55 protein-coding genes (1 of these 55 only partly in view) are annotated in these 57,351 nt (G+C 70.7%); 34 read left to right on the top strand and 21 right to left on the bottom strand.

Annotated elements, in window-relative coordinates; translation table 11 throughout:
• From rpoZ to metK, 3 genes are all read left to right on the top strand, one after another.
• On the top strand, positions 1–28 hold the 3' portion of the coding sequence (rpoZ, locus tag CXP56_RS17900) for a DNA-directed RNA polymerase subunit omega (RefSeq protein WP_028846165.1). Its footprint begins 248 nt before the window's first position; the window shows 28 of its 276 coding nt (coding positions 249–276); the start codon falls outside the window, past its left edge; it ends in the stop codon at positions 26–28.
• 27 nt (positions 29–55) lie between these two features.
• Complete coding sequence (gene coaBC, locus CXP56_RS17895) at positions 56–1,279, top strand: bifunctional phosphopantothenoylcysteine decarboxylase/phosphopantothenate--cysteine ligase CoaBC (protein WP_028846164.1); 1,224 nt, start codon at positions 56–58, stop codon at positions 1,277–1,279.
• A 108-nt stretch (positions 1,280–1,387) separates the two neighbouring features.
• Positions 1,388–2,596: a methionine adenosyltransferase gene (gene metK / locus CXP56_RS17890; protein WP_028846163.1), complete on the top strand. Its 1,209-nt coding sequence runs from the start codon at positions 1,388–1,390 to the stop codon at positions 2,594–2,596.
• Positions 2,597–2,616: 20 nt separating this feature from the next.
• On the opposite strand, the gene CXP56_RS17885 is transcribed toward metK, so the two are convergent.
• On the bottom strand, positions 2,617–3,240 hold the full coding sequence (locus tag CXP56_RS17885) for a PadR family transcriptional regulator (RefSeq protein ID WP_028846162.1): 624 nt from the start codon (positions 3,238–3,240) through the stop codon (positions 2,617–2,619).
• A gap of 54 nt (positions 3,241–3,294) precedes the next feature.
• Here CXP56_RS17885 and CXP56_RS17880 point away from each other — a divergent pair, with 54 nt between their 5' ends.
• The 9 genes from CXP56_RS17880 to CXP56_RS17840 all read left to right on the top strand — a co-directional run bounded on the left by CXP56_RS17880 (position 3,295) and on the right by CXP56_RS17840 (position 12,824).
• Positions 3,295–4,488 (top strand): FAD-dependent oxidoreductase, encoded by a 1,194-nt coding sequence (locus CXP56_RS17880; protein ID WP_028846161.1) that lies wholly within the window; start codon positions 3,295–3,297, stop codon positions 4,486–4,488.
• 114 nt (positions 4,489–4,602) lie between these two features.
• A complete protein-coding gene (locus tag CXP56_RS17875; protein WP_286902041.1) occupies positions 4,603–6,588 on the top strand; it encodes a primosomal protein N' in 1,986 nt (661 codons plus the stop codon).
• A 73-nt stretch (positions 6,589–6,661) separates the two neighbouring features.
• The gene (gene fmt / locus CXP56_RS17870) at positions 6,662–7,594 is read left to right on the top strand and encodes a methionyl-tRNA formyltransferase (protein WP_028846159.1); all 933 of its coding nucleotides are present in this window, start codon (positions 6,662–6,664) and stop codon (positions 7,592–7,594) included.
• 143 nt (positions 7,595–7,737) lie between these two features.
• Positions 7,738–9,078 carry an RsmB/NOP family class I SAM-dependent RNA methyltransferase gene (locus CXP56_RS17865; protein ID WP_286902132.1) on the top strand — a complete coding sequence of 447 codons (1,341 nt, stop codon included), beginning with the start codon at positions 7,738–7,740 and terminating at the stop codon, positions 9,076–9,078.
• 108 nt (positions 9,079–9,186) lie between these two features.
• A complete protein-coding gene (gene rpe, locus CXP56_RS17860; protein ID WP_028846157.1) occupies positions 9,187–9,849 on the top strand; it encodes a ribulose-phosphate 3-epimerase in 663 nt (220 codons plus the stop codon).
• 29 nt (positions 9,850–9,878) lie between these two features.
• Positions 9,879–10,493, top strand: a complete 615-nt coding sequence (locus CXP56_RS17855) for a riboflavin synthase (RefSeq protein ID WP_028846156.1) — start codon at positions 9,879–9,881, stop codon at positions 10,491–10,493.
• A 35-nt stretch (positions 10,494–10,528) separates the two neighbouring features.
• Entirely contained in the window at positions 10,529–11,851 is a 1,323-nt protein-coding gene (locus CXP56_RS17850; protein ID WP_028846155.1) for a bifunctional 3,4-dihydroxy-2-butanone-4-phosphate synthase/GTP cyclohydrolase II, read from the top strand.
• Positions 11,848–12,354, top strand: coding sequence for a 6,7-dimethyl-8-ribityllumazine synthase (ribH, locus tag CXP56_RS17845; RefSeq protein WP_028846154.1), 507 nt, complete (start codon positions 11,848–11,850; stop codon positions 12,352–12,354). Before CXP56_RS17850 ends, ribH begins: the two co-directional genes overlap by 4 nt.
• On the top strand, positions 12,351–12,824 hold the full coding sequence (locus tag CXP56_RS17840; protein WP_051309462.1) for a PH domain-containing protein: 474 nt from the start codon (positions 12,351–12,353) through the stop codon (positions 12,822–12,824). Before ribH ends, CXP56_RS17840 begins: the two co-directional genes overlap by 4 nt.
• On the opposite strand, the gene CXP56_RS17835 is transcribed toward CXP56_RS17840, so the two are convergent.
• Genes CXP56_RS17835 through CXP56_RS17825 form a run of 3 tightly spaced genes read right to left on the bottom strand, consistent with a single transcriptional unit; the run spans position 12,825 to position 14,294 of the window.
• Positions 12,825–13,634, bottom strand: coding sequence for an exodeoxyribonuclease III (locus tag CXP56_RS17835; RefSeq protein ID WP_028846152.1), 810 nt, complete (start codon positions 13,632–13,634; stop codon positions 12,825–12,827).
• A 58-nt stretch (positions 13,635–13,692) separates the two neighbouring features.
• Positions 13,693–13,908, bottom strand: a complete 216-nt coding sequence (locus CXP56_RS17830; protein WP_028846151.1) for a hypothetical protein — start codon at positions 13,906–13,908, stop codon at positions 13,693–13,695.
• A complete protein-coding gene (locus CXP56_RS17825) occupies positions 13,905–14,294 on the bottom strand; it encodes a hypothetical protein (RefSeq protein ID WP_245566512.1) in 390 nt (129 codons plus the stop codon). Before CXP56_RS17825 ends, CXP56_RS17830 begins: the two co-directional genes overlap by 4 nt.
• A gap of 138 nt (positions 14,295–14,432) precedes the next feature.
• On the opposite strand from CXP56_RS17825, the gene CXP56_RS17820 reads away from it, so the two are divergent.
• The gene (locus CXP56_RS17820) at positions 14,433–15,674 is read left to right on the top strand and encodes a helix-turn-helix domain-containing protein (RefSeq protein WP_084608767.1); all 1,242 of its coding nucleotides are present in this window, start codon (positions 14,433–14,435) and stop codon (positions 15,672–15,674) included.
• Positions 15,671–16,234, top strand: a complete 564-nt coding sequence (locus CXP56_RS17815) for a GNAT family N-acetyltransferase (protein WP_038044224.1) — start codon at positions 15,671–15,673, stop codon at positions 16,232–16,234. The genes CXP56_RS17820 and CXP56_RS17815 overlap by 4 nt, the downstream gene beginning before the upstream one ends.
• 36 nt (positions 16,235–16,270) lie before the next feature.
• Here CXP56_RS17815 and CXP56_RS17810 read toward each other — a convergent pair whose 3' ends face one another.
• Entirely contained in the window at positions 16,271–17,035 is a 765-nt protein-coding gene (locus tag CXP56_RS17810; RefSeq protein WP_028846149.1) for a maleylpyruvate isomerase family mycothiol-dependent enzyme, read from the bottom strand.
• A 476-nt stretch (positions 17,036–17,511) separates the two neighbouring features.
• Here CXP56_RS17810 and uvrC point away from each other — a divergent pair, with 476 nt between their 5' ends.
• From uvrC to whiA, 4 genes are read left to right on the top strand one after another with little or no spacing between them, the layout of a single operon-like run.
• Positions 17,512–19,458: an excinuclease ABC subunit UvrC gene (gene uvrC, locus CXP56_RS17805; protein WP_028846148.1), complete on the top strand. Its 1,947-nt coding sequence runs from the start codon at positions 17,512–17,514 to the stop codon at positions 19,456–19,458.
• A gap of 41 nt (positions 19,459–19,499) precedes the next feature.
• The gene (rapZ, locus tag CXP56_RS17800) at positions 19,500–20,360 is read left to right on the top strand and encodes an RNase adapter RapZ (RefSeq protein WP_156899066.1); all 861 of its coding nucleotides are present in this window, start codon (positions 19,500–19,502) and stop codon (positions 20,358–20,360) included.
• Positions 20,361–20,379: 19 nt separating this feature from the next.
• Positions 20,380–21,330 (top strand): gluconeogenesis factor YvcK family protein, encoded by a 951-nt coding sequence (locus CXP56_RS17795; RefSeq protein ID WP_028846146.1) that lies wholly within the window; start codon positions 20,380–20,382, stop codon positions 21,328–21,330.
• A 58-nt stretch (positions 21,331–21,388) separates the two neighbouring features.
• Positions 21,389–22,375: a DNA-binding protein WhiA gene (gene whiA, locus CXP56_RS17790; RefSeq protein ID WP_028846145.1), complete on the top strand. Its 987-nt coding sequence runs from the start codon at positions 21,389–21,391 to the stop codon at positions 22,373–22,375.
• A gap of 121 nt (positions 22,376–22,496) precedes the next feature.
• On the opposite strand, the gene CXP56_RS17785 is transcribed toward whiA, so the two are convergent.
• Positions 22,497–23,138: a LysE family translocator gene (locus tag CXP56_RS17785; RefSeq protein WP_028846144.1), complete on the bottom strand. Its 642-nt coding sequence runs from the start codon at positions 23,136–23,138 to the stop codon at positions 22,497–22,499.
• 198 nt (positions 23,139–23,336) lie between these two features.
• On the opposite strand from CXP56_RS17785, the gene CXP56_RS17780 reads away from it, so the two are divergent.
• The 7 genes from CXP56_RS17780 to CXP56_RS17750 all read left to right on the top strand — a co-directional run bounded on the left by CXP56_RS17780 (position 23,337) and on the right by CXP56_RS17750 (position 29,003).
• The gene (locus CXP56_RS17780; RefSeq protein WP_286902036.1) at positions 23,337–24,515 is read left to right on the top strand and encodes a winged helix DNA-binding domain-containing protein; all 1,179 of its coding nucleotides are present in this window, start codon (positions 23,337–23,339) and stop codon (positions 24,513–24,515) included.
• A 51-nt stretch (positions 24,516–24,566) separates the two neighbouring features.
• A complete protein-coding gene (gap, locus tag CXP56_RS17775) occupies positions 24,567–25,571 on the top strand; it encodes a type I glyceraldehyde-3-phosphate dehydrogenase (protein ID WP_028846142.1) in 1,005 nt (334 codons plus the stop codon).
• Positions 25,572–25,589: 18 nt separating this feature from the next.
• Positions 25,590–26,792, top strand: coding sequence for a phosphoglycerate kinase (locus CXP56_RS17770; protein WP_028846141.1), 1,203 nt, complete (start codon positions 25,590–25,592; stop codon positions 26,790–26,792).
• Positions 26,789–27,574, top strand: coding sequence for a triose-phosphate isomerase (tpiA, locus tag CXP56_RS17765; protein ID WP_028846140.1), 786 nt, complete (start codon positions 26,789–26,791; stop codon positions 27,572–27,574). Before CXP56_RS17770 ends, tpiA begins: the two co-directional genes overlap by 4 nt.
• Before the next feature lie 68 nt (positions 27,575–27,642).
• Positions 27,643–27,873 carry a preprotein translocase subunit SecG gene (gene secG / locus CXP56_RS17760; protein WP_028846139.1) on the top strand — a complete coding sequence of 77 codons (231 nt, stop codon included), beginning with the start codon at positions 27,643–27,645 and terminating at the stop codon, positions 27,871–27,873.
• 72 nt (positions 27,874–27,945) lie between these two features.
• Positions 27,946–28,293, top strand: a complete 348-nt coding sequence (locus CXP56_RS17755; protein ID WP_028846138.1) for an RNA polymerase-binding protein RbpA — start codon at positions 27,946–27,948, stop codon at positions 28,291–28,293.
• Positions 28,290–29,003 (top strand): hypothetical protein, encoded by a 714-nt coding sequence (locus tag CXP56_RS17750; protein WP_286902031.1) that lies wholly within the window; start codon positions 28,290–28,292, stop codon positions 29,001–29,003. Before CXP56_RS17755 ends, CXP56_RS17750 begins: the two co-directional genes overlap by 4 nt.
• Before the next feature lie 3 nt (positions 29,004–29,006).
• Here the strand turns inward: CXP56_RS17750 and CXP56_RS17745 are convergent, their stop codons facing one another.
• The 7 genes from CXP56_RS17745 to tkt form a co-directional block, all read right to left on the bottom strand.
• The gene (locus CXP56_RS17745; protein ID WP_084608763.1) at positions 29,007–30,206 is read right to left on the bottom strand and encodes a sensor histidine kinase; all 1,200 of its coding nucleotides are present in this window, start codon (positions 30,204–30,206) and stop codon (positions 29,007–29,009) included.
• A gap of 395 nt (positions 30,207–30,601) precedes the next feature.
• Positions 30,602–31,378: a 6-phosphogluconolactonase gene (gene pgl / locus CXP56_RS17740; RefSeq protein WP_038044223.1), complete on the bottom strand. Its 777-nt coding sequence runs from the start codon at positions 31,376–31,378 to the stop codon at positions 30,602–30,604.
• On the bottom strand, positions 31,375–32,316 hold the full coding sequence (opcA, locus tag CXP56_RS17735) for a glucose-6-phosphate dehydrogenase assembly protein OpcA (RefSeq protein ID WP_051309452.1): 942 nt from the start codon (positions 32,314–32,316) through the stop codon (positions 31,375–31,377). The genes pgl and opcA overlap by 4 nt, the downstream gene beginning before the upstream one ends.
• On the bottom strand, positions 32,313–33,851 hold the full coding sequence (gene zwf / locus CXP56_RS17730; RefSeq protein ID WP_028846135.1) for a glucose-6-phosphate dehydrogenase: 1,539 nt from the start codon (positions 33,849–33,851) through the stop codon (positions 32,313–32,315). The genes opcA and zwf overlap by 4 nt, the downstream gene beginning before the upstream one ends.
• On the bottom strand, positions 33,851–35,458 hold the full coding sequence (locus tag CXP56_RS17725) for a phosphoglucose isomerase-related protein (protein WP_038044222.1): 1,608 nt from the start codon (positions 35,456–35,458) through the stop codon (positions 33,851–33,853). Before CXP56_RS17725 ends, zwf begins: the two co-directional genes overlap by 1 nt.
• Positions 35,455–36,561 (bottom strand): transaldolase, encoded by a 1,107-nt coding sequence (gene tal / locus CXP56_RS17720; protein WP_028846133.1) that lies wholly within the window; start codon positions 36,559–36,561, stop codon positions 35,455–35,457. Before tal ends, CXP56_RS17725 begins: the two co-directional genes overlap by 4 nt.
• Before the next feature lie 17 nt (positions 36,562–36,578).
• Positions 36,579–38,684 carry a transketolase gene (gene tkt / locus CXP56_RS17715; protein ID WP_286902028.1) on the bottom strand — a complete coding sequence of 702 codons (2,106 nt, stop codon included), beginning with the start codon at positions 38,682–38,684 and terminating at the stop codon, positions 36,579–36,581.
• Positions 38,685–39,000: 316 nt separating this feature from the next.
• Here tkt and CXP56_RS17710 point away from each other — a divergent pair, with 316 nt between their 5' ends.
• From CXP56_RS17710 to CXP56_RS17700, 3 genes are all read left to right on the top strand, one after another.
• Positions 39,001–39,951: a heme o synthase gene (locus CXP56_RS17710; RefSeq protein ID WP_286902026.1), complete on the top strand. Its 951-nt coding sequence runs from the start codon at positions 39,001–39,003 to the stop codon at positions 39,949–39,951.
• A gap of 156 nt (positions 39,952–40,107) precedes the next feature.
• On the top strand, positions 40,108–42,393 hold the full coding sequence (locus tag CXP56_RS17705) for an ATP-binding domain-containing protein (protein ID WP_286902025.1): 2,286 nt from the start codon (positions 40,108–40,110) through the stop codon (positions 42,391–42,393).
• Positions 42,394–42,442: 49 nt separating this feature from the next.
• Positions 42,443–43,015, top strand: coding sequence for an FKBP-type peptidyl-prolyl cis-trans isomerase (locus CXP56_RS17700; RefSeq protein ID WP_051309449.1), 573 nt, complete (start codon positions 42,443–42,445; stop codon positions 43,013–43,015).
• Positions 43,016–43,052: 37 nt separating this feature from the next.
• On the opposite strand, the gene CXP56_RS17695 is transcribed toward CXP56_RS17700, so the two are convergent.
• On the bottom strand, positions 43,053–43,724 hold the full coding sequence (locus CXP56_RS17695) for a response regulator (protein WP_028846129.1): 672 nt from the start codon (positions 43,722–43,724) through the stop codon (positions 43,053–43,055).
• Positions 43,721–45,301 (bottom strand): sensor histidine kinase, encoded by a 1,581-nt coding sequence (locus CXP56_RS17690; RefSeq protein WP_028846128.1) that lies wholly within the window; start codon positions 45,299–45,301, stop codon positions 43,721–43,723. Before CXP56_RS17690 ends, CXP56_RS17695 begins: the two co-directional genes overlap by 4 nt.
• A 215-nt stretch (positions 45,302–45,516) precedes the next feature.
• Here CXP56_RS17690 and CXP56_RS17685 point away from each other — a divergent pair, with 215 nt between their 5' ends.
• The 3 genes from CXP56_RS17685 to CXP56_RS17675 are packed head-to-tail and all read left to right on the top strand — an operon-like array spanning position 45,517 to position 48,476.
• Positions 45,517–46,461 carry a Bug family tripartite tricarboxylate transporter substrate binding protein gene (locus tag CXP56_RS17685; RefSeq protein WP_245566516.1) on the top strand — a complete coding sequence of 315 codons (945 nt, stop codon included), beginning with the start codon at positions 45,517–45,519 and terminating at the stop codon, positions 46,459–46,461.
• Positions 46,458–46,970 (top strand): tripartite tricarboxylate transporter TctB family protein, encoded by a 513-nt coding sequence (locus CXP56_RS17680; RefSeq protein ID WP_028846126.1) that lies wholly within the window; start codon positions 46,458–46,460, stop codon positions 46,968–46,970. The genes CXP56_RS17685 and CXP56_RS17680 overlap by 4 nt, the downstream gene beginning before the upstream one ends.
• Entirely contained in the window at positions 46,971–48,476 is a 1,506-nt protein-coding gene (locus CXP56_RS17675) for a tripartite tricarboxylate transporter permease (protein ID WP_028846125.1), read from the top strand.
• 43 nt (positions 48,477–48,519) lie between these two features.
• Here the strand turns inward: CXP56_RS17675 and CXP56_RS17670 are convergent, their stop codons facing one another.
• Both CXP56_RS17670 and CXP56_RS17665 read right to left on the bottom strand, forming a co-directional pair.
• A complete protein-coding gene (locus tag CXP56_RS17670; protein WP_028846124.1) occupies positions 48,520–49,227 on the bottom strand; it encodes a hypothetical protein in 708 nt (235 codons plus the stop codon).
• Between the two features lie 162 nt (positions 49,228–49,389).
• Positions 49,390–50,352 carry a quinone oxidoreductase family protein gene (locus CXP56_RS17665; RefSeq protein ID WP_286902023.1) on the bottom strand — a complete coding sequence of 321 codons (963 nt, stop codon included), beginning with the start codon at positions 50,350–50,352 and terminating at the stop codon, positions 49,390–49,392.
• Between the two features lie 105 nt (positions 50,353–50,457).
• On the opposite strand from CXP56_RS17665, the gene CXP56_RS17660 reads away from it, so the two are divergent.
• The gene (locus CXP56_RS17660) at positions 50,458–51,336 is read left to right on the top strand and encodes an ATP-grasp domain-containing protein (protein ID WP_286902021.1); all 879 of its coding nucleotides are present in this window, start codon (positions 50,458–50,460) and stop codon (positions 51,334–51,336) included.
• 28 nt (positions 51,337–51,364) lie between these two features.
• Here the strand turns inward: CXP56_RS17660 and CXP56_RS17655 are convergent, their stop codons facing one another.
• From CXP56_RS17655 to mptB, 4 genes are all read right to left on the bottom strand, one after another.
• A complete protein-coding gene (locus tag CXP56_RS17655) occupies positions 51,365–52,348 on the bottom strand; it encodes a COX15/CtaA family protein (RefSeq protein WP_038044221.1) in 984 nt (327 codons plus the stop codon).
• A 77-nt stretch (positions 52,349–52,425) separates the two neighbouring features.
• A complete protein-coding gene (locus CXP56_RS17650; protein ID WP_286902020.1) occupies positions 52,426–53,223 on the bottom strand; it encodes an ABC transporter permease in 798 nt (265 codons plus the stop codon).
• Positions 53,220–54,146, bottom strand: coding sequence for an ABC transporter ATP-binding protein (locus CXP56_RS17645; protein WP_028846120.1), 927 nt, complete (start codon positions 54,144–54,146; stop codon positions 53,220–53,222). Before CXP56_RS17645 ends, CXP56_RS17650 begins: the two co-directional genes overlap by 4 nt.
• On the bottom strand, positions 54,139–55,761 hold the full coding sequence (gene mptB, locus CXP56_RS17640) for a polyprenol phosphomannose-dependent alpha 1,6 mannosyltransferase MptB (RefSeq protein WP_286902129.1): 1,623 nt from the start codon (positions 55,759–55,761) through the stop codon (positions 54,139–54,141). The genes CXP56_RS17645 and mptB overlap by 8 nt, the downstream gene beginning before the upstream one ends.
• A 200-nt stretch (positions 55,762–55,961) precedes the next feature.
• Between mptB and CXP56_RS17635 the strand changes: the two genes are divergently transcribed.
• Positions 55,962–56,711, top strand: a complete 750-nt coding sequence (locus CXP56_RS17635) for a helix-turn-helix transcriptional regulator (protein ID WP_502694580.1) — start codon at positions 55,962–55,964, stop codon at positions 56,709–56,711.
• On the top strand, positions 56,708–57,351 hold a 644-nt coding region (locus CXP56_RS17630), incomplete at its 3' end, for a Fe-S cluster assembly protein SufB (RefSeq protein WP_502694579.1). The genes CXP56_RS17635 and CXP56_RS17630, both read left to right, overlap by 4 nt.

Raw genomic sequence — 57,351 nt, 5'->3', positions numbered from 1 at the left:
TCTGCTCGAGCACACCGAGGGCGAGTAACGGCCCCGCCGCACGAAAGGTCCGGCGATGACCGACCGGAAGCCGAGCGTCGTGCTCGGCGTGGGCGGCGGGATTGCCGCCTACAAGGTGTGCGAGGTGCTGCGCGGGCTCACCGAGTCGGGCCACCGCGTGCGGGTCGTGCCGACCGCGGCCGCGTTGCGGTTCGTCGGCGCCGCCACGTGGGAGGCGCTGTCCGGTCAGCCGGTGCACACCGACGTGTTCTCCAACGTCCCCTCGGTCGAGCACGTGCGCATCGGCCAGGAGGCCGACCTGGTGCTGGTCGCGCCCGCGACGGCGGATCTGCTGGCCAAGGCCGCGCACGGCGTGGCGGACGACCTGCTCACCGGCACGCTGCTGACCGCGCGGTGTCCCACGATCTTCTTCCCCGCGATGCACACCGAGATGTGGGAGCATCCGGCGACCCAGGAGAACGTGGCGACGCTGCGGCGGCGCGGGGTGGTCGTCCCGGACCCGGACACCGGCAGGCTCACCGGTCCCGACACCGGCAAGGGCCGCCTGGCCCATCCGGCGGAGATCGTGGATCTGGCCAAGCTGCTGCTGGCCGACGCGGATGCGCTGCGCCGCGATCTCGAAGGGCTGTCCGTGGTCGTCTCGGCCGGGGGCACCAGGGAGCCGCTGGACCCGGTGCGCTACCTGGGCAATCGTTCGTCCGGCAAACAGGGCTACGCGCTGGCGCGGGTGGCGGCCGCGCGCGGCGCGAAGGTCACGCTGGTGGCCGGTCACACCGTGACGTTGCCCACGCCTGCCGGGGTCGATCTGGTCTCGGTGTCGACGGCGCTGGAGATGCGCGAGGCGATGCTGGAAGCGGCGAAAGAGGCCGACGTGGTGGTGATGGCCGCCGCGGTGGCCGACTTCCGTCCCGCCAGGTTCACCCAGCACAAGATCAAGAAGACCGGCGACCGGCCGGCGCCGATCGAGCTGGAGACCAATCCGGACGTGCTGGCCGAGCTGGTCGCGCAGCGCAGACCGGAACAGGTCATCGTCGGCTTCGCGGCCGAGACCGGGGACGAGAGCGCCGACGTGCTGGAACACGCTCGCGCCAAACTGCGCCGCAAGGGAAGCGACCTGCTGGTGGTCAACGCCGTCGGCGACGGGCAGGCGTTCGAGGTCGAGCACAACGCCGGGTGGCTGCTGGCGGCGAACGGGACTGAAACACCTATCCCGTTCGGATCGAAATCGCAACTGGCGGCCGCAGTGTGGGACGCGGTAGCCGCCGTCGCCGGCGCTTGAGTGGATAGTGACCGGTGGGTACCGGGTATTCAGGCGTTCCGAAGTAGGCTTTGTGGCAAGCCGTGCGCGCCGATCGCAGCGGCCGCATCACAACGGAAGGTAAGTGTCGTGACCGGATCGCAGAACAGGCTGTTCACCTCGGAATCGGTGACGGAAGGGCATCCGGACAAGATCTGTGATGCCATCAGTGACGCGATCCTGGACGCGCTGCTGGAGAAGGACCCGCGGTCCCGCGTGGCGGTGGAGACGCTGATCACCACCGGCCAGGTGCACGTCGCGGGCGAGGTGACCACCGAGGCCTACGCCGACATCCCGACGATCGTGCGGGACACCATCCTCGACATCGGCTACGACTCGTCGGCGAAGGGCTTCGACGGCAATTCGTGCGGTGTGAACGTCGCGATCGGTTCGCAGTCGCCGGACATCGCCCAGGGTGTCGACGAGGCGTACGAGGCGCGCGTCGGCGCCGACGCCCGCGGCGACGAGCTGGACCGGCAGGGCGCCGGGGACCAAGGCTTGATGTTCGGCTACGCGTGCAGCGACACCCCGGAGCTCATGCCGCTGCCGATCGCGCTGGCCCACCGGCTGGCCCGGCGGCTGGCGACGGTGCGCAAGACCGGCGTGCTGCCGTACTTGCGTCCGGACGGCAAGACCCAGGTGACGATCGAGTACGCGGGGGACCAGGCCGTGCGCCTGGACACCGTGGTGGTGTCCACCCAGCACGCCGAGGGCATCGACCTGGACAAGATGCTCGGCGTCGACGTGCGCGAGCACGTGATCGGCCCGGAGATCGAGGACCTGCCGATCGACACCTCCGACTTCCGGCTGCTGGTCAACCCGACCGGCCGGTTCGTCATCGGCGGCCCGATGGGCGACGCAGGCCTGACCGGCCGCAAGATCATCGTGGACACCTACGGAGGCATGGCCCGCCACGGCGGCGGCGCATTCTCCGGCAAGGACCCGTCGAAGGTGGACCGTTCGGCCGCGTACGCCATGCGCTGGGTGGCCAAGAACGTGGTGGCCGCGGGCCTGGCCGGCCGGATCGAGGTGCAAGTGGCCTACGCGATCGGGAAGGCGGCACCGGTCGGGTTGTTCGTGGAGACGTTCGGCACCGAGACGGTCGACCCGGCCAAGATCCAGCAGGCCATCACCGAGGTGTTCGACCTGCGGCCGGGCGCCATCATCCGCGACCTCGACCTGTTGCGGCCGATCTACACCCCGACCGCCGCGTACGGCCACTTCGGCCGCACCGACCTCGATCTGCCGTGGGAGCGGACCGACCGGGTGGACGAGCTGAAGGCGGCCGCCGGGGCCTGACCGGCGTCCGCGGGCCGGGATCATCCCGCGCGGTGCTCCTGCCCTTCCATCCTGGCGGCGATCTCCCTGATCCACTCTTCGGACCAGGTCAGCTCGCCGGACCGGAGAGCGTCGACGACTCCCTCGACCCATCGCAGTTCCGCGCGCTTGATGGTCAGGGTGTATTCGTCGTCGAGCGTGAACAGGCGCGGCAGGTCACCCACCGCGGCGAGTTCGGCGCTCCGCTCGTCGATCTCCGCCTTGAGCTTTTCCGCCCTGGCCGTCAGCTGAGCGAGCACGTCGTCCGGGCTGAGCACCATCAGTGACGCCAGCGCCGCCGGGAACTCCGGGAACTCGCGCGCCACGTCCGACAGCATGGCCCGGGTCCACCGGCGCAGCGTGTCGCGACCGGCGTCGGTGAGTTCGTACACCGTGCGCTCCGGGCGGCGTTCGTCCTGCTCCGTCTCGCGAATCGTGATCAGTCCTGCCCGGTGCAGCCGGTCGATCGTTTGGTAGACGCTGTTGCGCGCCGCGACGTTGGCGATCCGGTCCTTGCCGCGTGCCTTGATCATCTCCCGCATCCGGTACGGGTGCATCGGCTCCTCCGCCAGCAGCGAGAGCAGCACCAGGGCGAGGGGAGAACGACGGTCGGTGTTGCTGGCCACGTCATCACCCTATATGGGAATGACATGAATAGTCATGCTATGTATAGTCATAACATGACTAAAGTCAAAGTCACGAACGTGATGATCGTCGGCGGCGGGGTGGCCGGGCCGGCGACGGCCATGGCGCTGCAACAGGCCGGGATCGACGCGACCGTCTACGAGGCTTACGACCGCACGGCGGACGGCGTCGGCGCGTTCTTGACGCTGGCCGTCAACGGCATGGACGTCCTGCGCACCCTCGGCATCTCGGACCAGGTCCGTCGGCGCGGCTTCGACACGCCGAAGATGGTGATGGAGATGGACGACAAGCGGCTCGCCGAGTTCCGGTTCGGCGACCCGCTCCCGGACGGCACCGTGAACCAGACGATCACCCGTGCCGACCTCTACACGGTCCTGCGCGACGAAGCGGTGCGTCGCGGCATCCGGATCGAGTACGGCAAGCGGCTGGTCGGCGCCGAGCCGTCCGGCGCCGGTGTGGTGGCAAGGTTCGAGGACGGCAGCACCGCCGAGGGGGATGCGCTCGTCGGGGCGGACGGGCTCCGGTCGGCCACCAGGCGCATTATCGACCCGGAGGCGCCCGAGCCGCGGTACGTGCCGCTGCTGAACGCCGGCGGCTACGCGCGTGGCGTGGACGTGCCCGGCGAGCCCGGTGTGATGCACATGTTCTTCGGGCGACGGTGCTTCTTCAGCTACGTCAAGCGCCCGGACGGCGAGATCTGGTGGTTCGCCAACCCGCCGCAGAAGCGCGAGCTGTCCCAGAAGGAGGTCGCCGCGATCACTCCGGAGCAGTGGCGGGCACGGCTGCACGAGCTGTTCGCCGACGACAAGTTCCCGGCGCTGCGTGTCATCGACGCCACCGACCACATCTTCTCCGGCTGGAACACCTATGACTTCCCGCGGGTGCCCACCTGGCACCGGGATGGGATGGTCATCGTCGGTGACGCGGCGCACGCCACGTCACCGGCATCCGGCCAGGGAGCCTCGATGGCCCTGGAGGACGCCCTCACGCTCGCCAAGTGCCTGCGCGACTTGCCGGTGGGCCAGGCCCTCGCCGCGTACGAGGGCCTGCGGCGCAAGCGGGTGGAGCGCATCGTCGCCATGGGCAAGCGCAACGGTGACGGGAAAGCGGCAGGCCCGATCGGCCGCCTGCTGCTGCCGCTGTTCATGAAGTTCGCCGCCAAGGCCGCAGCCAAGCAGGACTGGGTGTACGGCTACCGCATCGACTGGGAACAGCCGGTCGCCGCGTAGCCGGACCGGGTGCTGGTCGCAAGGGGGTCGGGCTGTGGCGGTGACCAGGGGGCACGGTCACAGCCCGTCGACCGGTGCCGTTCGTCGTCGCCTGCAGCGATTACCGTGATCGGCGTGACCGAGCGCCGTCCCGCCGACCAGCTTCCGATCGCCCGGGTGCTGGTCGACGTGCCTCTGCCGCACCTGGATCGGCCGTTCGACTACCGGGTGCGGCAGGAGCACGCAGGCGACGCCGCGCCGGGCTGCCGGGTGAAGGTGCGTTTCGCCGGGCAGCTGGTGCAGGGCTACGTGCTCGACCGGGTCGAGACCACCGACCATCCCGGCCGGCTGGCCTACCTCGAGCGCGTGGTCTCGCCGGAGCCGGTGCTGTCACCGGATCTGGCCTCGATGGCCCGCGCGGTGGCCGATCGCTACGCGGGCACGATGGCCGACGTGCTGCGCCTGGCGGTGCCGCCACGCCATGCCCGGGTGGAGGCCGAGCCGTCCGAGCCGGGACAGCGGCCGCCCGCGCGCGGCGTGCCCGCCGAATGGCGGCGCTACGAGCGCGGAGCCGCCCTGGTCAAGGCGCTGGCTTCCGGGGTGAAGGCGCGCGCGGTGTGGCAGGCGCTGCCGGGCGAGGACTGGCCGCGCCGCCTGGCCGAACTGGCCGCAACGGTGTCGGCGGCGGGACGGTCGGCTCTGCTCGTCGTCCCGGATCATCGGGACCTCGCCCGCCTGCACGCCGCGTGCCTGGATCTGATGCCCGAGGACGGCGTCGTGGCGCTGTCGGCCGACCTCGGTCCCGCCCGGCGGTATCGGCGATGGCTTCGCGCCCGCCGCGGGGCCGCGCACGTGGTCGTGGGGACCCGGGCCGCGATGTTCGCTCCACTGCATCAGCCCGGGCTGTTCGTGGTGTGGGACGACGGCGACGATCTGCACGCCGAACCTCGCGCCCCGTATCCCCATGTGCGTGACGTGCTGGTGCTCCGCGCGCACCAGACCGGGGCGAGCTTCGTGGCCGGCGGGTTCGCCCGGACCGCGGAAGCGCAGCTGCTGGTGGACAGTGGCTGGGCGCACGAGGTCGTCGCATCGCGTGAGGTGGTGCGTGCCCACGCACCACGGGTGTCCGGGACCGGCGACGACTTCGAGCTGGCCCGGGATCCGGCCGCGCGCACCGCACGGCTGCCCGCCGTGGCTTTCGAAGCCGCTCGCGCGGCGCTCGACGCAGGGGCACCGGTGCTGGTGCAGGTTCCCCGGCGCGGCTACGTCCCGGCTCTGGCATGCGGTCACTGCCGCACGCCGGCGCGCTGCCGCCGATGCGCGGGGCCGCTGAGCCTGCCCGCCGGGTCCTCGGACGAGGCCCGCCCGCCGTCGTGCCGCTGGTGCGGGGCGCCGGAGCCGGGATTCCGTTGTGCCGCGTGCGGATCGGCGCGGTTGCGAGCCCAGGTCGTCGGAGCAGGACGCACGGCCGAGGAGCTTGGGCGCGCCTTCCCGGGCACGACGGTCCGCACGTCAGGGGGAGACGAGGTGCTGGCGTCGGTACCGCCCGGGCCTCAGCTCGTGGTGGCGACCCCAGGCGCCGAACCCGTCGTCGAAGGGGGCTACGGTGCGGCGCTGCTGCTCGACGGCTGGGCGCTGCTCGGCCGCCCCGATCTCCGCGCGGCGGAGGAGACCTTGCGCAGGTGGATGGCCGCCGCGGCCATGGTCCGTCCCGCCGAGCAGGGCGGACGAGTGATCGTGGGCGCCGACAGCGCCTTGCGCACCGTGCAGGCGTTGATCCGCTGGGACCCGGCAGGGCACGCGCAACGAGAACTGGCCGAGCGCGCCGAGCTCGGCTTCCCGCCTGCGCGGCGGATGGCGTCGGTGCAGGGGACGCCACACGCGGTGGCGCGTGTCGTGGACGAGGTGCAGCTGCCGCCCTCGGCCGAGGTCCTCGGCCCGGTCCCCGTCCAGGTGCCACGCGCAGCCGGGAACGAAGAGCACGAGCGCGTGCTGATCCGGGTGCCACGCAGCGACGGCAAGGCGCTCGCGGCCGCGCTCGCCCGCCTCCAGGCGCAACGCACCGCCCGCAAGGAACCGGACGCCGTGCGGATCCAGCTCGACCCCCTGGAGGTGATCTGAGCATGCACCATCCCGCCGAGCCGCCGTGCGATGCACGTCACCTCGCCGTGCGCCCCGTAGACTTCGGCGCACTATGCGTGTGGTGTTCGCCGGTACTCCCGAGGTTGCGGTTCCCTCACTCAAGCTGCTGATCGAATCGCCGCGGCACGAGGTGGTCGCGGTGCTCGCGCGCCCGGATGCGCCCGCCGGTCGTGGGCGCAAGGTGCAACGGTCACCGGTCGGCAGGCTCGCCGACGAGCACGGCATCGACGTGCTCACCCCGGCCAGCCCGAACGACGCCGGATTCCTCGACCGGCTGCGCGCGCTGGCGCCGGACATCTGTCCGGTCGTCGCCTACGGCGGGCTGCTCGGTTCCGAGGCGCTGGAGATCCCCAAGCACGGCTGGGTCAACCTGCACTTCTCGTTGCTGCCCGCATGGCGGGGTGCCGCCCCGGTGCAGGCGGCCATCCGGGCAGGCGACGAGATCACCGGCGCGTCGGTGTTCCGGATCGTGCGCGAGCTGGACGCCGGACCGGTGTACGGGGTGGTGACCGAAGCGGTGCGCCCGGACGACACCGCGGGTTCGTTGCTGGGCAGGTTGGCCGAGGCCGGGGCGGAGTTGCTGCTGCGGACGCTGGACGGCATCGAGGACGGCGTGCTGCGGGCCGAGCCTCAGCCTGCGGACGGGGTGAGCTACGCGCCCAAGGTGACGGTGGCGGACGCCAAGATCGACTTCTCCGCCCCCGCGGTGGCGATCGAACGGCTCATCCGGGCCATGACACCGGAACCGGGGGCGTGGGCCGAGTTCCGCGGGCAACGGCTGAAGATCGCCCCGGTGCGCCTGGTGGACCAGCCGGAGCAGCCGTTGCAGCCGGGGGAGGTGCGGGTGGAGCGCAAGCGCGTGCTGGTCGGCACGACCACGGCCGCGCTGTGCTTGAGTGAGGTGCAGGCGCAAGGCCGCAAGCGGATGGCGGCCACCGACTGGGCGCGTGGCGCGCGCATCGAGCCGGGAGAGCGGTTGACATGAACGCACAGCAAGGTGGATCGGAGCGGCCCAAGCGCCGGTCCGGCCACCCCGGCGGCAGGCATCAGGACCGGAAGCAGCGGCCGGGCAGGCCGGATCGCCGCAGGCCCGCGCCGCGCCGGGCGAACCCGCCCCGGCTGAGCGCCGTGGATCCGGCTCGCCAGGCGGCCTACGACGTGCTGCGCGCGATCCGCGAGCGGGACGCCTACGCGAACCTGGTGCTGCCGAAGATGCTGCGTGAGCGCCGGATCACCGGCCGCGATGCCGCGCTGGCGACCGAGCTCGCCTACGGTGCGGCCCGGACGCGCGGGCTGTTGGACGCGGTCATCGACGCGTGCGTGGACCGCGACATCGCCAAGGTCGACGGTGCGGTGCTGGACGTGCTGCGGCTGGGCACCTACCAGCTGCTGCGCACCCGGGTTCCGGAACACGCGGGCGTGACAGCGACGGTGGACCTGGCGCGGGAGGTCGTCGGCTCGTACGTCACGGGCTTCGTCAACGCCGTGCTGCGCAAGATCGCCGAGCACGACGAAGCGTCCTGGATCGACCGGCTCGCGCCGCCGGCCGACGAGGATCCGATCGGTCACCACGCGCTGCGCACGGCGCATCCGCGCTGGATCGCCCGGGCGTTCGCGGAAGCGCTCGGCGACAAGGGGGCCGAGCTGGCCGCCGCGCTGGAGGCCGACGACGAGCGACCCGAGGTGCATCTGGTGGCCAGGCCGGGGGAGATCAGCGCGGCCGAGCTGGCGGCGATCACCGGTGGGGACGTCGCCCCCTACTCGCCCTACGGCGTGCGGCTGGCCGCGGGCGCCGGAGACCCGGCCGAGCTGGAGCCGGTCAAGGAAGGGCTCGCGGCGGTGCAGGACGAAGGCAGCCAGCTCTGCGCGCTCGCCCTGGCTTCGGCCCCGGTGACGGGATCCGACGAGCGGTGGCTCGACCTGTGCGCCGGTCCCGGTGGCAAAGCGGCGCTGCTCGGCGCGCTGGCCGCCACCACGGGAGCGACCCTGGACGCGGTGGAGCGAGCCCCGCACCGGGCCAAGCTGGTGGAGCGGGCCACCGCAGGGCTGCCGGTGCGGGTGCACGTGGCCGACGGCAGGACGAGCGGCCTCGAGCCGGGCTTCGACCGGGTGCTGGTCGATGCGCCGTGCACCGGGCTCGGTGCGCTGCGCAGGCGGCCCGAGGCGCGGTGGCGGCGGCAACCGAGCGACGTTCCGGATCTGGTCACCCTGCAGACCGAGCTGCTGAGCGCGGCCGTGCAGCTGGCTCGGCCCGGCGGGATCGTCGGCTACGTGGTGTGCTCGCCGCACCTGGCCGAGACCGAGGGCGTGGCCGGCGAGGTGGCCCGCCGCACCGGTGCCGAAGTGCTCGACGCCAGGGAGTACTTCCCCGGGGTCGACCGGCTGGGCGACGGCCCGTACGTGCAGCTGTGGCCGCATCGGCACGGCACCGATGCGATGTTCTGCGCACTGCTGCGGAAGAAGCGGTGAGGGCTCGGGGTGCAGGCAAGTGACGAAGGAGACGACGTGACGGGTGCGACGCGGGAAACCGCTGGTAACTCGGCAGTAACTAGAATCCGGAACGTGAGCAGACGTCCGATGATCGCGCCCAGCATCCTGTCCGCCGACTTCGCGCGGCTCGGCGACGAGATCCGCGCCGTGTCCGGTGAGGGCGATGAGCGGGCGGACTGGGTGCACGTGGACGTGATGGACGGTCACTTCGTCCCGAACCTGACGCTCGGCCTGCCGGTGGTGCAGTCGCTGATCGCGGTGAGCGAGGTCCCCATCGACTGCCACCTGATGATCGAGGACCCGGACCGGTGGGCGCCGGCATACGCCGAGGCGGGTGCGCACAACGTCACGGTGCATGCCGAGGCGGCGACCGACCCGGTCATGATCGCCAAGAACCTGCGTGCGGCGGGCGCGAAGGCCGGTTTGTCCATCAAGCCGCAGACGGCGCTGGACGACTTCGTCGACGTGTTGAAGCACTACGACACGCTGTTGATCATGTCGGTGGAGCCGGGCTTCGGCGGCCAGGCGTTCATCCCGCACGTGCTGGAGAAGGTGCGTGCGGCGCGCAACCTGGTGGACACCGGCCACCTGCGCTTGCTGGTGGAGATCGACGGCGGCATCAACGCCGACACCATCGAGCAGGCCGCCGAGGCGGGTGTGGACTGCTTCGTGGCGGGCACCGCGGTCTACGGCGCCGACGATCCGGGCAAGGCCATCGCGGCGTTGCGGCGCAAGGCCGCCGAGGTCTGACGGGCCCAGGGCAGAGAAAGGAAGATGCCGTGTTCACCGGACTGGTCGAGGAGGTCGGCGAGATCGTCGGCATCGACGAGGTGCCGAACGCAGCACGACTGACGATCACCGGTCCGACGGTGACCACTGACGCCGGACACGGCGATTCGATCGCGGTCAACGGCGTGTGCCTGACGGTGGTGGACGTCGCGGGGACGTCGTTCACCGTGGACGTGGTGCACGAGACGCTGGAGCGCACCAACCTGGCGAAGGCCCGGGTCGGCGACCGGGTGAACCTGGAGCGCGCGGCGGCGGTGGGGGACCGACTGGGCGGGCACATCGTGCAAGGACACGTCGACGGTGTCGGCACGTTCGTCGACCGCGACCCGTCCGGCGTGACCCGGTTCACCTTGCCCGCCGGGCTGCACCGGTATGTGGTGGAGAAGGGCTCCATCGCCGTCGACGGGGTGTCGCTGACCGTGGTCTCGGTGACCGATCCCGGCGAGGGCGGTGAGCCTGCCGAGTTCAGCGTGGCGTTGATCCCGACCACCTTGGAGATGACCATCCTTGGCGGTCTGGTGCCCGGTGATCCGGTGAACATCGAAGTCGACGTGCTGGCGAAGTACGTCGAGAGGCTGATCGGACGGGCGGGTGATGTGCAGTGACCGGCGCACAGGGTGCTGAGGTCCACGGGCAGGCCGTGGACGGCAAGCCGGCGGAGGAACGTTTCGCGGCGATCGAGCGGGCCATCGCGGACGTCGCCGCGGGCAAGCCCGTGATCGTCGTCGACGACGAGGACCGGGAGAACGAGGGCGATCTGATCTTCGCGGCCGAGAAGGCCACACCCGAACTGCTGGCCTTCATGGTCCGGTACACCTCCGGCTACATCTGCGTGGCGCTGACCGAGGCGGACGCCGACCGGCTCAACCTGCCGCCGATGTACTACCAGAACCAGGACAAGCGCGGCACCGCCTACACCGTGACCGTGGACGCGCGGGAGGGCGTGACCACCGGTATCTCCGCGGCCGACCGGGCGCACACCATCCGCCTGCTGGCCGACCCGGATGCCACCGCCGACGACTTCAACCGCCCCGGTCACGTGGTTCCGCTGCGCGCCAAGGAGGGGGGCGTGCTGCGCCGCCCCGGCCACACCGAGGCATCGGTCGACCTGGCCCGCCTTGCCGGCCTGCGCCCCGCGGGCGTGCTGTGCGAGGTCGTCTCGCAGAAGAACGAAGGCGACATGGCGCGCTACGACGAGCTGCGCGTGTTCGCCGAAGAGCATCACCTGACGTTGATCACCATCGCCGACTTGATCGCCTACCGGCGGCGGACGGAGAAGCAGGTGGCCAAGGCGGCGGAGGCTCGGATCCCGCTGCAGTGCGGCACGTTCCGTGCCATCGGCTACGAAAGCCTGCTGGACGGCAACGAGCACGTGGCGTTCGTCTACGGCGACATCGGTGACGGGGAGAACGTGCTGGTCCGAGTGCACTCGGAGTGTCTGACCGGGGACGTGTTCGGTTCCCTGCGCTGCGACTGCGGCCCGCAACTGAGGGCGTCGCTGAAGGCCGTCGCCGACGAGGGCCGCGGTGTCGTGCTGTACATCCGCGGACACGAGGGCAGAGGCATCGGGCTGCTGCACAAGTTGCAGGCCTATCAGCTGCAGGACCTCGGCGCGGACACCGTCGACGCCAATTTGCAGCTCGGGGTGCCCGCCGACGCGCGGGACTACGGCACCGGCGCGCAGATCCTGGCCGACCTGGGCATCAAGTCGATGCGGCTGCTGACCAACAACCCGGCCAAGCGGGTGGGCCTGGAAGGATACGGGCTGCGGGTGGTCGGCCGGGTGCCGCTCCCGGTCTCGGTGAACCCGGAGAACCTGCGGTATCTGAAGACCAAGCGGGACCGGATGGGCCACGACCTGGCCGAGCTGGACGAGCTCGACGGGGTCGACCCGCGGTGGCTGGATCTGGGGGTGGACGTGGACACCCCGAACGGTTCGCAGGACGGAGGCGTGCGGGCATGAGCGGCGAGGGGCGCCCCGAGGTGCGCCTGGACCCGGAGAGCTGCCGGAACCTGAAACTGGCCGTGGTCGCCACCCGCTGGCACAAGAAGATCACCGACAGCCTGGTGGAGCGGGCGCTGGCGGCTGCCGAGGATGCCGGGCTGACGGAGAAGCCGACCGTGGTGCGGATCGCCGGGGCGATCGAACTCCCGGTGATGGCGCAGGCGCTGGCGCGCAACCACGATGCGGTCGTTGCGCTCGGGGTGGTGATCCGTGGCGGCACGCCGCATTTCGAGTACGTGTGCGACGCGGTGACCGCCGGCCTGACCCGGGTGGCGTTGGACGAATCGACGCCGGTCGCCAACGGGGTGCTGACCTGCGACACCGAGGAGCAGGCGTTGGACCGAGCGGGGCTTCCCGGGTCCGCCGAGGACAAGGGCTACGAGGCGGCGGTCGCCGCGCTGGACACCGCACACCAGTTGCGCGCGGTGCGGCAGCCGTGGACGGAGCGAGGGTTCGCGTGAGTGCAGTGACCGGCGAGCGTCAGGCGGGCAAGCAGGTGGTGTTCCGGCCGCGTCGCGCGGCGTGGATCTCGGGTGCGTGCGCCGCCGTGATCGTCGCGGTGTTCACCGTGGTCGCGGTGCTGTTGCGGGAGTCGAACACCGGCGTGGTGTTCCGCACCTCCGACCAGGTCGCGATGGTCGTGCTCGGGCTGCTGATCGCCGGCGGCATCATGCTGTGGGCGTCGCCACGGGTGGTCGCCGACGCCGAAGGTGTCGAGGTGCGCAACGTGCTGGTCAAGCGGCGGTTCGCGTGGTCGGACGTGCTCGCGATCAGCTTCCCGGACGGTGCGTCGTTCGCGCGGCTGGAGCTGCCGTACGACGAGTACTACGCGATGCTGGCCATCCAGGCCGTGGACCGGGAGCACGCGGTGCATGCCGTGCGTACTTTGCGCAAGCTGCATCGTGCCGCCCGGTCGGCCAAGGGCGAGTAGTCAGCTCGGGAACGCGAGGTCGACCACGACCGGTGCATGGTCGGACGGCGGGCCCGCGGGGCTGTCCTTGCGCGCGTTGCGATCGACGTAGGCGTCCTGCACGGCTTCGGTGAATGCCGGGTTGCCCAAGATCAGGTCGATCCGCATGCCGTTGTCCTTGGCGAACGCCAGTTGGCGGTAGTCCCAGTAGGTGTAGGGGCGGTCGCCTTTCAAGGCGCGGGGCACGATGTCGGTCAGGCCCGACGATCGCAATGCGGCGAGTGCCTGCCGTTCCGGCTCGGTGACGTGGGTCGAATCGGCGAAATCCGCGATGTCGTAGACGTCGTCGTCGGTCGGCGCGACGTTGAAGTCGCCGAGAAGCGCCAGTGGCTGGTCGCCGTTCTCGGCGGTGACCGTGTGTTGCAGGGCGGCCAGCCACTCGAGCTTGTACCGGAAATGCGGATGGCCGGGCGCGCGCCCGTTAGGCGCGTACAGTGACCACACCCGGACGCCGTTGCAGGTGGCGCCGATCGCGCGGCGTTCCCGTGCCCCGAACAGCGCCCCTTCGTCGACGAATTCCGGTTCGTCGGCCAAGCCCCGGGTGACGTCGCCGAGGCCGGCCCGGGAGAGGATGGCCACGCCGTTCCACCGTCCCGCGCAGTAGGTGGCTGCCCCGTAGCCGAGTTCGCCGATCGCGTCGTAGGGGAAGGCGGCGTCGGAGCATTTGAGTTCTTGCAGGCAGAGCACGTCGGGTTCGGCGGCTCCGAGCCAGTCGAGCAGCCGGGGGAGCCGGGCGGTGATCGAGTTGACGTTCCAGGTGGCGATCCGCACGCGCCGAGCTTGGCACACCCGGCGGCCGTCATCGAGCCACACGCCGGCGATGGGCCGGTCAGCCGGACGGCGTGTCCCCGGTGCCGAGGCGTTCGGCCCGTGCGATCACCGTCTCGCCGATGCGCCGGATGAGCTCACCGAGTCGGCGCAGCAGGTCGGGCTCCAGTTCCGGGTCGGTGAGCTCACCGATGAGCAGGCCGAGGGTGCGCACGATGCCAGGCTCGGTCTCCGCGATGCGGGCGAACAAGATGGCGTCGCGTTCGATGTCGTTCATCGGCTGTACTTGTCCAGCTCGCTGTGCGCCCATCGTTGGCCGAAGTCCGCCAATACGCGTGGAGACCAGTTGCCGCTGATGGTGATGCCGTCGCGCAGGCGCATGTACTTGCCGATCCGTCCGTGGCCGACGTCGACCTGGGTCGTCCCCTCGGGCCAGCGGAACACGTACGCGGCGCACATGTAGCAGAGGACGCGTTGGCCATCCTCTGTCAGCACGAGGGGGCCGTCGCTTTCGTAGGGCGCGCGATAGATCGTCGCTTTCCGGCCGTCGGCGTGGGTGAAGGTCTCTGCCCGCACACCGGGTGGGAGATGGGTCAGTGGCACGTCGATCACCTGAACAGCAACACAGTCGGTCACGGATCTGTGTGGCGTGATCTGCAGCACACGTCTTCATGGAACGGCGCACTGGGTGATGTTCGAAAGGCGGTGCGGGCCGGAACGAACACGAACGAACACGAAGAGTGCGTGTTCGGCTACGCTGAAACCGCACGTCATGCGCTGGGGGAGGGCGCGAAGTGAACGATGTGGATCTCGGCAGGCAGCTGGCGAAGCGCCGGAAAGCGGCGGGGATTGACGCAAGAACGGCTGGCCGAGGCGACGGGTTGTTCACGTTCGCGGATCGCGGCGATCGAGAACGGGCGGGCGACACCGGATGAGCGCTTTTGGCGGCTTGCCGACGAGGCGACGGGTGCGCATGGTGCTCTGTACGGGGCGTACCTGGTGTGTGTGCCTCGATCGGGGTGCCAGGGGGAGGCGGACCGAGACGACATGGATCGCCGCACACTCCTTGGGTTGGCCGCGGCTGCGCCGTTGCTTGGCTCGCTGGAGCAGGTCCGGCGCACGTTCGATCACGCATTGCCGCTCGTCCCCAGCGAGTTGGACACAGACGAGTGGGAACGGGTTGCCGCGGACTATGCCGTGCGCGTGCTGGTGGAACCCCCGGAACGGCTGTTCGCCGGCTTGGCCGCGGATCTGAATGACTTGCGGGCTCGGATGGCCGAGTCGTCAGGCACGGTCCGTACCGACCTGACGCATGCGTTCGCGCAGCTGGCAGCGCTGTGTGCCATCGCTCTCGTGCAGGTGCATGAGACGGACGCGGCGAACCGCTGGCGGCGGACTGCGTCGCGGGCAGCGGCGGCGACCGGTGATCGGGAACTGGCTGGGCTGATCGCAGGACGGCAGGCCGTTTTCTCGCTGTACTCGTCGTCGCCGGCAACCGTCCTCGCTTTGGCTGACCGTGCGGTGGCTGTGTCGCCGCCCGACGGTGTGGGCCGGATCTCCGGGCTGGCAGCGCGAGCGCAAGTCCACGCTCGCACGGGGAACGACGGCGCGGCGCTGACGGCGCTCCGTGAGGTGACGGAGATGTTCCCGGATCTGCCCGCCAGCACGGCGCCGTATGGCGTGTGGTCGTGGCCAGAACAGCGTTTGCGGTTCGTTGCCTCGGAAGTTCATTCCCACGCGGGCCGTACCCGTGAGGCGTTTGCAGAGCAAGAGGCGGCTTTGCGGCTGTACCCGTCGTCATCGTGGGGTGGCCCGGCTCAGCTCCACGCCCATCGTGCGACCGCCTTGATCAAGGCCGGGGACTTGACCGCTGGCACCGAACATCTCGCCGGTACGCTGGCCGAACTGAAGCCATGGCAGCGGCGGGACGCACTGGTCCACCGCTCGGCGGCCGCTGCTCTGGCGTGCGTCCCACCCAAGCAGCGAGGGCTTCCGTCGGTGCGGCGGGTGCGAGCTCTGCTGGCCGAGGAGAGGCAAGCGTGAACCTCACCTTCAGGCACTACGACCACGAGACCGCCCCGGCCACGGTGGACGACGTGATCGTGCCGCTGTACCTGGCGACGCATCCCCAGGCCGCGACGGATCCGTTCTATTCCGTCGAGCGGTTCACCGAGCGCGTCGAGGGATACATGCGCTCGCCGGGATTCGGCATGTGCGCGGCCTTCGACGAGGACAAACCCGTCGGGCTGGCCTTCGGTTACGCGCTGCCGGAGAACGCGCGGTGGTGGCGCTCGCTCCAGCCTCATGATCCGGAGCTGACGATCGAGACCGGCACGCGCACGTTCGCCATCAACGAGATCATGACGCACCCGGATCACCAGCGCAGGCATGTCGCGCGCGACACCCATCGCGAGTTGCTGGCCACCCGCCGGGAGGAACGCGCCACGCTGCTCGTCGACGAGGCCAACACTCCGGCCGTGACCGCCTACCGGCGCTGGGGCTATCGCAAGGTCGGCACCATCAAGCCGTTCCCCGACTCGCCCACCTTCGCGGCGATGATCCTCCCGCTGCCGCCCGGGGGTCACGAGTCGTTCGACGGGTGATCACGGCGCCGGTTCGCTCGGCGGTGGCAGCCTGCGTCAATTCCACGTGACCTGCACGGATGCCGACCAGCTACGCAGCAGCTGTTCGTCGCCGGAGGTCTCCACGGAGGACAGGGGCGCCCGGTTCCACAACGCCAGGTACAACCGCTCCGCAGGGCCGCGCACGAACGCATCCGCCTCGCCCGGGTCGAGCACCGGTTCGCAGACGACGGGCTCGGTGCTGATGCTCAACCGCCACGCCAGCGGCCGGTCGGTGGTCTGCACGACCATGGTCTTCGGCTCGTCGCTGCGCAGCTTGTGGCGCCGCCGGGGCAGGAACCCGATCAGCAGCTCGTTGAGGCCGTCCAGTGCGACGTCCGGGTCGATCGGCGTGATCGATCCGCCCGCCTGCTCGGCGTCCACCCGGTGCACGATCGTCTCGTGCGTCTGTCGGCGCACCCAGAACGACAGCGGCGTCGAGGCGGGCAGGAAATGCCAGACGTCCAGGTCCTCCGGCGCTGCCTCCAGCGTGCGCACCAGCTCGGCGTGCCCTTCGCGGAACCAGGTGAGCAGCTTGTCGTCGGCGGGCCGGTACTCGGCGTCCTTGAGCGGGTCGCCGCCGATCACGCGCTGGTGCTTGTCCCCGGTCTTGCCGACGATGCTTGCCGCCCACCGGTGCACACTCCCGGTGTGGAACAGCAGATCCCGGACCGTCCACCCTGGGCAGCTCGGAACCGAGGCGGACAGCCCGGCTTCCTCGGCGGCCTCGGCCATGCGTTCGCCCGCCGCCCGGAGCGCGGGAAGAAGCTGAGAGGTCTGCACGTCTGCGAGCATGCCACGAATGCCGATGCGACGGCACGGACGAACCCCTGAGGATGCCAGGCCCGATCGGCTGACCGGCGGTCGTCGTCCGGCCTGGGTTGGGCCGCCGGACGCGGACCCGGCGCGGGCATCGTGGCCTGGGATCGGGCACGGCCCGCCCGGGACGGGGATTCCGTGACCCGGGCGCCGAGCGGTCTCTGCCGAGGCCGGTTTGCCCTCATGCCGCGGAGCGGAACGTGGCCGCACGCCGGACCCGGCGCGGCTTCATGCCACCGGGCGTCGCAACGGCTGCGTGCCCAGGCCTTGTCCGGCATTGGATCAGGGCGGCGCAGACCCGGGTCCGCTGCGGGAACCGGGTCTTCCGCTCGCCGGGGGCGGGGAATCGCGTTGTCGCCGGGCCGGACGGGGCACGCGCCGATCGCGTCAGGTCGGCCGGTCGTCCGATCGATGTCCGCCGACGGTCGTAGGCTGGAGGCGTGCCCCGAGTCGACTACCGCCCGTCCCCGGGCACGATCCCCGATGCCCCAGGTGTCTACAAGTTCCGGGACGCCAACAACCGGGTCATCTACGTCGGCAAGGCCAAGAGCCTGCGCAGCAGGTTGAGTTCCTACTTCGCCGACCCGGCCCAGCTGCACCCGCGTACCCGGCAGATGGTCACCAGCGCAGCGGGCGTCGAGTGGACCGTGGTCTCCACCGAGGTCGAGGCGCTGCAGCTGGAATACAACTGGATCAAGGAGTTCGACCCGCGGTTCAACGTCCGCTACCGAGACGACAAGTCGTACCCGGTGCTGGCGGTGACGTTGAACGAGGAGTACCCGCGGCCGCACGTCTATCGCGGCCCGCGGCGCAAAGGGGTGCGCTACTTCGGCCCGTACGCGCATGCCTGGGCCATCCGCGAGACGCTCGATCTGCTCCTGCGCGTGTTCCCGGCGCGGACATGCTCCAACGGCGTGTTTCGGCGGCATCAGCAGATCGGCCGCCCGTGCCTGCTCGGCTACATCGACAAATGCTCCGCGCCGTGCGTCGGCCGCGTCTCGGCCGAAGAGCACCGGCAGATCGTCGAGGACCTGTGCGAGTTCCTGGCCGGCCGCACCGACGCGATGCAGCGCCGCCTCGAGCGGGAGATGAACGAGGCGGCCGAGGCATTGGAGTTCGAGCGCGCCGCCCGGCTGCGGGACGATCTGAGCGCGCTGCGCCGGGCGAACGAGAAGCAGGCGGTGGTTTTCGGGGACGGCACGGACGCGGACGTCATCGCTTTCGCCCACGACGAGCTGGAAGCCGCGGTGCAGGTCTTCCACGTACGGGGCGGCCGGGTGCGCGGCCAACGCGGCTGGGTGGTCGACATCGACGAGATCCCCGGCGACACCGAGCAGGTGCAAGCCCGGTTGACCAGCCAGTTCCTGGCGCAGTTCTACGGCGAGGAAGCCGACGTCGCCGAGCGCACCGCCGACGTCGGTTCGCCGGTGCCCAAGCAGGTGCTGGTCCCCGCGATCCCGGAGGACGTCGAGGCGCTGCAGGAGTGGCTGTCCTCCTTGCGCGGATCGAAGGTCACGATCCGCGTTCCGCAGCGCGGTGACAAGCGGGCGCTGGCCGAGACGGTGGAGCGCAACGCCAAGGAAGCCCTCACCCAGCACAAGCTGCGCCGCGCCGGAGACCTGACGGCCCGCTCGGCCGCCCTGAACGAGCTGCAGGAAGCCCTCGGGCTGGACACCGCGCCGCTGCGCATCGAGTGTGTCGACGTCAGCCACATCCAGGGCACCGACGTGGTGGCGTCGCTGGTGGTGTTCGAGGACGCTTTGCCGCGCAAGTCCGAGTACCGCCGCTTCGCCATCCGGGAGGCGGCCGACAAGGGTGACGTCGCCGCCATCGCGGAGGTGGTGCGGCGCCGGTTCGCCCGCTACAAGGCCGAAACCGAAGGCGACGACGCCGAGCGCCCCGGCATCGACCCGGAGACCGGCAAGCCGAAGAAGTTCTCCTACCCGCCGAACCTGCTGGTGGTCGACGGTGCGGGACCCCAGGCGACGGCGGCCGCCGAGGTGCTGTCCGACATGGGCATCACCGACGTGGCGGTGATCGGGCTGGCCAAGCGGCTGGAGGAAGTCTGGCAGCCCGCCGAGCCGTATCCGGTGATCCTGCCCAGGTCGTCCGAGGCGCTGTACCTGCTGCAGCGGGTGCGTGACGAGGCGCATCGCTTCGCCATCAGCTACCACCGGGACAAGCGGGCCCGGCGCGTGCGAGCATCGGTGTTGGATGCGGTGCCCGGCCTCGGCCAGGCGCGCAAGCAAGCCTTGATCAAGCACTTCGGGTCGGTCAAACGGTTGAAGCAGGCTTCGGCGGAGGAGATCGCCCAGGTGAAGGGCTTCGGCAAGACCACGGCGGAGAAGATCTACGCCGCACTGCACGACGAACAGGGGACGACATGAGTCAGCCGCAGGATGAGCGGTCCGCCCGCAGCGCGTCCGGCATGCAGGTCGCGGTGGTGACCGGCCTGTCCGGTGCGGGTCGGAGCACGGCAGCCAAGTGCCTGGAGGACCTCGGCTGGTTCGTGGTCGACAACCTCCCGCCGGAATTGATCGCCACGATGGTCGAGCTGGGCGCCCAGGCCCGCGGAGCGGTCACCAAGATCGCGGTGGTCATGGACGTCCGGTCGCGCGCGTTCACCGACGACCTCGCGTCGGTGATCAAGGAACTGGACGCGCAGGGCTACAAGCCGCGCGTGCTGTTCCTGGAAGCCACCGACGAGGTGCTCATCCGCCGGTTCGACCAGGTGCGGCGCGGTCACCCGCTGCAGGGGGACGGCCGGCTGGTCGACGGGATCGCCGCGGAACGTGCGTTGCTGGCCCCGCTGCGCAACGAGGCCGACCTGGTGATCGAGACGTCGACGCTGTCGGTGCACGACCTGCGTGCCAAGATCGAGGACGCGTTCGGCACCGACGCGTCCTTGCGTACCCGCATCACCGTGCTGTCCTTCGGCTACAAGTACGGGCTGCCGATGGACGCCGACCTGGTGATGGACGTGCGTTTCCTGCCCAACCCGTTCTGGATCCCGGAGCTGCGCGACTTCACCGGCAAGGATCCCGAGGTGCGCAACTACGTGCTGTCGCAGGAGGGCGCGGAGGATTTCCTCGATCGCTACCAGGAGCTGCTGCGGCTGATCGGTGCGGGCTACCGGCGGGAGGGCAAGCGCTACCTGACCCTGGCGGTGGGCTGCACCGGCGGCAAGCACCGCAGCGTGGCGATGGCCGAGGAGCTGGCCCGCAGGCTGTCCGCCGAGGACGACAACGCGATCGTGAAGGTGGTGCATCGCGACCTTGGGCGGGAATGACCGTGGTGCGCTCCGCGCGGTGGCGTTGGGTGGCGGCCACGGTCTGCACGCGACGCTGCGAGCCCTGCGCCTGCTGACCCCGCACGTGACGGCGGTGGTGACGGTCGCCGACGACGGCGGGTCGTCCGGGCGGCTGCGGAACGAGCTGGGCGTGCTCCCGCCGGGGGATCTCCGCCAGGCGCTGTCGGCGCTGGCGACCGCGGACGTGGGGCCCACCGGCGACAACCTGTGGTCACGGGTGTTCCAGCGCCGGTTCGGCGGTACCGGCGCGCTCGCCGGGCACGCGGTCGGCAACCTGCTGCTGGCCGGGTTGTTCGAGGAGGTCGGCGACCCGGTGGTGGCGCTGGACGAGGCGTGCAAGCTGCTCGGGCTGAGCGGCCGGGTGCTGCCGATGTCGCCGGAACCGCTGTATATCGAAGCCGACGTCACCGGCCTGGACGAGTCGGGTGACCCGGACGCGGTGAGTGTCATCCGCGGCCAGGTCGCGGTCGCCGCCACGCCGGGCCGGGTGCGGCAGATCCGGTTGCACAACGCGGACGGGAAGCCGCCGCGGGCCTGCCAGGCGGCGGTGCAGGCGGTGCTGGACGCGGACGTGGTGCTGCTCGGCCCCGGATCGTGGTTCACCAGCGTGCTGGTGCACCTGCTGGTCCCGGACCTGCACGAGGCGCTGATCCGCACCACAGCGCGTAAGGTGATCGTGCTCAACCTGGTTCCCCAGCCGGGCGAGACGGCGGGTTTCTCGCCGGAGCAGCACCTGCACGTACTGGGACAGCATGCGCCGGAACTGAAAGCCGAAGCGGTGATCGCCGACCGGAAGTCGGTGCCCGCGCCGAGCAGGCTCCGGGCGGCTGCGGAGCGGCTCGGTGCCCGCGCGGTGCTGGCCGACGTGGCCGACGGCAACGGCCGCAGGCATGATCCAAATGCGCTGGCGGCCGTGGTGCGTAACGCTCTGGGGATGGAGAGGGAGTAGGACTGATGAAGGACGAGGCGGCGGGGCCGCCAGGGCCGTGGGGCGGGGGTGATCAGCGGTGGCGATGACCGCAGCGGTGAAGGACGAACTGAGCAGGCTGCAGATCACCAAGATCGGGCCGCGCAAGTCCGAGGTGGCCGCGATGTTGCGGTTCGCGGGCGGCCTGCACATCGTCGGCGGCCGGGTGATCATCGAGGCGGAGCTGGACACCGGGTCGGTGGCGCGGCGGCTGCGCAAGGAGATTCACGAGCTGTACGGGCACCAGTCCGACGTGCACGTGATCACCTCCAGCGGCCTGCGGCGGGGGACCAAGTACGTGGTACGGGTGGTCAAGGACGGAGAGAGCCTGGCCAGGCAGACCGGGCTGATCGACCACCGCGGCCGTCCGGTGCGCGGCTTGCCCGCGTCGGTGGTGTCCGGCGGCATCGCCGACGCCGAAGCGGCGTGGCGGGGCGCCTTCCTCGCGCACGGCTCGCTCACCGAACCCGGCCGGTCGTCGTCGCTGGAGATCACCTGCCCGGGCCCGGAAGCGGCGCTGGCGCTGGTCGGGGCGGCGCGGCGCATGGGAATCCAGGCGAAGTCCCGCGAGGTGCGCGGGGCGGACCGGGTCGTGGTCCGGGACGGCGACGCGATCGGAGCGCTGCTGACCAGGCTGGGCGCGCACAGCAGCGTCCTGCAGTGGGAAGAGCACCGCATGCGGCGGGAAGTGCGGGCCACGGCGAACCGGCTGGCCAACTTCGACGACGCGAACATGCGCCGGTCCGCGCGGGCGGCGGTGGCCGCGGCCGCGCGCGTGCAGCGGGCGATCGAGATCCTGGGGGATTCCGCACCCGAGCACCTGATGGCCGCCGGGAAGCTGCGGCTGAAGCATCGCCAGGCCTCGCTGGAGGAGCTGGGCCAGCTGGCCGATCCACCGATGACCAAGGATGCCGTGGCGGGCCGCATCCGCCGCCTGCTGGCGATGGCCGACAAGCGCGCCGCCGAGCTCGGCATCCCGAACACCGAGTCGGCGGTGACCGAGGAAATGCTCGAGGAGCACTCGTAGGCGCCACCGTGTGGACAGGCGCCACCGGGTGGAGCGCGCACGTGCGCAGCGGGCTCCACCTGGCCCGGCATCTCAGCGCGCGGACACACGAGCGGGGCGGCGCCGCCCCGCTCGGCGCGGATCAGCTGCGCGAGGTCATCAGCAGCCCGGTGCCCAGGCCGATCATGACCGCGCCGCCGGAGCCGCTGACCGTGGCCAGCCGGCGCGGGGAGCGGGCCAGCCACTGCCGGGCGGTACCCGCGGCCAGCGCCCACGTGCTGTCCAGCACCAGGGCGATCGCGGGCACGGCCAACCCGAGCAGCAGCACCTGCTGCGTCACGTTGCCCGCGGTGTGGTCGACGAACTGGGGCATGACCGCAGCGAAGAACACGATGGACTTCGGGTTGCAGAACCCGAAGACGACACCGTCGCGCAAGGCCGCCAGGGCTCGCCGGGGAGTCAGCGCGGGCGGCTCCGCGGCCGCCGCGACGAGCGCGCGGCGGTTCCGGATCGCCTGCACCCCCAGGTACACCAGGTAGGCGGCGCCGGCCACCTTGAGCACGGTGAAGGCGACCACGGAGCGTTCCACCAGCGCCCCGAGCCCGAACGCCACACCCACGACCTGCAGGTACACGCCGGCGGCATTGCCTGCCACGGTCATCAGCGCCTGCCTGCGCCCGGTGGTCAGCGCACGGCTCACCACGAACATCACGCTGGGGCCCGGTGTGGCCACCAGGACGAAGGCCAGCGCGGAGAACGCCACGACTTGTTCCCAGCTCACCATGACCGCAGCGTATGCGGCAGACAGCGGGGTGCCCAGTGAATTTCGCCAGGCGCCGCGAACGTCCGCCCAGGTCGGAGCGGAACCGCACGCGCACCGAAGCTGCGTCCACTGGATGCACGACGAAATCCAGACCGGAGCGGAACCGCACGCGCGTCGAAGCTGCCCGGTTCTGTCGGCTGTCCTTGTTAGAAACGACGCATGCGGATCGACGAGGCGCAGCGCCGCGCGCGCCTTGCCCGGCGGCACATGCTGGCCGCCCAGGACAGGGCGGACGACATCACCCAGGTGGCCGATGGGTTGGTGGCGCTGCATGCCACCAACCCGTCCTCGGTGTTCCTGTCGGCTCTCGTCCGCATGCGCAAGCCGTCCACAGCTGCGGTCGAGCAAGCCCTGTACGACGACCGGTCGCTGGTGCGCGTGCTCGGCATGCGGCGGACCGTGTTCGTCGTCCCCAGGGAGCTGGCGCCGGTGGTGCAAGCGGCGTGCACCGACGACGTCGCCGCCCGGGAGCGCCGCAGGCTGGTGCAGCAGCTGACGCGGAACGGTCATCCGGAGCCCGTGCCCGACGCCGAAACATGGCTGGCGACGGTGATGGACGAGACCGAGCGGGCACTGCGGGCCCGCGGGTCGGCGACCACGCAACAGCTCGCCGGCGACGTTCCCTCGCTGCGGCAGAAGCTGCTGTTGTCACCGGGCAAGAAGTACGAGTCGTTGGTCAATGTCGCGGGAAGTGTGGTCGCGTTGTTGGCCGCCGAGGGGCGCATCGTGCGCGGCCGTCCCCGGGGCAGCTGGTTGTCCTCGCAATACGTCTGGGAGCCGATGGACAGCTGGCTGGGCGACCAGGAGAAGCCGGACCCGGACGCGGCCAGGGCCGAGCTGGCCCGGCGCTGGCTGGGTGCGTTCGGGCCCGCGCAGGTTGCGGACCTGAAGTGGTGGACCGGCTGGACCATGGCGCAGACCCGCAAGGCGCTTGCCGCCGTCGGCCCGGTCGAGGTCGAGCTGGACTGCGGTCCCGGCATCGCCCTGCCGGACGATCTGGCCCCGGTGCCGGAGCCCGAGCCGTGGGTCGCACTGCTGCCCGAGCTCGATCCCACCGCGATGGGCTGGGCGGAACGCTCCTTCTACGTGGGTGAGCACCGCAAGGCGGTGTTCGACGGCAGCGGCAACGTCTGCCCGACGGTGTGGGCGGACGGGCGCATCGTCGGCGTGTGGGGACAGCGGCCCGGTGGCGAGATCGTCTACCTGCTGCTGACCGACGTCGGAGCAGACGTCATGGCCCGGGTGGACGCCGAAGTTGCCCGGTTGGGCGAGTGCCTCGGTGACGTGCGGGCCGTGCCGAAGTTTCCCACCCCACTGGCACGTGAGCTGACCGGGTGACCCGCTATGGTGGAGGGGCAGAGCCGATTCGATTCAGAGGAGATATCACTCGTGACGGTGCGCGTAGGTGTGAACGGCTTCGGCAGGATCGGCCGCAACTTCTTCCGGGCCGTCCAGGCGTCCGCTTCCGACATCGAGATCGTGGCGGTCAACGACCTGGTTGACAACGCGACGTTGGCGCACTTGCTGAAGTACGACAGCGTGCTCGGCAAGCTCGATGCCGAGATCAGCTCCGACGACGACGGCATCGTCGTCGGCGGCAAGCAGGTGCGGGTGTTCGCCGAGCGCGACCCGGAGAACCTGCCGTGGGGCGACCTCGGGGTGGACGTGGTGGTGGAGTCCACCGGCCGTTTCACCAAGGCCGAGGACGCGGCCAAGCACGTCAAGGGAGGCGCCAAGAAGGTCATCATCTCCGCGCCCGCCAAGGGTGAGGACCTGACCGTGGTGATGGGCGTCAACCACGAGGCCTACGACGGGTCGCAGACCATCATCTCCAACGCGTCCTGCACCACGAACTGCCTGGCGCCGCTGGCCAAGACGCTGCACGACGCATTCGGTATCGAACGTGGCCTGATGACCACGATTCACGCCTACACGCAGGACCAGAACCTGCAGGACGGTCCGCACCGCGACCTGCGCAGGGCTCGTGCCGCGGCGCTGAACATCGTGCCGACCTCCACCGGCGCGGCCAAGGCGATCGGCCTGGTGCTGCCGGAGCTGAACGGCAAGCTGGACGGGTACGCGCTGCGTGTCCCGGTGCCCACCGGTTCGACCACGGACCTGACCGCGACGCTGTCCCGCGAGACCACCGTGGACGAGGTCAACGAGGCCTTCCGGGCCGCGGCCGAGGGCCCGCTGAAGGGCATCCTGACCTACAACGAGGACCCGATCGTGTCCGCCGACATCGTCACCGACCCGGCGTCGTGCATCTACGACGCGCCGCTGACCAAGGTGATCGGCAACCAGGTCAAGGTGGTCGGCTGGTACGACAACGAGTGGGGCTACTCGAACCGGCTCGTCGACCTGTGCAAGCTGGTCGGCGCCAAGCTCAGCTGACGGGATCGGGCGACTGTGCTGAAGACGCTGGACGACCTGCTGCAAGAGGGCGTGTCCGGCCGCACGGTGCTGGTCCGTGCCGACCTGAACGTGCCGCTGGACGGCGACAAGATCACCGACGACGGCCGGGTGCGGGCCGCCCTGCCTGGCATCGCCAAGCTGGCCGAGGCCGGTGCGCGCGTCGTGGTGACCGCGCACCTGGGCCGCCCCAAGGGCAAGCCGGACCCGGCGTTCTCGCTGGCTCCGGTGGCCGCCCGGTTGGGCGAGCTGCTCGGCAAGGACGTGCGGCTGGCCGCCGACGTGGTGGGCGAGAGCGCCAAGGCCACGGTGGCCGGGCTGGCCGACGGTCAGGTGGCGCTGCTGGAGAACGTACGGTTCGACCCGCGGGAGACCAGCAAGGACGACGCGGAGCGCGGCGAGTTCGCTCGTGAGCTCGCCGCGTTGGTCGGTGCCGGCGCCGCATTCGTCTCGGACGGCTTCGGCGTCGTGCACCGCAAGCAGGCCTCGGTGTACGACGTGGCGCGCGAATTGCCCGCGTACGCCGGCGGTCTGGTGCTGTCCGAGGTCGAGGTGCTGCGCAAGCTCACCGAGGGCGAGGTGGAGCGGCCGTACGTCGTCGTGCTCGGCGGCTCGAAGGTCTCCGACAAGCTCGCGGTGATCGAGGCGCTGCTGCCCAGGGTGGACAAGCTGCTGGTCGGCGGGGGCATGTGCTTCACGTTCCTGGCCGCCCAGGGCCACGCGGTCGGCGGCTCGCTGCTGGAAGAGGACATGATCGACACCTGCAAGCGGCTGCTCGCCGACGCGGGTGACAAGCTGGTCCTCCCGCAGGACGTGGTGGTCGCCGACAAGTTCGCCGCGGACGCCAACACGCAGACCGTGGCCGCCGACTCGATTCCGGAGTCCTGGCTCGGCCTGGACGTCGGGCCGCAGACGGTGGCGGCGTTCGGCCAGGTGCTGGCGGAGGCGCGCACGGTGTTCTGGAACGGCCCGATGGGTGTGTTCGAGATGGCGCCGTTCGCCGCGGGCACTCGCGGCGTGGCCGAGGCGATCGGGAAGTCCGAGGCGTTCTCGGTGGTCGGTGGTGGCGACTCCGCCGCTGCGGTGCGCCAGCTCGGCCTGGCCGAGGAGTCCTTCTCGCACATCTCCACCGGCGGCGGCGCGTCGCTGGAGTTCCTGGAGGGCAAGACGCTGCCCGGTATCGACGTTCTGGAGCGCTCGTGAGCCGCAAACCGCTGATCGCCGGCAACTGGAAGATGAACTGCACCCATCTCGAGGCGATCGCCCTGGTGCAGAAGATCGCTTTCACGTTGCCGGAGAAGTACTACGCCAAGGTGGACGTGGCCGTGCTGCCGCCGTTCACCAGCATCCGCAGCGTCCAGACGCTGGTCGACGGGGACAAGTTGCTGCTCACCTACGGTGCGCAGGACTTGTCCCCGCACGACAGCGGCGCCTACACCGGCGACGTGTCCGGCCCGATGCTGGCCAAGCTGGGCTGCTCGTTCGTCACGGTCGGCCACTCGGAGCGGCGTGAGTACCACGCGGAGTCCGACGAGCTGATCAACAAGAAGGTGCGGGCGGCGCTCAAGCACGGCATCAGCCCGATCCTGTGCGTGGGGGAGAAGCTCGAGGTGCGGGAGGAGGGCAAGCACATCGAGCACACCACCGCCCAGGTGGTGGCCGGGCTGAAGGGGCTCAAGGCCGAGCAGGTCGAGAACGTGGTGATCGCCTACGAACCGGTGTGGGCGATCGGCACCGGCCGGGTGGCCACCCCGTCGGACGCGCAGGAGGTGTGCGCGGCGATCCGCTCCACCATCGCCGCCAAGTACGGGCAGGAGCTGGCCGACGGACTCCGCGTGCTCTACGGCGGATCGGTGAAGGCCAGCAACATCGCCGACTTGATCAAGCAGCCGGACATCGACGGCGCGCTGGTGGGCGGGGCGAGCCTGGACGCGGACGAGTTCACCAAGCTGTGCGCGCTCGCCGCCGGAGGGCCGCTGCCGTAGCGGTGAACCGGCCCGGGTAGCCTTGACCAGCACGTGACGCGAAAGCCGACATCCGCAACGAGGACACGATGAAGCTCTTCCTGCAAATCCTGCTGGTGGTCTCCAGCATTCTGCTGATCATCGCCGTTCTGCTGCACAAGGGACGCGGTGGCGGCTTGTCCTCGCTGTTCGGTGGTGGCACCCAGTCGAGCCTTGCCGGGTCCAGCGTGGCGGAGAAGAACCTGGACCGCATCACGCTGTTCATCGGAGCGATCTGGATGATCTGCGTGGTGGGGCTCGGCCTGCTGCTCAAGGTGTGACCGTCGGCGTTCCACGCTCGCGGCATGTCAGCGCGATCAGTCAGCGCGAAGGTAGGGGTGTGAACACCTATGGTGAGTGGCGGTAGCGCTATTCGGGGAACCAGAATCGGTGGTGGCGGCCCAAGCACTGAGTCCGAGCGTGGCGAGCCGGTTCCGCGCGTGCCGGTCTCGTACTGGTGTCTGAACAAGCACGAATCGCGGCCGTACTTCGCCGTCGGCGCGGAAATTCCCGACGAGTGGGAGTGCCCGAGCTGCGGGCTGCCTGCCGGGCGTGACCCGGAGAACCCCCCGAAGCCGAAACGGCCCGAGCCGTACAAGACGCATTTCGCGTACGTGAAGGAACGCCGCACCGACGAAGAGGGCGCCGCTATCCTCGCCGAAGCCCTGGAGCGGTTGCGCAAGCGTCGCGAAGGGAAGTGACCACGCCGGATCCGGCCGTGGACCCGCTCGGCTACCCGGGCAGGCCCGCGGCCGGTTCCGGTTGTCTCGTGCACGGCCGGTTCGAACGGGTCGCCGATCGTCGGCAGCTGGCAGAGGACCTGGCCGCGCTGGACGCCGTGCCACTCGAAGCGCGCCATCCGGTGCTCGCCGTGGGGGCGAACGCGTCGCCGGAACGCCTCGCTGCGAAGCTGGGTTCGCTGGCCGTCGTGCCCATGACGGCCGCTGAGGTCGAGGGTCTGGCGGTCGGCGTGTCGGCCCACGTCAGTCCGCAACGCTATGTCCCTGCGGCGCCGATCAGTGCTCCCGGGGAACGGCACCGCCTTGTCGTGGTGTGGTTGGACAGCGATCAGCTGGCTGCCGTGGACCGGACCGAGCCCAACTACCGGCGTGTGCCCTTGCCGATGCCGGTCCAGGTTCCGCTGGTGGGCGGGACGGTCGACTGTGACGTGTACGCCGGCCGGTGGGGCTGCCTCGTCGACGAGAATGGTCGGCCGCGTCGGCTCGGCGATCAGCGCGCCTTGCTGCGTGATCTGCTCGGTCGCTCGCCCGAGCTTCGCGCGCTGTTCGGCAAGACACCGGAAGAATTCGTGCGAGCGGCGGGCGACCCGGCGAGGCGGGCCAGGGCGCGGGACATCATGGTGGCCGAGGGATGGGTCGCGCCTCAGCCGGAGTTCGCGGTCACGCCATGACCGTCACTGTTTCAGCGGGTAGTGCGCCCGCACCTCGAATCCACCGTCGGCTGTCGAGCGGGCGTGGAACGTACCGTTCAGCAGCATGGCGCGCTCGGCCAGCCCAGCCAGCCCATGGCCGCCGGACGGCAGTTTGGGCGTGCAGCGGGGCCGTTCGCGTGGCTTGTCGTTGCGCACCTCGACCCGCAGCTCCTGGTAGGCGTAGTGCACTCGGATCGTGGCGGTGGCCCCGGGAGCATGCTTGTGCACGTTGGTCAACGCCTCTTGCACCGTGCGGAAAGCAGCGGCGGAGACCTGCGGCGGGATGTCGGCCGGCAACTGCTCGACGGTGAGGCGTACCGGAACGTCGACGTCACGAACCAGTCTGCCGAGCGCATCCAATCCCGGTGCGGGCAGCTCTTCGTCACTGTCCGCCCGCAGCATGCCGAGCAGGGAACGCAACTCCTCGAGGGCGCGCGTGCTGAGCGAGCGGATCGACTCCGCTGCGCGCTTCATGGCGTCCGGGGAGCTCGCACATTCCATCGCGTTGGCCTGCATGGCGATCAACGTGACTTCGTGGGAGACGACGTCGTGCATCTCCCGCGCCAGCTTGGCCCGCTCGTCGGCGCGGACTGCGCGAGCGTAGGCGTGCCGCTCACGAAGCTGGTTCTCTTCCAGCTCGCGATACCGGCGGAGCAGGTCCTGCCGCATCGCAACCAGCAGCCCGATGGCGACCGGCATGGCGGCCACCACGCCGCCGTAGATCACGTCCAGCCCGTACTGCTGCCAAGGCAGGTCGGCCATCTCCGGCAGTGGCCAGGTGACGAAGCGGCACAGGAACACCAGGCCGGCGCCCAGCCAGGTCTTCCAGGACATGCCGACGCGGTAGGCCAGATAGCCGACGGCGATCATGGCGGCGAGCTGCGCCCAGCCGGCGAAGAACCCGGGTACCGTGCCGAGCACGGCCGCCAACGGGAACCGGCGGCGGAACAGCAACGCGGCGCAGGCCAGCCAGGACAGCACCGTCGACTCGGTTCCGACGGGTACACCGGGGACGGCAAGCCAGACGTCCAGTGCGGCGATCGCGATCACGGCCACGTCGATCAGCAGGGTCCGCGTGCTCGGTCGACGCAGCAGCGCGGGCACGTCCGGCCATGTGAGGACCCTGACCGGCCGCACATTCCCGAACCGCAACGGCGGTGTCGAGATGTTCTGGATGCTCATGTGTCCCCGACCTCCAGTTGATCTCACTGCACAACCACGGCAGGCCTCGCGTCGCGGACGAAGGCCGTCGTGAATGCACACGGTGCGCGGCACCGCTCTCACTTGTGGAGATGCCGGAGATCACTCGAAGGGGACGCGCGGTGGTCAACTTTCCCAAATTGTGTGCAGATGCAAAGGTATATTTCCGGCGATACCCGGCAAGGCCAATGAAGTTGCCGCGTACGGGTCCTGCGAACGCGTGTCATCCTGCCCGGGAAGGCGTTACCCCAAGTGGACGCTTGCCGGCCCGGAACCCGTCACCGGCCGGGTAGCGGGCACGGTCATTTCACCTGCCCAGGTGGACGACAGGGCCCGTCACGGGTGACCGGACAGGGGAAGAGCCGGCCGGACAGCCGTCAGGCCAGCAGCGGGAACTCTGCGCGCGGAATGCGACTTGCCGCCGCCGCGTCGATCAGCCACCGGGTGCGCACCTGACCGCTCACCCCGGCCACCGGGATCTGCACCTCACCCGCCCCCGACAGGGCCAGGGCCACCGCGTCGGCCTTCGACTCACCCGCGGTGATCACCCACACCTCGGCAGCCCGGCGAATGGCAGGCAGGGTCAGCGAAATCCGGGTCGGCGGCGGCTTGGGGCAGTTGCGTACCGCCACCACCGTGCTGTCCACCGCATACACGGCGGGCGATTCGGGGAAGATCGACGCGGTGTGGCCCTCCCCGCCCATGCCGAGCAGGAGCAGGTCGAACACCGGGACGCCACGATGGTGGCTGCGCCCGGCATGCTCGGCGAGCAAGTCCGCGTAGGCGGCCGCCGCAGCTTCCGGGTTGTCCCCGTACGGCCCGTCGGACGCCGGCATCGGATGAACGCGATCGGGATCGACCGGCACGTGGTCCAGCAGCGCCTGTCGGGCTTGCAGCTCGTTGCGCTCCGGGTCGCCTGCCGGGACGAAGCGCTCGTCCCCCCAGTAGATGTCCACGTTGGACCAGTCGACGGCATCGCACGCGGGGGAGCGGCGCAGCTGCTCCAAGGTGGCGATCCCGACGCCGCCGCCGGTCAACACCAACGACGCCGAGCCCTTCGCCGCTTGCACGTCGACCAGCTTCGTCACCAGCCGCGCGGCGGTGGCCGCAGCCAGCGACTCGGCGTTGCGATGCACCACGATGTGCCGGGTCACGCCACCCCTGCCTTCCTCCTGGCCTTCAACTGCCGCACACCGGCCAGCGCCCTGGCGTAGATCTCGTCCGGATCCAGCCGGTGCAGTTCCTCGGTCAACACGTCCGACACGCTGCGCCGCTGCAGAGCGATGCGACGGGTCGGCTGGCCGGGCTGCGACAGGGTGCCGATCCGCCCGTCCGGCCGGTACAGCTCGATCGGCCCGGAGGCGCGCTCCAACCGCACGCCCACGATGCCCTGCTGGCCTTCCTCGGCCTTCATCCGGCGCACCGGCACCTGCAGGTAGTCGAGCAGCCAGCCGGCCAGCAGCTCGGTCGACGGCGAGTCGGACTGCCCAGTCACGGTCGCGCTGGTCACCGGCTCGAACGGGGGCAGGTCGAGTGCGGCCACCAGCTGCGCCCGCCACAGCGTCAGCCGTGCCCATGCCAGGTCGGTGTCGCCGTCGGCGTAGTGCTCCGCCCGTGCCCGCAGGGCGCGCACGGGATTGCGTTCCGCTGCCGAATCGGTGATCCGGCGCTGCGCGAGCGCCCCGAGCGGGTCCGCCGACGGATTGCGCGGGCCCGCACCCGGCCACCACGTGACGATCGGAGCGTCCGGCAGCAGCAGCGGCATCACCGCCGTCTCGGCTTCCCTGGCCAGCGCCCCGTACAACCGCAGCACGATCACCTCACCGGCGCCGGCGTCGCCGCCGACCCGGATCTGCGCGTCGATCCGCGGTGCCGCGGACCGGGATCCGCGGGCCGCCACGATGATCCGCGCCGGGTGCATGCGCGAGGCGTCGTTGGCCGCCTCGATGGCGTCCTCCAGCTCGGTGGAGTCGTCCGTGACGATGACCAGGGTCAGCACCCGGCCCAGCGCCACCGCGCCACCACGCAGCCGCAGGTCGACCAGCTTGGCGTTGATCTGGGACGCCGTGGTGGACGGCAAGTCGACGATCACGGCCGCCTCCAGTGTCGTCCGGTCCTGGCCAGCAGCGCGTCGGCGCTCGGCGGGCCCCAGCTGCCCGGCGGGTACGGTTCCGGCCGGGTGCCGGAGCGTTCCCAGTGCTTGAGCACCGGGTCCAGGATCTGCCAGGACAGCTCGACTTCCTCGTTGCCGGGGAACAGCGACGGTTCACCCAGCAGCACGTCCAGGATCAGCCGCTCGTAGGCCTCCGGCGAGGACTCGGTGAACGCGTGCCCGTAGCCGAAGTCCATCGTCACGTCCCGGACTTCCATGGTCGAGCCGGGCACCTTGGACCCGAACCGCAGCGTGACCCCCTCGTCCGGCTGGATGCGGACGACCAGCGCGTTCTGGCCCAGCTCCTCGGTGGCGGTGTGGTCGAACGGCAGGTGCGGCGCGCGTTTGAACACCACCGCGATCTCCGTCACCCGGCGGCCCAGCCGCTTGCCGGTGCGCAGGTAGAACGGCACCCCGGCCCAGCGGCGGTTCTGCACGGCCAGCGTCACCGCCGCGTAGGTCTCGGTGGTCGAATCCTTGGCGAACCCTTCCTCCTCGAGCAGGCCGCGCACTTTCACGCCGCCCTGCCAGCCGCCGGTGTACTGGCCGCGCGCGGTGGTCTCGTCGAACGGCTCGACCGCCTTGGTGGCCCGCAGCACCTTGACCTTCTCGGCGCGCAGCTGAGACGGCTCGAACGACAGCGGCTCCTCCATCGCGGTGAACGCCAGCAGCTGCAGCAGGTGGTTCTGGATCACGTCCCGCGCGGCGCCGATGCCGTCGTAGTACCCGGCGCGGCCGGCCAGGCCGATGTCCTCGGCCATGGTGATCTGCACGTGGTCGACGTAGTTGGCGTTCCAGATCGGCTCGAACAGCTGGTTGGCGAACCGCAGCGCCAGGATGTTCTGCACCGTCTCCTTGCCCAGGTAGTGGTCGATGCGGAACACCGACTCCTCGTCGAACACCGAGTTGACCACCTGGTTCAGCTCGATCGCCGACTGCAGGTCGTGGCCGAACGGCTTCTCGATCACCACCCGCCGCCACACCCCGGGCGGCTGCCCGCCACCGGCCAGGCCGTGCTCGGCCAGCTGCCGGGTGACCGTGGGGAACGCGCCGGGCGGGATGGACAGGTAGAACGCGTGGTTGCCGCCGGTGCCGCGCTGCTCGTCCAGCTCGGCCACCGTCTTGGCCAGCTGCCGGAACGCTTCGTCGTCGTCGAACGAGCCCTGGACGAACCGGATGCCTTCGGCCAGCCGGGCCCACACGTGCTCGCGGAACGGCGTGCGGGCGTGCTCGCGCACCGAATCGTGCACCAGCTGACCGAAATCCTGGTCGGCCCAGTCCCGGCGGGCGAAGCCGACCAGCGAGAAACCCGGCGGCAGCAATCCGCGGTTGGCCAGGTCGTACACCGCGGGCATGAGCTTCTTGCGCGACAGGTCACCAGTCACCCCGAAGATCACCAGGCCGCACGGCCCCGCGATGCGCGGCAGCCGCTTGTCGCGCTCGTCACGCAGCGGATTGACCCAGTTGGCGGGCATCACAGTCCCTGGATCGCCCGGACCACGTCGGCCAGGCCTGCCGCCCGGTCGGCCAGGTGCAGCCGCAGCACCGGCCGCTGGAGGTCGCTCAGCACCTGGCCGTCACCGAGGGCCTGCGCCAGCTGCAGCTCGCCCAGCGTGTACGGCCGGCCGGGCACCTCCAGGTCGTCCGGCGAGTCGCCGGTGATCTGCAGGAAGGCGCCGTTCGGATGGCCGCCCTTGTGGTACTGGCCGGTGCTGTGCAGGAACCGCGGCCCCCAGCCGAAAGTCACCTGCCGCCCGGTGCGCTTGGCCAGCTCGGTGCGCAGCAGCGAAGCGGACGCATCGTCCTCGCGATTCAGGTACGCCTGCACGGCCAGGTAACCGCCCTCGGGAATCTGCTCGGCGAACTTCCGTATCGTCTCGGTGAGGTCGCCACCTGCGCTGACCCCCGGCCCGGGGAACACCTGCACCGCGCCTGCGGTCAGCGCAGGCTCCGGCTGCTCGGCACCGGGGGAGTCGAGCAGACCGCGGGCCGCCTTCTTGGCCGCCTCGACGTCCGGCTGGTCGAACGGGTTGATGCTCAGCAGGCTGCCCAGCAGTGCCGTGACGTACTCCCAGAACAGGAACTGCTCGCCCAGCTGCAGCCGCACCGACACCGCCGCACCGTCGACGGGCTCGCCGATGGCGACGGTGGTGGCGTCCGCACCCGCGTCGGCGAAACCGGGCGCGTCCACCGATTCGACGATCACCGGCAGCACACCGGTGCGGTCCTTGCCGGTGGACTCGGCGATCAGCTGCTCGATCCAGTCACCCAGGCCGGGAATGCCGGAGTCGTGATCGGCGATGACCAGCTTCTCCGCGCCGTTGTCGTGCGCCGCCGCCAGCGCGGCGGCCAGCCGGATCGCCGGGTTCTGCGGATCGTCCGCGGCCAGCTTCTCCCGGATCACCGCCGCCTGGTCCAGCAGGCGGGCGATGTCCGCACCGGCCAGCCCGGCGGGCACCAGGCCGAACGCCGACAACGCCGAATACCGGCCGCCGACGTTCGGGTCGGCCAGGAACAGCCTGCGGTAGCCCTCCTTGTCGGCCAGCTCGGCCAGCGGGGACCCGGGGTCGGTCACCACGATCATCCGGCGCCCCGGGTCGACGCCCGGGTTCTGCTCGGCGAACGCCTGGGCGAAGATCCGGCGCTGGCTGTCGGTCTCCACCGTGGTGCCGGACTTCGACGACACCACCAGCACGGTGCGGTTCAGGTCGCCGGCCAGCGCGTCGGCCACCTGGCCGGGGTCGGTGGTGTCCAGGATGGTCAGCGGGACCCCTTCGGTGCGGCTGATCACCTCCGGGGCCAGCGACGAGCCGCCCATGCCTGCCAGCACCACCCGCTCGATGCCTTCGCCTGCCAGCTCGGATCGCAACGTCGCCACGTCGCCGATCAGATCGCGCGACGTGGCGTGCAGCTTCGTCCATCCCAGCCGGATCGCGGCCTCGGCCTCGGCCGCCGGTCCCCACAGCGTGGGATCCTGCTCGCTGATCCGGGACGCGGCCCGCTGCTCGACGAGCCGCTGAACATGGCCTTCGGCAGCCGCCGCGAGCTCCGCGGCGATCGTCACGCTGTCGGTCACACTCACCCCTCGCTGGCGGCCACGAGCTGACCGTTGACCGTCTCCAGCAGCTCGGACCACGACTTGTCGAACTTGCTCACGCCTTCGTCCTCCAACACCCGGAAGACGTCGTCCAGGTCGACGCCGAGGTCGGCCAGCCGCTGGAAGACCTCGTCCGGATCGCTGTCGTCGGAGGCCTCCAGCTTGGCATGATCGGCCGCGGCGAGCAGCGTCTTCTCCGGCATCGTGCTGACCGTTCCCGGGTAGATCAACTCGTCGACGTAGAGCGTGTCGGAGTACTCCGGGTTCTTGGTGCCGGTCGACGCCCACAGCGGGCGCTGCGGGTTGGCCCCCGCGTCCTTCAGCGCCTGCCACCGCTGGCCGGCGAAGACCTCCTGGTAGGCCGCCCATGCCCGCCGGGCGTTGGCCACCGCCGCCTTGCCGAGCAGCGCCTTCGCCTCGTCGGTGCCGATCTCCTGCAGCCGCTTGTCGATCTCGGTGTCCACCCGGGACACGAAGAACGACGCGACCGAGTGGATCCGGCTCAGGTCGTGTCCGTTGGCCTTGGCCTGCTCCATCCCGGCGAAGAAGGCCTCCATCACCTGGCGGTACCGCTCGATGGAGAAGATCAGCGTGACGTTGACGCTGACCCCTTCGGACAGCACCCGGGTGATGGCAGGCAGCCCCTCCTCGGTGGCCGGGATCTTCACCAGCAGGTTGGGCCGGTCGATGGTCTTGGCCAGGTCCAGCGCCTCCACCACGGTCTTCTCGGCGTCCCGTGCCATACGCGGGTCCACCTCGATGGACACCCGGCCGTCGACACCGCCGGTGGACTGGAACGTCTCCAGGAACACGTCGCACGCGTCGCGCACGTCGGTGGTGGTGAGCTCACGCACCGCCTGCTCCAGGTCGGCGCCGCGCTTGGCCAGTTCGCGCACCTGCTCGTCGTAGGCCTGCCCGTTGGCGAGCGCGTTGGCGAAGATGGTCGGATTCGTGGTGACGCCGACGACGTGGTACTCGGCGATGAGCCGGGCCAGCTTGCCGGACCTGATGTGCTCGCGAGACAGGTCGTCCAGCCAGACCGAGACCCCGGCGGCGGACAACCCGGCGAGGCGGGTGGGTGAAGTCATGGTGTCGGTGACCCTTCTCATCCGTTGCGCTGCTTGACCTTCTCGAGCGACCTCTTGGCGGCGTTCACCACCGCCTCGACGGTGATGCCGAACTCGCGGAACAGCGTCTGCCAGTCGGCCGATGCGCCGAAGTGCTCGATGCCGACCACCTCGCCCGCGTCGCCGACGAACCGGTGCCACGGCTGCGCGACACCCGCCTCCACGGCCACCCTGGCCCGCACGTTCGGCGGGATGACCGAGTCGCGGTAGGACTGGTCCTGCGCGTCGAACCACTCCACGCAGGGCATCGACACCACACGGGCCGCGATGCCCTCGCCGGCCAGCTGCTCGGCCGCCTTGACCGCCAGCTGTACCTCCGATCCGGTCGCGATGAGCACGACGTGCTCGTCCTCCGGGTTGCCGTAATCACCGAGCACGTAACCTCCCTTGGCCACGCCTTCGGCCGAGGTGTTGGCAAGTACCGGAACGTTCTGCCGGGTCAGCGCTATTCCGGTGGGTGCGTCGGTGATCTCCAGCGCGCGCCGCCACACCGCCGCCGTCTCGTTGGCGTCGGCCGGGCGCGCCACGTTCAGGCCGGGAATGGCCCGCAGCGCGGCGAGGTGCTCGATCGGCTGGTGGGTCGGGCCGTCCTCGCCGAGTCCGATGGAGTCGTGCGTCCAGACGTAGATCACCGGCTGCTTCATCAGCGCGGCCAGCCGCACCGCCGGGCGCATGTAGTCGGAGAAGATCAGGAACGTGCCGCCGTACGGCCGGGTGCCGCCGTGCAGCGCGATGCCGTTGAGGATCGCGCCCATGGCGTGCTCGCGCACCCCGAAGTGCAGGTTGCGGCCGTACGGGGTGGCCTTGAACATCCCGGTGCTGGCCTTCTCCGGGCCGAACGAGTCGGCGTCCTTGATCAGCGTGTTGTTGCTCTCCGCCAGGTCGGCCGAACCGCCCCACAGCTCGGGCAGCACGCCGGCGATGGCGTTGATCACCGCGCCGGAGGCCTTGCGGGTGGCGATGCCCTTCTCGTCCGGCTCCCAGGAGGGCAGCTTCTCGGTCCAGCCGGCAGGCAGCTCGCGGGCGGCCAGCCGGTCGAACAGCCGCTTGCGCTCCGGGTTGGCCTCCGCCCACGCGTCGAACTTCCGCTGCCACTCCGCGTGCGCCTGCTTGCCGCGTTCCACCGCCTTGCGGGTGTGCGCCAGCACGTCGTCCTCGATCACGAAGTGCTGCTCGGGGTCGAAGCCGAGGATCCGCTTGACCGCGGCGACTTCCTCCTCGCCCAGCGCCGCGCCGTGCGCCTTGCCGGTGTTCTGCAGCTTCGGCGCGGGGTAGCCGATGACCGTGCGCAGCAGGATCAGCGACGGACGCCCGGTCTCGGCGCGCGCCTGCTTGATGGCCTCCTCGATGGCCACCACGTCCTCGCCGCCCTCGACGACCTGGACGTGCCAGCCGTACGCCTCGTAGCGAGCCGCGGTGTCCTCGGACATCGCGATCGACGTGTCGTCCTCGATGGAGATCTTGTTGTCGTCGTAGATCACCACCAGGTTGCCCAGCTCCTGGCGGCCGGCCAGCGACGACGCCTCGGACGTCACGCCCTCCTCGATGTCGCCGTCGGAGGCGATCACGTAGACGAAGTGGTCGAACGGGCTCTCGCCGGGCGCGGCGTCCGGGTCGAACAGGCCGCGTTCCCGCCGGGCGGCCATCGCCATGCCGACCGCGTTGGCCAGGCCCTGGCCGAGCGGCCCGGTGGTGGTCTCCACCCCGGCGGTGTGTCCGTACTCCGGGTGGCCGGGGGTGCGCGAGCCCCACTTGCGCAGCTGCTTGAGGTCCTCCATCTCCAGGCCGTAGCCGGCCAGGAAGAGCTGGATGTAGAGGGTGAGGCTGCTGTGCCCGGCCGACAGCACGAACCGGTCCCGGCCGGTCCACTCCGGATCGCTCGGGTCGTGCCGCATCACCCGCTGGAACAGCGTGTAGGCGGTCGGCGCCAGCGACATGGCCGTGCCGGGGTGGCCACTGCCACAGTGCTGCACCGCGTCGGCGGCCAGCACCCGGATGGTGTCCACCGCGCGGGTGTCCAGATCGGTCCAGTCGGCCGGGTAGTTCCGGCGAACCAAGGGGTTGATGTCTGCGCTGTCGGACACGAAGCCAGAACCTTTTCTCTCTTGCGGAAAGCGGAAGACGGCGGGCATGCACGTGACGGCGCCGAGCCGGCACCGCATGCCCGGGCCGTGTGCCATGGCGGCCGCCTCCAGCCTAGTCGAGGCAGGGCGGGGTGCACAGTGACGCGGCACGCGGGTGCGCTGCGCACCGAACGGGTGATACGCCGTCGCTGACCCGGACGGTCGGGAAAAAGGGGGTGGACTACGATCTGTGGTGGTCGCGGGCGTCCGCCGGGCAGATCGCCGGGCACACCCGTGCCGTTCCCAACCGACTTGTCACCGCAGCCCAGGGAGCGATATGACGCTGGCGGGCACCACGCAGCGCTCCCGCGCCGTTGCCACGCCCGGGGCCATCGGGCTCCGGCGCCGGATAGCTGGTTACCTCGCCCTGGCCAAGCCGCGTGTGGTCGAGCTGTTGCTCGTCACCACGATCCCGGCGATGTTCCTGGCCGGGCGGGAGTTCCCGGACCCGTTGCTGGTCCTGTTCACCCTGCTCGGCGGCACCATGGCCGCCGGCAGCGCCAACGCGCTCAACTGCGTGCTGGACGCCGACATCGACAAGGTGATGCACCGCACCAAGCGGCGCCCGCTGGTGCGGGACGCGGTGTCGCTGCGCGGCGCGGCGATCTTCGGCGTGGTGCTCGGGATCGCGTCGTTCGCGTTGCTGTACGCGACGGTGAATCTGCTGGCCGCGGTGCTGGCGGTGGCGACCATCCTGTTCTACATCTTCGTCTACACGCTGCTGCTCAAACGGCGCACGCCGCAGAACGTGGTGTGGGGCGGCGCCGCCGGGTGCATGCCGGTGGTGATCGGCTGGGCGGCGGTGACCGGCACCGTGGAATGGCCCGCGCTGGTGATGTTCGGCGTCATCTTCTTCTGGACTCCGCCGCACACCTGGGCCCTGGCGATGCGGTACCGCGAGGACTACGAGCGCGCGGGCGTGCCGATGCTGCCTGTGGTGGCGACCCCGCTGGCGGTGGCCAGGCAGATCCTCGTCTATTCGTGGGTGATGGTGATCTGGACGCTGTTGCTGCTGCCCGCGACCTCGTGGCTGTACGGGACGTTCGCGGTGGTGGCAGGCGCCTGGTTCCTGTACTACGCGCACCGGCTGTACCGTGGCGTTCGGGCCGGTGAGCCCACCAAGCCGATGGCGCTGTTCCACCGCTCCAACACGTACCTGATGGTGGTGTTCGTGGCCATCGCGGTGGACTCCGCCGTCGGGTTGCCGGTGCTCGGCATGCCGTTCTGACGGCCGGCGGCACCGGCGGGTGGCCGCGGTCGTCGTCCGTGCGGCCGCAGGTGAAAATCGGTACCTTGGATCATTGGCCACTCGGCCGCAACAACTCGTTCCTGGTTCCCCCGACGTCCGTTCGCTGCTGTCGCGTTTCGTGAGGATGGAGTTCCCTTGCCCGACTCCGCTGAGGTTCGCACGTCATCGACCGCCGGCATCGATGCCGAACTGGCCGCCGAGCAGGCCTACACCGACACCGTGTACGCCAAACTCGACGCCGAACGCGCCGACACCGCGGTCCGGCTGTCCCGGGTCCTGGCCGACCAGCCGGGCAGCGCGCCGCAGGCGCGCACCGAGCGGGAAGTCGCGGCCGCGATGTACCGGGAGCGGCTCGCGCAGCTCAACGGGGTCGAGGCCGGCCTGTACTTCGGCAGGCTGGACAACACCGACGGCTCGATCACGCGGATCGGCCGGATCGGGTTGTTCGACGAGGACGCCGACTACGAGCCGTTGCTGATCGACTGGCGCGCGCCCGCCGCCCGGCCGTTCTACCTGGCCACGGCCGCCTCACCGCAAGGAGTGCGCAGGCGCAGGCACGTACGGCTGAGGCTGCGCGAGGTCGTCGGCTACGACGACGAGGTGCTGGACCTCGACTCCGACGAGCAGGGCTCCGACCTCGGCCTGGCGGGCGAGGCGGCGTTGCTGGCCGCGCTGAACCGGCAGCGCGGCGACCAGATGCGCGACATCGTCGCCACCATCCAGGCCGAGCAGGACGAGATCATCCGTTCCCCGATGGGCGGTGTCCTGGTGGTGCAAGGTGGTCCGGGCACCGGGAAGACCGCCGTGGCGCTGCACCGCGCGGCGTATCTGCTGTACGAGCACCGTGAGCTGCTGTCCAGCCGGGGCGTGCTGATCGTCGGCCCCAACCGGACGTTCCTGCACTACATCGGCCAGGTGCTGCCGTCGCTGGGAGAGACCGGCGTGCTGATGGCCACCATGGGGGAGCTGTTCCCCGGCGTCCGCGCGCAGGCCCAGGAGTCCCCGGAAGCGGCGGAGATCAAGGGCCGCAGGGTGATGGTCGAGGTGCTGCGCCGTGCGGTGGCCGACCGGCAGCAGGTGCCGCCTGCCCCGTGGGAGCTGGAAACCGAGTCCGGTGCGGTGACGCTGCACCCGGAGATCGCCCGTGCCGCCCGCGCTCGTGCCCGGGAGGCGGATCGTCCGCACAACATCGCCCGCAAGGTGTTCGCCGACGCCGTCCTGGACGCACTGGCCCAGCAGGCCACCCGACGGCTGGCCGATGCCATCGAGGACGGGTTGGACGAGATCCCCTTCGTGGACGGCGAGGACCCCCACGCCGAGCTGATGGACCAGCAGGACGTGGCGGAAGCGCGAGCCGAGCTCCACGACGCTCCCGCGGTGCGCAAGGCGTTGGACGCGCTGTGGCCGGAGCTGACGCCGCAACGGCTGCTCGCCGACCTGTTGAGCGACCCGGCTCGGCTGGCCTCGGCCGCGGACGGGCTGTTGACCGAGGCCGAGCAGCGAGCCGTCCTGCGCGAGCGCGGTGGGGCGTGGACCCCCTCCGACGTGCCGCTGCTGGACGAACTGGCCGAGTTGCTCGGCGAGGACCGCACCGAGGAGGAAGCGCGCCGGGAGCGTGAGCGCCGGGAGCAGCTGGCCTACGCGCAGGGCGTGCTGCACATCCTCGAGCAGGACGACGAGATCGCCGACGAGGAACGGCTGCGCGTCCGCGACATCCTGGACGCGGAGATGCTGGCCGAGCGCGAGGCGCACCGTGCCATGCTGACCGCCGCCGAACGCGCCGCTGCGGACCGCACCTGGACGTTCGGGCACGTCATCGTCGACGAAGCCCAGGAGCTGACCCCGATGGACTGGCGCGTGCTGATGCGCCGGTGCCCCAGCCGCTCCATGACGGTGGTGGGCGACATCGCGCAGACCGGCGCCATGGGCGGCGCGAGGTCCTGGCAGGAAGTGCTCGAGCCGTTCGTCGGCGACCGGTGGCGGCTGGCCGAACTGACCGTCAACTACCGGACCCCGGCGGAGATCATGGCGGTCGCGGCCGAAGCGCTGCGTAAGGTCGACCCCGCGCTGCAGCCACCACGGTCGGTGCGGGAGACCGGGGTCCCGCCGTGGGAGGAGACCATCGCCGGTGACCGCCTGGTAGGCAGGCTGTCCGAGCTGGTCGACCGGGAGCTGGCCGCGGCCGACGGCGGGACGGTGGCGGTGCTCGGGCCGCCGCGGCTGGTGTCGTCCTTGCGGCCGAAGCTGCACCGGGAGCGGGTGTCGGTGCTGACCGTGCAGCGCGCCAAAGGCCTGGAGTTCGACGCGGTGATCGTGCTGGAGCCGGAGGAGATCGCCGCGGCGAGCCCGCGCGGCTACTCCGACCTGTACGTGGCGCTGACCAGGGCTACTCAGCGGCTCGGAGTGATCCGCACCGAATGACGGCGAGGCGGTGTCGGCTCACCGCCGGTGACTGGATAGTCTGCCAGCCATGAGGAACGCACGTGCCGCAGCGGTGGTGGCCGCCGCCGGAGCGATGGTGGCCCTGGCGGCTTGCTCGCCGTCGTTGGAGGAGCCCTCGCCGCTGCCCCCAGGTACCGAGCCCGACCTGACCATCGACGCGCCGAGCAGTGCCGCGCCGGCGGACGAGCAGGGCAGCGAGCCGTGCGCGATCGAGGACTTCACGGTGGCCGCCGAGCCGGACCGCAAGCCGGAGATCACCGTGCCCAGCGAGCCGTGCGCCGCACCGGAGTCCCCGCTGACCAAAGTCCTCGAGGAAGGGGAGGGGCCGGCCGCCGAGCAGGGCGACACCGTGTCCTACGACTACGTCGTCGTGGGTGTCACCAGCGGAACGGAGGCCACGAACTGGTCGGCCGACGGCCCCGAGCTGGCGCGGCTGGAGGTGGCCGGCGACGACGACACCGGCTGGAGTGAGCTGCTGGAAGGGATGCGGCCCGGCGCGCGCAAGCTGGTGGTGCTGAAGGCGGACCAGCTGGACTCGACGGAAACGGGCGGTTTCCGCGCCGACGAGGCCGTGGCCGTGGTGGTCGGCCGGTCCGAGTGATCCTGGACCGTCCCGGATCCCACAGCGGCCGTGCCGGCTAGCCGATCCAGCGGTAACGCCGTTCCGGCCGCCCGCTCCCGCCGTAGCGCAAACGTACCTCGGCGCGCCCGGTCGCGACGAAGTGCTCGAGGTACCGGCGGGCGCTGACCCGGGAGAGCGCCGTCAGCTCGGCGCACTCCGCCGCGGACAGGTCGGAGCCGGCTGCCCTGAGCGTGCGCTCCACGACCGTGGACGTCTCGGCGCTGAAACCCTTGGGCAGCGTCCCGGTGGCGGACGGCCGGGCACTGAACACCCGGTCGACGTCGGCCTGCGTGGCTTCGGACAGCTCCCCCAGCTTGGCGTGCAAGGCGGCGAAGTGCTGCAGCTGGTCGTACAGGGCCCCGTAGGTGAACGGCTTGATCAGGTAGTGCAGCACGCCGCCGCGCATGGCCTGCCGGACGGTGTCGACGTCCTTGGCCGCACTGATCACGATGACGTCGGTTTCCTGGTCCGGATCGGCGCGGATGGCGCGCAGGACGCTGACACCGTCGATGTCCGGCAGGTAGATGTCCAGCAGCACCAGGTCCGGTCGCAGGCTTTCCACCTGCCGGATGGCCTCCGCTCCGGTGTGCGCGGTGCCGACCACCCGGAACCCGGGCGTCTTCTGCACGTATCCGCTGTGCACCTTGGCGACCATGAAGTCGTCGTCCACGACCAGCACGTCGATCATGCCGGCACCCCCGGAGCGATCGGCAGCTGCGCGGTGAACACCGCGCCGTTGGCGTTGCTGACGTCGACCGTGCCGCCGCGCCGGCGGCAGGTCTGCCGGGTGATGGCCAGCCCGAGCCCGCGCTGACCACCTTGCTCGGCCACCTTGGTGGTGAACCCGTGCCGGAACACCTCCCGGGCGATGTCCGGCGCCACCCCGGGCCCGGTGTCACGCACCCGGACCACGACCCGGCCGTCGACCGTGCGGAGCTCCACCTCGATGCTCTGATCCGGCGCGGGGTGGCCACGGAAAACGTCCAGCGCGTTGTCGATCAGGTTGCCGAGCACCGTGACCAGGTCCGCCGCCAGTTGCTCGTCGACGTCGCCGAGTTCGGTCTCCGGCGTCAGGCGCAACGCCACGCCCTGTTCGGCGGCCTGGCTGGCCTTGGCGATGAGCAGCGCGGCCACCGCCGAGTTGCGTACCTTGCCAGTGACCTCGGCCTGCAGCTGCCCGCGGGCGTCGGAGAGGCGGGTGACGAAGCGCTTGACGTCGTCGTACTCGCCCAACTCGATCAGTCCGGCGATGGTGTGCAGTGTGTTGCTGAACTCGTGCGCCTGGGCACGCAGGGTCTCCGTCGTCGTGCGTGTCACGTCGAGCTGGTCGCGCAAGTGTTCCAGCTCGGTGTGGTCGCGCAACGTGACGACCGAACCGATCGGCACGCCGTCCCGCTTGATCGGCATACGGTTCATCACCAGCACGCGGCCGCGACGCAACACGATCTGATCGGCGCCTTCGGCCCGTCCGGTCAGCACGTCGACCAAACGCTCGTTGAGGTCCAGCTCCTCGACGTGACGGCCGACGGCGTCGGCGGGCAGCGACAGCAGGGTGGCCGCCTGGTCGTTGATCAGCGTCACCCGGTGCTGCTGATCCAGGCCGACCACGCCTTCCTTGATGCCGTGCAGCATCGCCTCGCGATGCTCCACCAGGCCGACGATCTCGCCGGGCTCGAGCCCGAGGGTCTGCTTCTTCACCCACCAGGCCAGCCACACCGACGCGGCCGCCCCGAGTGACGTGGCGATCCCCAGCACGATCAGCATGTCGGCGGGCGACTCGGTGAGCATCTGCCACACGCTCGGCCGGGCCTGCTCGGCGACGACGTAGCCGACGATCTGCTGGTGCTCGTTGAGCACCGGGACGCGCGCGGTGATGTCGTCGCCGATCTCGCCGACCCATGCGCGGCCGTCGAGCCGCGCCGATTCGGCCAGCGGGAGCGGGCGGCCGACCTCGTCCGGGTCGGGCGAGGTCAGCACGCGACCGTCCCGGTCGGCGATGAGCACCGCGGTGACCCCGGACAACGCCCGCGCGTTCTCCGCGAACGGTGCGACGTCGTGCGCCGCCGCCGGGACGCTGAGCGTCTGCCCGACCGACGGATTGGCCGCCACGCTCTCGGCGATGCTCAGCAGCTTGCGGCCCTCGGTGCGCCGGAACGTCTCGCTGGACTGCGCGACGCTCACCGCCGCCACCGCTGCCAGCAGGCCGAGCACGATCAGCAGCTGCAGCGCGAGCACTTTGCGGCCGAGCGAGCCCTTCTTGCCCACCGCCGTGCACCTCCTGGGTGGATCACCGGATGACACAGTCTGGCGCGCCTGCCTCCGCCCGGAGAAGACGGGCGGCCGTGAACACAACGACCACAATGACCGAAGCGGACGTAACGCAGACGCGACAACGGTCCGGCCCGCACCATTTTCGGCACCCTCCCACGAGACCGAGAGACAGGAGCGACATGAAGGTGCGCAGCGTTGCCGCCGCGATCATGGCCGGGGTCTTGCTCGCCGGGTGCGGGGCCGGTGCGGAGCCCGGGGACGAGGTCACCGGCCTGCGGATCATGGTGCCCAACTCGCCGGGCGGCGGGTACGACATCACCGCACGCACGGCGGCCAAGGTGATGGAGGAAGCCGACCTGGCCCGCAATGTGGAGGTGTTCAACCTGCCCGGCGCCGGCGGCACGGTCGGGCTCGGCAGGCTGGTCGGCGAGAAGGGCAACGGCAAGCTGATCATGTCGATGGGGCTCGGCGTGGTGGGCAGCGTGTTCACCAACAAGTCGCCCGCGACGCTGCAGGACACCACGCCGGTGGCCAGGCTGATCGAGGAGCCGGACATCATCGCGGTGTCGGCCAAGTCGAAGTACCGCGACATCAAGCAGCTGCTGGCGGACTGGAAGGCGAACCCGAGCGGGCTGGCGGTCGGCGGCGGCTCGTCCCCCGGCGGGCCGGACCACCTGGCCGCGATGCTCACCGCCAAGGCGGCCGGGATCGAGCCGAAGCGGGTCAACTTCGTCTCCTACGACGGCGGCGGCGACCTGCTCGCCGCGATCCTCGGCAACAAGCTCGCCTTCGGCGTCTCCGGGGTGAGCGAATGGCGCGACCAGATCGACGCCGGGCAGCTGCGCGTGCTCGCGGTGACCAGCGCGGAACGGGTGGAAGGCATCGACGCGCCGACGCTGAAGGAAGCGGGCCTGGACGTCGAGTTCACCAACTGGCGGGGGATCGTGGCCCCGCCGGAGCTCGGCGACGCCGACCGGGAGAAGCTGGTCAGCACGATCACGCGGATGCACGACTCCGAGCAGTGGCAGCAGGCGCTGGACAACAACGGCTGGACCGACGCGTTCCTGCCCGGTGAGGACTTCGGCACGTTCCTGAAGGACCAGAACGAGCAGGTCGAGGGCGTGCTGCGGGATCTGGGGCTGGGCCAGTCATGAGCCGCGCCCGGAACGTGAGCAGATGGCTCGGTGAGCATTCCGAACTGGGCGTCGCGGGATTCCTGGCACTGCTGGGTGTGCTGGTGATCGCCGACGCGGCCATGCTGCCACCCGCGGTCGGCCAGGTCGGGCCGATCGGCCCGGACGTGGTGCCGTACGCCATCGGCGGCCTGCTGGTGGTGACCGCCGTGATTCTGGCCGTCGACGTGCTGCGCGGCGGGCACGGGGAGGCGGAGTCCGGCGAGGACGTCGACCTGTCCGAGCCGCCGGAGTGGCGCACCGTGCTGCTGCTTGCCGCCGCGTTCGCCGCCAACATCGTGCTGATCGACTCCGCCGGATTCCTGGTGTCCGGGACGGTGCTGTTCTGGGGCTCGGCCTACGCGCTCGGCAGCCGCAAGCCGGTCCGGGACGGCCTGATCGCGGTGGGCCTGACCGTGGCGACGTACTTCCTGTTCGCCCATTGGTTGGGCGTGCCGTTGCCGCTCGGCCCGTTCGAGGGGGTGCTGTGAATGGACGTGCTCGGCAATCTTCTCGACGGCTTCGCCACCGCGCTGACCCCGGAGAACCTGCTGCTGGCAGGCCTGGGCGTACTGCTGGGCACGGCCATCGGCGTGCTGCCGGGCATCGGGCCCGCGATGGCCGTCGCCTTGCTGCTCCCGGTCACCTACACCGTCGAGCCGACCGGCGCGTTCATCATGTTCGCCGGCATCTACTACGGCGGCATGTTCGGCGGCTCGACCACGTCGATCCTGCTCAACACGCCGGGGGAGACCGCGGCCGTGGTGACCGCGATCGAAGGCCATCCGATGGCCAAACGCGGCCGCGGCGCCCAGGCACTCGCCACCGCGGCCATCGGCCACTTCGTCGGCGGCCTGGTCGGCACGATCCTGCTGGTGGCGCTGGCCCCGGTGGTCGCGGACCTGGCGGTGAACATCGGCGCGCCGGACTTCGTCGCGGTGATGCTGCTGGCCTTCATCGCGGTGACGTCGGTGCTGGGCAAGTCACGGGTGCGCGGCTTCGCCTCGCTGGCCATCGGGCTGGCCATCGGCCTCATCGGCCTCGACCCGGTCACCGGCCAGCAGCGGCTGACGTTCGGCTCGCTGCACCTGGTCGACGGCATCGACGTGGTGGTCGTCGCGGTCGGGTTGTTCGCGGTGGGGGAGGCGCTGTGGGTGGCCGCGAACCTGCGGCGCACCGCAGGCCGTCCGATTCCCGTCGGCAGGCCCTGGTTGAGCCGGGAGGACGTGCGGCGGTCCTGGAAGCCGTGGCTGCGCGGGCCGGTGATCGGGTTCCCGTTCGGGGCGGTCCCGGCAGGTGGCGCGGAGATCCCGACGTTCCTGTCGTACGTGACGGAGAAGCGGCTGTCGCGACGCGCCGACGAGTTCGGCAAGGGCGCCATCGAGGGCGTGGCGGGCCCGGAGTCGACGGCCAGCGCGTCGGCGGCGGGCACGCTGACCACCATGCTCACCCTCGGCCTGCCGACGACGGCGGTCGCCGCGGTGATGCTGGCCGCCTTCCAGCAGTACGGCATCCAGCCGGGGCCGTTGCTGTTCGAGCGGGAGTCCGAGCTGGTGTGGGCGTTGATCGCCAGCCTGTTCGTCGGGCTGACCCTGCTGTTGCTGCTGAACCTGCCGCTGGCCCCGCTGTGGGCGAAGTTGCTGCGCATTCCGCGGCCGTACCTGTACGCGGGGATCCTGTTCTTCGCCAGCGTCGGGGCCTACGCGGTCAGCTCGGACGTGGCCGATCTGATCATGCTGCTGGTGATCGGCCTGGTCGGGTTGATGATGCGCCGGTTCGGGCTGCCCGTGCTGCCCGCGATCATCGCGGTCATCCTCGGCCCCAACGTGGAGCTGGAACTGCGGCGGGCACTGCAGCTGTCCGGCGGTGACCTCAGCGGGCTGGTGAACACCACGTTCTCCGTGGTGGTGTACTGCGTCATCACGGTCATCCTGGCCTGGCCGCTGATCGCCCGGCTGGTGCGCAAGCAGTCGAGAGAAAAGACACCGGCCTCCTGAGGTCGCTCGCATCGGCCGGTACCCGCCTCGGCCGGGCTCGTGTTCAGCGAGGCCGGCCGAGGACCGCGTCCGCCATCCTGCGGGCGTAGTCGACCGCACTCGCCGCATCGACGTGTCGCGCGGAGGTCACTGGCACCCGGTTGCAGGCGGCCTGCGTCTTGCGGAGCAGGTCGTCCACCGCGTTGCGCAGCGACTCCGGGTCAGCACTCGTGGCAAGCGTGTCGATGCCGTGCCGGGACTGGTAGGCCCGGAATGCCGATGCCATGGCGTCAGCGGCAGACGGCTCGGCGGCATGCAGCCGTCTGATGGCGGCCGCAAGCTGGTTCTGCCACAGGATGACGTGGGTCTGCGGGGCGGTCTTCGGCACGACCACGGCGCGCAGGTCCTTTTCGTCCAGGGACGGCGGAAGAACCCGAAGGGGGTACTTCGCTCGCGAGAACAGCGCCGCCACGGTGAGTGCCACGGTGAGCACCAGCGCCGTGATGCCGACTGGCCCGCTCGGGAAATCCGGCAGCACGTCCGTGTACACGAAGATGAGGACCAGCGCGATCGCATGGGTCAGCCAGAACAGGATCGCGGGCCCAGCGCGGAGGGGGCCGATCAGCCTTCCCACGGTCCTTGCCGAGCTGACGAACCACACCGCGAAAAGACCCGCGTTGCTGTCTGCCGGCGCGTCCAACCAGTACGCGAGCGCCAGGCCGACCCACGCCATCAGGATCGCGAACAGTGCACCTTGATCTCGCCGCCACATGTCGCCCTACCTCGGGGCGACAGTAACCAGGCGTGGGCACCCTGCGTGACCGACCGGCGGCAGAAGGCAACAAGCTGCCAGCGGGCCACCCGGTCTGTCGCGGGCGGCCCGCCGGCAGGCCGGTACCGGGCTGCGCGACCATTCTGCGCGCAGCCGTCCCGGTCAGGGCTCCAGCAGCAGCTTGCCGGTGGTCCTGCGGGACGCCAGATCGATGTGCGCCTGCGCCGCCTCGGCGAGCGGATACCGCTTCCCGATGCGCACCCGCAGATGACCGGCGGCGATCGCGGCGAACAGGTCCGCCGCCCGCTGGTCCAGCTCCTCGCGGGTGGCGATGAAGTGCTTGAGCATCGGCCGGGTCAAATACACCGAGCCGGCGGCGTTGAGCCGCTGCGGGTCCACCGGATCGACCGGGCCGCTCGAGGCGCCGAACAAGGCGAGCGTGCCCCGCGTGCGCAGCGACTGCAGGCTGCCGTCGAACGTGGCCCTGCCGACCCCGTCGTAGACGACGGCCACGCCCTCGCCGCCGGTGGCTTCCCGCACCCGATCGACGAAGTCGTCGTACCCGAAGACCTCGGTGGCGCCCAGATCGAGCGCTTCCTGGCGCTTCTCCGGGGAGGTCGTCGCGTAGACGGTCGCGCCGAGGTGCCTGGCCCACTGGGTGAGCATGCCTCCGGTGCCACCGGCAGCGGCGTGGATCAGCACCGCATCGCCCGGCTGCACCGCGTACACCGAGTGCAGCAGGTAGTGCGCGGTCATGCCCTGCAACAGCGCGGCAGCCGCGTCGGCCAGTTCCACGTCGTCCGGCACTTTCACGGCGTGGGCGGTGGGCACCACGACTTGTTCGGCGTAGCTGCCGAGGGTCATCGTCCACGCCACCCGGTCACCCACCGCGAACTCCGTCACGTCTGGGCCGACCTCGGCCACCACGCCCGCGCCCTCCACGCCGTTGGTGAACGGCACGTCGACCGGGTAGCTACCGGTGCGGTAGTAGATGTCGATGAAGTTGACCCCGGCGACGGAGACGTCGACCAGCACTTCCCCTTCGCCCGGCCGACGGACCTCGACGTCGGTGTACGACATCACCTCGGGGCCGCCGGGCCGGACCACCTGAACGCCTTTGGGCATGCGTGCCTCTCCTCCGTTCACCCTCTGCTCGTCACCGTGCCTGAACAGTAGGCGGTGCGATCTTGTTCCCCAGCACCGGTTGGTGTCCTGCCTACACTCGGCGGTGTGACGGACTCTCCGACGGTGTTGCTGGCCGGGTGCGCCGCCTTGCCGCGCGGCGACGGCGACGAGGAAGTGCTGCTCGCCGCTCTGGCGGACGCAGGCTGCATCGCAGACTGGGTGGTGTGGGGCGAACCCCGCTCGCTCCAGGCCGACTTGGTCATCCTGCGTGCGACCTGGGATTACGACTCGCGACGCGACGAATTCCTGCAGTGGTGCGAGGCCGTGCCGCGACTGCGCAACGACGCCGCGGTCGCGCGGTGGAACACCGACAAGACGTATCTGCTGGACCTGCAGGAGCGCGGTGTGTCCATCGTGCCGACCGTGCTCGCCGAGCCGGGGCAGCCGGTGGAGTGGCCGGACACCGAGTTCGTGATCAAGCCGACGATCGGTGCGGGCTCCCGCGGTGCGCAGCGGTTCCCGGCAGGCACCAGGCGGCACGCCGAAGAGCATCTGGCCACGCTGCACGGCAAGGGCACCAGCGCCCTGGTGCAGCCGTACCAGTCAACCGTCGACCGGCACGGGGAGACGGCCGTGGTGTTCATCGCCGGCGAGCTGTCCCACACCTACGTGAAGGGTCCGCTGCTGGTCCCCGGGGCCTGGCTGGACGGTTCCGGATTGTTCGCGACCGAGACGCTGATGCCGGTCGAGGCCACCCCGGACGTGGTGCGTTTCGCCGACCGGACCGTGGACGTCGCCGCGGACCTGCTGGGCATGGACCGGGGTGAGCTGCTCTACGCCCGGGTGGACGTGGTCAGATCGGACGAGGGCGAGCCGTTGCTGCTCGAGTTGGAACTCACCGAGCCGTCACTGGGGTTCGCCTTCGGCGGCCGTCCCGCCGCCGACCGGATGGCCAAGGCGGCCAGGGACATCGCCCTGTCCTGAGCCCAGGACGCTGCTCCCGACGCCGAGTTCAGACGGCCACCGGCTGGTCCGACTCCGGCGGTGCGGGCTCGGTGTCGGGAACCTGCGGTGCCGGTCCGCGGTCACGCGCGGCGCACCACAGCCGGGCGGTGCAGATCACCACCAGCGCGGCGCCGAGCACGTGCAACGAGACCAGCTCCTCCGGCACGCCGAGCTGGTACTGCAGCGATCCGAGGAAGCCCTGCGCCACGGATGCCACCCACACCAGCGCATAGGCGACGACGAACGGTCGCGGCGCGAGGGAACGGAGCAACGAGAGGCCGAGCACCGTCAGCACCGCGAGGAAGGCCACCAGCAGCCCGCCGTGCACCTTGGCCAGCACGTCGATCGACATGTCCAGCCGCGGCGTGTCCGGGTCACCGCCGTGCGGGCCCGCGCCGGTCACCATCGTGCCGACCACCAGCAGCGCGGTCAGCGCCACCGTCAGCGCCTGCAGCAGGCGGCGGCTGACCGAGCCGATCAGCCATCGTGGTTGCCGCTCGCCCTCGGTGAAGCCGCGGAGTAGCAGCACGGCGATCCAGACGAGCACGGCCGTGGCCAGGAAGTGCAGCGCCACCGTCCACCACAGCAGCCCGGCCAGCACGGTGATACCGCCGAGCACACCCTGGAAGCCGGTGCCGGCCAGCGCCGCCACGGCCAGGCCGAGCACCCGACGGCGGCCGTGCGCCAGGTGGATACGCCACGCGACGACCACCGCGGCCAGCGCCGTCAGCGTGACCACCACGGTCAGCAGTCGGTTGCCGAACTCGATCCACTGGTTGAGCGTCTCGTACTCGGGGTGCTCGGTGGGGAACATCGTCCCCTCGTGGCAGCCCGGCCAGGTGCTGCAGGCGAGGCCGGATCCCGTCACGCGCACCACCGAGCCGGTGACCCCGATCGTGGTCTGGGTGATGACGACAAGCAGCCCGACGACGTACTGGAGCCGGGCCGACGGATAGGGCAACCGGGCGACGAGTTCGGCGAGACGCTGCACGAGCCGATGGTAGGCAGCAGCCGGTCCGGGCGGCCCGCCGGGCCGGTCCGATGCGGGCTGGGCCACGTCGGGTGACGTCAGGTGAGCTTCGTGGTACGGGTGGCAAGAGCTGCGCCGACGACGCCCCAGACGACGAGCACGGCCACGGAATCCCATGCCGCGGCGCCGTGCATCAGGGCGGCCCGCAGTCCTTCGGCCAGCGCACCGGACGGCAGGAACTCGGCCACGGTGGACAGTCCGGGCGGGAGGCTTTCCGGCGCCAGCACGATGCCCCCGGCCAGCAGCAGGACGAACCACAGCAGGTTGGCCACCGCGAGCACGATCTCCGCCCGCAGCGAGCCGCCGAGCAGGACACCCAGCGCGCCGAAGCCGACGATGCCGGCCAGCACCAGCACCACGGCCATCGGGACGCCCGCGAGCACCGGCCGGAAGCCGAGTGCGGCCGCGACGCCGCCGAGGATCAGCACTTGCAGCGTCGCCACGCACAGCGCGGCCACGATCCGGCCGCCGATCAGCACCCACAGCGGCAGTGCGGTGGCGGCCAGCCGTTTGAACACCCCGTACTTGCGGTCGAAGCCCAGCGCGATCGCCTGGCCGGTGAACGCCGACGACATCACCGCCAGCGCCAGGATCCTCGGGGTGGTCCAGCCGACCGGATCGGCGTCGTCCAGCTGATCGGCGGGAACGAGGTCCAGCACGGTCATGCCGATCAGCAGCGCGAGCGGGATGAGCAGCGTCAGCAGGATCTGCTCGCCGTGCCGCAAGGTCAGCAGCGTCTCCACCTTGGCGTGGGTGCGCAGCATCCGCCAGGTGCTGCCGCGCCCGGGCGCCGGGGTGAACGTGCCGGGGCGGAACGAGCCGTCGAACGTGGTCATGCGCGTAGCTCCCGCCCGGTGAGTTCGAGGAAGACGTCCTCCAGGTCCTTCGAGCCGACGTGCAGCTGCTCGGCGAGCACGCCGTGCTGGGCGCACCACGCGGTCACGGTGGACACCACCTGGGGATCGATCTTGCCGGTCACCCGGTAGGACCCCGGGGCGGTCTCGGTGACCGTGTAGCCCTCGGGAAGCGCCTCGATCAGCAGCCCGACGTCCAGCCCCGGCCGGGCGCGGAACGTCAGCTGCTCGGCGTCGCCGTCGGAGGCGGTCAGTTCCGCCGGGGAGCCCTGGGCCACCACCCGGCCCCGGTCGATGATCACCACCTGGTCGGCCAGCGTCTCGGCTTCCTCCATCAGATGGGTGGTGAGCAGGATGCTCACCCCGTCGGCGCGCAGGGCCGCGAGCAGATCCCACACCAGGCGCCGCGCCTGCGGGTCCATTCCCGCGGTCGGCTCGTCCAGGAACACCAGCTCGGGGCGCCCGACGATGGCGCACGCCAGCGACAAGCGCTGCTGCTGGCCCCCGGACAGCCGTTTGAACGGGGTGCGTGCCGCCTTGGCCAGGCCGAGCACGTCCAGCAGCCACCGCACGTCGAGCGGATCGGCCGCGCAGCTGGCCACCAGCTGCAGCATCTCGGCGGTGCGGACACCGGGATAGGCGCCGCCGCCCTGCGGCATGACCCCGATGCGCGGGCGCAGCCGGGCGCGGTCGCGGTGCGGGTCCAGCCCGAGCACGCGCACCGTTCCGGCATCCGGGCGCTGCAGGCCTTCGGCGATCTCCACCGTCGTGGTCTTGCCTGCACCGTTCGGGCCGAGCAGGGCAAGCAGCGTGCCGCGCGGCAGCTCCAGCCCGACCCCGTCCACCGCGACGGCCGAGCCGAATCGTTTCACCAGCCCCGAGATCTGCAGCGCGGGCTCACTCACGATTAGCCAGCCTAGATTCCGCCGTCACGTCCGCCGAAGCACCCTGTCCGGTGGTGGCCCGCGCCGCAGGGTCACGCCACAGCGGCACCGTGCGGCGCACCACCAGCAGCGCCACCACGGCGACCAGCAGCGCGGCCAGGTAGGCCTGCGACAGCACGAAACCCCGGCCGTCGAACGGGCTGCCGGTGGGCGTGATGGCCACGGCCAGCACGGCGCTGCCGATGGTGGCGGCGACGCGGAAGCGGGAGGTGCCTGCCGACGCGGCCAGCGGGACCACCGCCCACAGCATCCACCACGGGTGGGTGGCCACGTGCAGCCCCATGAAGACGCCCATCCCGACGCCGAGGCCGATGATCGGCCGCAACTTCCACCGGAAGCTGCGCAGCAGCAAGACGACCGTGATCACCGCGGCGGCGGCCATGCCGAGCAGGCTGAACACGTCCATGATCGCGTGCGTGTGCACGCCGAGGTCGAGGGCGATGCCCATGCCGCCGGTGAGGTACCCGATCAACGTGACCGGGGAGATGAGCGTGCGGCTGCGGCCCGGGGTGCCGAGCGCGCCGATCCAGCCGAAGCCGAGGCCGGTGGCCAGGCACACCGCGACCAGCACCACCACGAACACCACGGTCAGGCCGACGGCCGCCTTGACCAGGTCGGTGAACCTGCCGTGCCAACGCCGGGCGATCATCACGCCGAAGAAACCGAGCGCCAGCGCGGCGTTGATCTTCACCGCGGCGGCCAGCGTCATCACCGCGGCCCCAAGGACGATGAAGGTGATCTCCCCCTTGGCCAGCGGGGGAGGGGTGTCCCCGGCCACCCGGATGGGCAGCCGCCGCAGTCCCAGCTCCAGCCCGGCCATCATCAGGCCGATGCCCAGCGCCTCGTTGTGGGCGCCCGCCACCAGGTGGAAGATCACCAGCGGATTGGCCGCGCCCAGCCACAGCGCGGTGGTCGGCTGGACGCCGAAGCGCTGCGCCAGCCGCGGCAGCGACCACACGATGAGCGCGACGCCGGCCAGCGCGATGCCGCGCTGCAGCAGCACGCCGAACGCCACGTGGTTGCCGCTGATCCCGGCCATCCAGCTGCCGATCTGCAAGAACAGCGGCCCGTACGGGGCCGGCGTCTCCCGCCAGACGTTCGACACGCCCATGGTGATCGGATCGGCGACGCCCAGCGCCTGGGCAGGCCCCAGCGTGTACGGGTCCATGCCGCGATGCACGATCTCGCTCTGCGCCAGGTAGCTGTAGACGTCCCGGGAGAACAGCGGCGGGGCCAGCAGCAGCGGCGTCACCCACATGACGACCGTGCGGAACGTCTGCGCGGGCGTGGCCATCCGCTCCCGGCCGGGGCGCGCGTACCGCCCGTAGAGCAGCCAGGCGGCGACCATCATCACCATGCCGGCCAGTGCGATCGCCAGCGACACCGTGGTGGCCCTGGCGAACAGCCGCACGACCGGGATGTCGTGGGCGGGGTTGAGCACCGGCACCGCCCCGGCGCCGATCGAGCCGATGGCCAGGAACAGCGCTCCGACGATGCCCAGCCTGCGAATCGTGGTGACCGCACGCAGCTCGGCGGCGGACAGCGGCGCAGGCTGCGGGCCGATCAACCACGGCAGGACCTGACCGGTCCCCGTTCGTTCCCGCTCACCGACCGCCACCAGGGCAGCGTAGCGAGCCGGTCCGGGCGGGCCTTCCGGTGGCCGGGTGTGGCCGGAGCCGTCGCACTCGGTCACCCCGGCCGGGCGAGAGGTGATCGCGGCCACGCCGTGTCGGGGGTCTCTTTGCCACGCGCGAGGAAATACGACACACTTGTGTTGTGAAAAACCGCGGGCGCGCTGCACAGCGACCACCGCAAGCACCGGCGAAGGCGCCTGCGGCGGCGATCGTGCCCGCGCAAACGGGACCGGAAGGCCGCACCAGGCTGGAAGTCGCCCGGCTGCTGCTGGAAAAAGGGCCGATCACCGCTGCGGCCATCGCCCAGCGGCTCGGCATCAGTCCCACGGCGGTGCGCAGGCACCTCGACGCGCTGATCGCCGCGGGCGAGGCCGAGGCGCGCAGGCCCTCAGCCAGGGCACGCCGTGGTCGCGGCAGGCCGGCCAAGGAGTTCCTGCTCACCGATGCCGGGCGGGCCCGGTTCGGGCACGCCTACGACGACCTGGCCGTCGCCGCGATCCGTTTCCTGGCCGAGCACTCCGGGCCGGAGGCGGTACGGGCGTTCGCCGAGCACCGGGTGGCGACCCTGGTCGGGCCGCACGCGGCCGAGATCACCGCGGCAGGTGATCCCGCGCGGCGAGCGGAGGCCCTCGCCTCGGCGCTGAGCCGGGAGGGCTACGCTGCCACGACGGAGCAGGTGGGCGCGGGCGAGCAGCTGTGCCAGCACCACTGCCCGGTTGCTCACGTGGCGGCGGAGTTCCCGCAGCTGTGCGAAGCGGAGACGGCGGCATTCGCCAGACTGCTCGGCACCCACGTACAGCGGCTGGCGACCATCGCCCGCGGCGACGCGGCGTGCACCACACACGTTCCCGTCAACAACGCAGGACCCCGAGGAGAAGGGAAGCCCGCATGACTGCCGCTGCAGAGCAGCGCACCACCACCACGCAGCCGTTGTCCCAGGAGGAGACGATCGCCTCCCTGGGCAAGTACCAGTACGGGTGGGCTGACCGTGACGTGGCCGGTGCCAGCGCAAGGCGAGGTCTCGACGAGTCCGTCGTGCGCGACATCTCGGCGAAGAAGAACGAGCCCGAGTGGATGCTCGAGCAGCGGCTGAAGGGCCTGAAGCTGTTCGAGCGCAAGCCGATGCCCACCTGGGGCGCGGACCTGTCCGGGATCGACTTCGACACCATCAAGTACTTCGTCCGCTCCACCGAGAAGCAGGCCACCAGCTGGGACGAGCTGCCCGAGGACATCAAGAACACCTACGACAAGCTGGGCATCCCGGAGGCGGAGCGCAAGCGGCTGATCGCGGGTGTGGCCGCGCAGTACGAGTCCGAGGTCGTCTACCACAAGATCCGCGAGGACCTGGAGAGCCAGGGCGTGATCTTCCTGGACACCGACACCGGGCTGAAGGAGCACCCCGAGCTGTTCAAGGAGTACTTCGGCTCGGTGATCCCGGCGGGCGACAACAAGTTCGCCGCGCTGAACACCGCGGTGTGGTCCGGCGGGTCGTTCATCTACGTGCCGCCGGGCGTGCACGTGGAGATCCCGCT

It is taken from the genome of Thermocrispum sp. (assembly GCF_002919275.1).
GTDB lineage: Bacteria > Actinomycetota > Actinomycetes > Mycobacteriales > Pseudonocardiaceae > Thermocrispum > Thermocrispum agreste.
This window is presented reverse-complemented; position numbering and strand designations above follow the sequence as displayed.

Coding starts and splice junctions, on each gene's coding strand:
- coaBC (WP_028846164.1), top strand. CDS start 56: ATGACCGACCGGAAGCCGAGCGTCGTGCTCGGCGTGGGCGGCGGGATT.
- CXP56_RS17880 (WP_028846161.1), top strand. CDS start 3,295: ATGACTAAAGTCAAAGTCACGAACGTGATGATCGTCGGCGGCGGGGTG.
- fmt (WP_028846159.1), top strand. CDS start 6,662: ATGCGTGTGGTGTTCGCCGGTACTCCCGAGGTTGCGGTTCCCTCACTC.
- rpe (WP_028846157.1), top strand. CDS start 9,187: ATGATCGCGCCCAGCATCCTGTCCGCCGACTTCGCGCGGCTCGGCGAC.
- ribH (WP_028846154.1), top strand. CDS start 11,848: ATGAGCGGCGAGGGGCGCCCCGAGGTGCGCCTGGACCCGGAGAGCTGC.
- CXP56_RS17830 (WP_028846151.1), bottom strand. CDS start 13,908: ATGAACGACATCGAACGCGACGCCATCTTGTTCGCCCGCATCGCGGAG.
- CXP56_RS17820 (WP_084608767.1), top strand. CDS start 14,433: ATGTGGATCTCGGCAGGCAGCTGGCGAAGCGCCGGAAAGCGGCGGGGA.
- rapZ (WP_156899066.1), top strand. CDS start 19,500: ATGCAGGTCGCGGTGGTGACCGGCCTGTCCGGTGCGGGTCGGAGCACG.
- CXP56_RS17785 (WP_028846144.1), bottom strand. CDS start 23,138: ATGGTGAGCTGGGAACAAGTCGTGGCGTTCTCCGCGCTGGCCTTCGTC.
- CXP56_RS17780 (WP_286902036.1), top strand. CDS start 23,337: ATGCGGATCGACGAGGCGCAGCGCCGCGCGCGCCTTGCCCGGCGGCAC.
- secG (WP_028846139.1), top strand. CDS start 27,643: ATGAAGCTCTTCCTGCAAATCCTGCTGGTGGTCTCCAGCATTCTGCTG.
- CXP56_RS17745 (WP_084608763.1), bottom strand. CDS start 30,206: ATGAGCATCCAGAACATCTCGACACCGCCGTTGCGGTTCGGGAATGTG.
- zwf (WP_028846135.1), bottom strand. CDS start 33,851: ATGCCCGCCAACTGGGTCAATCCGCTGCGTGACGAGCGCGACAAGCGG.
- tal (WP_028846133.1), bottom strand. CDS start 36,561: ATGACTTCACCCACCCGCCTCGCCGGGTTGTCCGCCGCCGGGGTCTCG.
- CXP56_RS17710 (WP_286902026.1), top strand. CDS start 39,001: ATGACGCTGGCGGGCACCACGCAGCGCTCCCGCGCCGTTGCCACGCCC.
- CXP56_RS17700 (WP_051309449.1), top strand. CDS start 42,443: ATGAGGAACGCACGTGCCGCAGCGGTGGTGGCCGCCGCCGGAGCGATG.
- CXP56_RS17695 (WP_028846129.1), bottom strand. CDS start 43,724: ATGATCGACGTGCTGGTCGTGGACGACGACTTCATGGTCGCCAAGGTG.
- CXP56_RS17685 (WP_245566516.1), top strand. CDS start 45,517: ATGGCCGGGGTCTTGCTCGCCGGGTGCGGGGCCGGTGCGGAGCCCGGG.
- CXP56_RS17680 (WP_028846126.1), top strand. CDS start 46,458: ATGAGCCGCGCCCGGAACGTGAGCAGATGGCTCGGTGAGCATTCCGAA.
- CXP56_RS17675 (WP_028846125.1), top strand. CDS start 46,971: ATGGACGTGCTCGGCAATCTTCTCGACGGCTTCGCCACCGCGCTGACC.
- CXP56_RS17670 (WP_028846124.1), bottom strand. CDS start 49,227: ATGTGGCGGCGAGATCAAGGTGCACTGTTCGCGATCCTGATGGCGTGG.
- CXP56_RS17665 (WP_286902023.1), bottom strand. CDS start 50,352: ATGCCCAAAGGCGTTCAGGTGGTCCGGCCCGGCGGCCCCGAGGTGATG.
- CXP56_RS17650 (WP_286902020.1), bottom strand. CDS start 53,223: ATGACCACGTTCGACGGCTCGTTCCGCCCCGGCACGTTCACCCCGGCG.